This window comes from Paenibacillus sp. 102 (assembly GCF_039549175.1).
In the GTDB taxonomy this organism is placed as follows: domain Bacteria; phylum Bacillota; class Bacilli; order Bacillales; family Bacillaceae_G; genus Bacillus_A.
In genome coordinates this window covers 1,092,640-1,137,096 of sequence record NZ_JBCGHT010000001.1, presented here as the reverse complement: position 1 = coordinate 1,137,096, position 44,457 = coordinate 1,092,640, and the positions used below count along the sequence as shown (strand labels likewise).

Annotated in this window: 45 protein-coding genes and 3 pseudogenes; 30 read left to right on the top strand and 18 right to left on the bottom strand. The window is 37.3% G+C overall.

From position 1 onward, the window contains the following. The 10 genes and pseudogenes from AAIE21_RS05985 to AAIE21_RS05940 form a co-directional block, all read right to left on the bottom strand. Positions 1–193: pseudogene (locus AAIE21_RS05985) on the bottom strand (IS4 family transposase); the annotation flags it as partial. A 233-nt stretch (positions 194–426) separates the two neighbouring features. Next, the gene (locus AAIE21_RS05980; RefSeq protein WP_343265889.1) at positions 427–1,860 is read right to left on the bottom strand and encodes an IS4 family transposase; all 1,434 of its coding nucleotides are present in this window, start codon (positions 1,858–1,860) and stop codon (positions 427–429) included. Between the two features lie 75 nt (positions 1,861–1,935). Continuing rightward, a complete protein-coding gene (locus tag AAIE21_RS05975) occupies positions 1,936–3,354 on the bottom strand; it encodes a sensor histidine kinase (protein WP_098018330.1) in 1,419 nt (472 codons plus the stop codon). Beyond that, a complete protein-coding gene (locus tag AAIE21_RS05970) occupies positions 3,355–4,068 on the bottom strand; it encodes a response regulator transcription factor (protein ID WP_343265888.1) in 714 nt (237 codons plus the stop codon). Between the two features lie 368 nt (positions 4,069–4,436). After that, positions 4,437–4,787, bottom strand: a complete 351-nt coding sequence (locus AAIE21_RS05965) for a YxeA family protein (protein WP_098167026.1) — start codon at positions 4,785–4,787, stop codon at positions 4,437–4,439. 22 nt (positions 4,788–4,809) lie between these two features. After that, a complete protein-coding gene (locus tag AAIE21_RS05960) occupies positions 4,810–5,541 on the bottom strand; it encodes an ABC transporter permease (protein WP_071680151.1) in 732 nt (243 codons plus the stop codon). A 12-nt stretch (positions 5,542–5,553) separates the two neighbouring features. Next, positions 5,554–6,306, bottom strand: coding sequence for an ABC transporter permease (locus AAIE21_RS05955; protein WP_071680152.1), 753 nt, complete (start codon positions 6,304–6,306; stop codon positions 5,554–5,556). Continuing rightward, positions 6,303–7,220, bottom strand: a complete 918-nt coding sequence (locus tag AAIE21_RS05950) for an ABC transporter ATP-binding protein (protein WP_343265887.1) — start codon at positions 7,218–7,220, stop codon at positions 6,303–6,305. The genes AAIE21_RS05955 and AAIE21_RS05950 overlap by 4 nt, the downstream gene beginning before the upstream one ends. A 606-nt stretch (positions 7,221–7,826) precedes the next feature. Further along, entirely contained in the window at positions 7,827–7,976 is a 150-nt protein-coding gene (locus AAIE21_RS05945; protein WP_343265886.1) for a hypothetical protein, read from the bottom strand. A gap of 822 nt (positions 7,977–8,798) precedes the next feature. Beyond that, on the bottom strand, positions 8,799–9,257 hold the full coding sequence (locus AAIE21_RS05940) for a universal stress protein (protein ID WP_343265885.1): 459 nt from the start codon (positions 9,255–9,257) through the stop codon (positions 8,799–8,801). 148 nt (positions 9,258–9,405) lie between these two features. On the opposite strand from AAIE21_RS05940, the gene AAIE21_RS05935 reads away from it, so the two are divergent. The 10 genes and pseudogenes from AAIE21_RS05935 to AAIE21_RS05895 all read left to right on the top strand — a co-directional run bounded on the left by AAIE21_RS05935 (position 9,406) and on the right by AAIE21_RS05895 (position 14,923). Next, positions 9,406–10,203: an SDR family oxidoreductase gene (locus AAIE21_RS05935; RefSeq protein WP_343265921.1), complete on the top strand. Its 798-nt coding sequence runs from the start codon at positions 9,406–9,408 to the stop codon at positions 10,201–10,203. A gap of 276 nt (positions 10,204–10,479) precedes the next feature. After that, the gene (ald, locus tag AAIE21_RS05930; protein WP_343265884.1) at positions 10,480–11,613 is read left to right on the top strand and encodes an alanine dehydrogenase; all 1,134 of its coding nucleotides are present in this window, start codon (positions 10,480–10,482) and stop codon (positions 11,611–11,613) included. A 430-nt stretch (positions 11,614–12,043) separates the two neighbouring features. Beyond that, positions 12,044–12,478, top strand: coding sequence for a hypothetical protein (locus AAIE21_RS05925; protein ID WP_343265883.1), 435 nt, complete (start codon positions 12,044–12,046; stop codon positions 12,476–12,478). A 119-nt stretch (positions 12,479–12,597) separates the two neighbouring features. Further along, a complete protein-coding gene (locus AAIE21_RS05920; RefSeq protein ID WP_343265882.1) occupies positions 12,598–12,816 on the top strand; it encodes a phosphodiesterase in 219 nt (72 codons plus the stop codon). A gap of 27 nt (positions 12,817–12,843) precedes the next feature. Beyond that, the gene (locus AAIE21_RS05915; protein ID WP_343265881.1) at positions 12,844–13,176 is read left to right on the top strand and encodes a cupin domain-containing protein; all 333 of its coding nucleotides are present in this window, start codon (positions 12,844–12,846) and stop codon (positions 13,174–13,176) included. Beyond that, positions 13,173–13,952: a GNAT family N-acetyltransferase gene (locus AAIE21_RS05910; RefSeq protein ID WP_343265880.1), complete on the top strand. Its 780-nt coding sequence runs from the start codon at positions 13,173–13,175 to the stop codon at positions 13,950–13,952. The genes AAIE21_RS05915 and AAIE21_RS05910 overlap by 4 nt, the downstream gene beginning before the upstream one ends. Positions 13,953–13,970: 18 nt before the next feature. Beyond that, positions 13,971–14,315, top strand: coding sequence for a DUF6176 family protein (locus AAIE21_RS05905; RefSeq protein ID WP_343265879.1), 345 nt, complete (start codon positions 13,971–13,973; stop codon positions 14,313–14,315). Positions 14,316–14,441: 126 nt separating this feature from the next. Beyond that, positions 14,442–14,558: pseudogene (locus tag AAIE21_RS05900) on the top strand (RNA polymerase sigma factor); the annotation flags it as partial. After that, positions 14,558–14,653 (top strand): annotated as a pseudogene (locus AAIE21_RS29570) (anti sigma factor C-terminal domain-containing protein); the annotation flags it as partial. The pseudogenes AAIE21_RS05900 and AAIE21_RS29570, both read left to right, overlap by 1 nt. Before the next feature lie 63 nt (positions 14,654–14,716). Further along, positions 14,717–14,923, top strand: a complete 207-nt coding sequence (locus AAIE21_RS05895; protein ID WP_098335419.1) for a hypothetical protein — start codon at positions 14,717–14,719, stop codon at positions 14,921–14,923. Positions 14,924–14,936: 13 nt separating this feature from the next. Here AAIE21_RS05895 and AAIE21_RS05890 read toward each other — a convergent pair whose 3' ends face one another. Then, entirely contained in the window at positions 14,937–15,770 is an 834-nt protein-coding gene (locus AAIE21_RS05890; protein ID WP_343265878.1) for a DUF2785 domain-containing protein, read from the bottom strand. A 154-nt stretch (positions 15,771–15,924) separates the two neighbouring features. Here AAIE21_RS05890 and AAIE21_RS05885 point away from each other — a divergent pair, with 154 nt between their 5' ends. Continuing rightward, positions 15,925–16,329, top strand: coding sequence for a DUF3221 domain-containing protein (locus tag AAIE21_RS05885; RefSeq protein ID WP_343265877.1), 405 nt, complete (start codon positions 15,925–15,927; stop codon positions 16,327–16,329). 34 nt (positions 16,330–16,363) lie between these two features. Here the strand turns inward: AAIE21_RS05885 and pepQ are convergent, their stop codons facing one another. After that, a complete protein-coding gene (pepQ, locus tag AAIE21_RS05880) occupies positions 16,364–17,461 on the bottom strand; it encodes a Xaa-Pro dipeptidase (protein ID WP_343265876.1) in 1,098 nt (365 codons plus the stop codon). A 148-nt stretch (positions 17,462–17,609) separates the two neighbouring features. Here pepQ and AAIE21_RS05875 point away from each other — a divergent pair, with 148 nt between their 5' ends. Further along, a complete protein-coding gene (locus AAIE21_RS05875; RefSeq protein WP_343265875.1) occupies positions 17,610–18,293 on the top strand; it encodes a metal-dependent hydrolase in 684 nt (227 codons plus the stop codon). A gap of 41 nt (positions 18,294–18,334) precedes the next feature. On the opposite strand, the gene AAIE21_RS05870 is transcribed toward AAIE21_RS05875, so the two are convergent. Continuing rightward, on the bottom strand, positions 18,335–18,493 hold the full coding sequence (locus AAIE21_RS05870; RefSeq protein ID WP_343265874.1) for a hypothetical protein: 159 nt from the start codon (positions 18,491–18,493) through the stop codon (positions 18,335–18,337). 247 nt (positions 18,494–18,740) lie between these two features. On the opposite strand from AAIE21_RS05870, the gene AAIE21_RS05865 reads away from it, so the two are divergent. Next, complete coding sequence (locus AAIE21_RS05865) at positions 18,741–20,054, top strand: DRTGG domain-containing protein (protein WP_343265873.1); 1,314 nt, start codon at positions 18,741–18,743, stop codon at positions 20,052–20,054. Between the two features lie 403 nt (positions 20,055–20,457). Next, the gene (locus tag AAIE21_RS05860) at positions 20,458–20,718 is read left to right on the top strand and encodes a DUF3949 domain-containing protein (RefSeq protein WP_343265872.1); all 261 of its coding nucleotides are present in this window, start codon (positions 20,458–20,460) and stop codon (positions 20,716–20,718) included. Positions 20,719–20,740: 22 nt separating this feature from the next. Here AAIE21_RS05860 and AAIE21_RS05855 read toward each other — a convergent pair whose 3' ends face one another. Next, on the bottom strand, positions 20,741–21,046 hold the full coding sequence (locus AAIE21_RS05855) for a YtpI family protein (protein WP_343265871.1): 306 nt from the start codon (positions 21,044–21,046) through the stop codon (positions 20,741–20,743). Between the two features lie 387 nt (positions 21,047–21,433). Here AAIE21_RS05855 and AAIE21_RS05850 point away from each other — a divergent pair, with 387 nt between their 5' ends. Further along, on the top strand, positions 21,434–22,366 hold the full coding sequence (locus AAIE21_RS05850) for a DHH family phosphoesterase (RefSeq protein WP_343265870.1): 933 nt from the start codon (positions 21,434–21,436) through the stop codon (positions 22,364–22,366). 40 nt (positions 22,367–22,406) lie between these two features. On the opposite strand, the gene ytrI is transcribed toward AAIE21_RS05850, so the two are convergent. Both ytrI and ytrH read right to left on the bottom strand, forming a co-directional pair. Further along, positions 22,407–22,910 carry a sporulation membrane protein YtrI gene (ytrI, locus tag AAIE21_RS05845; RefSeq protein WP_343265869.1) on the bottom strand — a complete coding sequence of 168 codons (504 nt, stop codon included), beginning with the start codon at positions 22,908–22,910 and terminating at the stop codon, positions 22,407–22,409. Then, entirely contained in the window at positions 22,907–23,245 is a 339-nt protein-coding gene (gene ytrH / locus AAIE21_RS05840) for a sporulation membrane protein YtrH (protein ID WP_343265868.1), read from the bottom strand. Before ytrH ends, ytrI begins: the two co-directional genes overlap by 4 nt. Before the next feature lie 117 nt (positions 23,246–23,362). Here ytrH and dnaE point away from each other — a divergent pair, with 117 nt between their 5' ends. The 8 genes from dnaE (at position 23,363) to AAIE21_RS05800 (ending at position 34,367) form a co-directional block, all read left to right on the top strand. Next, a complete protein-coding gene (gene dnaE / locus AAIE21_RS05835) occupies positions 23,363–26,692 on the top strand; it encodes a DNA polymerase III subunit alpha (protein ID WP_343265867.1) in 3,330 nt (1,109 codons plus the stop codon). A 103-nt stretch (positions 26,693–26,795) separates the two neighbouring features. Further along, positions 26,796–28,034, top strand: coding sequence for an NADP-dependent malic enzyme (gene ystJ, locus AAIE21_RS05830; protein ID WP_343265866.1), 1,239 nt, complete (start codon positions 26,796–26,798; stop codon positions 28,032–28,034). 14 nt (positions 28,035–28,048) lie between these two features. Continuing rightward, entirely contained in the window at positions 28,049–28,693 is a 645-nt protein-coding gene (locus tag AAIE21_RS05825; RefSeq protein WP_343265865.1) for a FadR/GntR family transcriptional regulator, read from the top strand. Positions 28,694–28,951: 258 nt separating this feature from the next. Continuing rightward, positions 28,952–29,821, top strand: coding sequence for an acetyl-CoA carboxylase, carboxyltransferase subunit beta (gene accD, locus AAIE21_RS05820; RefSeq protein WP_343265864.1), 870 nt, complete (start codon positions 28,952–28,954; stop codon positions 29,819–29,821). Continuing rightward, entirely contained in the window at positions 29,809–30,783 is a 975-nt protein-coding gene (gene accA / locus AAIE21_RS05815) for an acetyl-CoA carboxylase carboxyl transferase subunit alpha (RefSeq protein ID WP_343265863.1), read from the top strand. Before accD ends, accA begins: the two co-directional genes overlap by 13 nt. A 128-nt stretch (positions 30,784–30,911) precedes the next feature. After that, positions 30,912–31,871 (top strand): 6-phosphofructokinase, encoded by a 960-nt coding sequence (gene pfkA, locus AAIE21_RS05810; RefSeq protein ID WP_343265862.1) that lies wholly within the window; start codon positions 30,912–30,914, stop codon positions 31,869–31,871. A gap of 53 nt (positions 31,872–31,924) precedes the next feature. Next, positions 31,925–33,682 carry a pyruvate kinase gene (gene pyk / locus AAIE21_RS05805; protein ID WP_343265861.1) on the top strand — a complete coding sequence of 586 codons (1,758 nt, stop codon included), beginning with the start codon at positions 31,925–31,927 and terminating at the stop codon, positions 33,680–33,682. A gap of 295 nt (positions 33,683–33,977) precedes the next feature. After that, positions 33,978–34,367 carry an FxsA family protein gene (locus AAIE21_RS05800; RefSeq protein WP_343265860.1) on the top strand — a complete coding sequence of 130 codons (390 nt, stop codon included), beginning with the start codon at positions 33,978–33,980 and terminating at the stop codon, positions 34,365–34,367. A gap of 249 nt (positions 34,368–34,616) precedes the next feature. Here the strand turns inward: AAIE21_RS05800 and ytvI are convergent, their stop codons facing one another. Further along, on the bottom strand, positions 34,617–35,735 hold the full coding sequence (gene ytvI / locus AAIE21_RS05795) for a sporulation integral membrane protein YtvI (RefSeq protein WP_343265859.1): 1,119 nt from the start codon (positions 35,733–35,735) through the stop codon (positions 34,617–34,619). 409 nt (positions 35,736–36,144) lie between these two features. On the opposite strand from ytvI, the gene AAIE21_RS05790 reads away from it, so the two are divergent. The 5 genes from AAIE21_RS05790 (at position 36,145) to AAIE21_RS05770 (ending at position 41,245) form a co-directional block, all read left to right on the top strand. Then, positions 36,145–36,606 (top strand): DUF441 domain-containing protein, encoded by a 462-nt coding sequence (locus tag AAIE21_RS05790; RefSeq protein WP_343265858.1) that lies wholly within the window; start codon positions 36,145–36,147, stop codon positions 36,604–36,606. A 385-nt stretch (positions 36,607–36,991) separates the two neighbouring features. Then, a complete protein-coding gene (gene citZ / locus AAIE21_RS05785) occupies positions 36,992–38,140 on the top strand; it encodes a citrate synthase (RefSeq protein WP_343265857.1) in 1,149 nt (382 codons plus the stop codon). A 161-nt stretch (positions 38,141–38,301) separates the two neighbouring features. Beyond that, positions 38,302–39,594 (top strand): NADP-dependent isocitrate dehydrogenase, encoded by a 1,293-nt coding sequence (gene icd / locus AAIE21_RS05780; RefSeq protein ID WP_343265856.1) that lies wholly within the window; start codon positions 38,302–38,304, stop codon positions 39,592–39,594. Positions 39,595–39,615: 21 nt separating this feature from the next. Beyond that, positions 39,616–40,554, top strand: a complete 939-nt coding sequence (gene mdh / locus AAIE21_RS05775) for a malate dehydrogenase (RefSeq protein WP_343265855.1) — start codon at positions 39,616–39,618, stop codon at positions 40,552–40,554. 217 nt (positions 40,555–40,771) lie between these two features. Further along, a complete protein-coding gene (locus AAIE21_RS05770) occupies positions 40,772–41,245 on the top strand; it encodes a MaoC/PaaZ C-terminal domain-containing protein (protein WP_343265854.1) in 474 nt (157 codons plus the stop codon). A 41-nt stretch (positions 41,246–41,286) separates the two neighbouring features. Here AAIE21_RS05770 and AAIE21_RS05765 read toward each other — a convergent pair whose 3' ends face one another. Further along, positions 41,287–41,610 (bottom strand): YnfA family protein, encoded by a 324-nt coding sequence (locus AAIE21_RS05765; RefSeq protein WP_343265853.1) that lies wholly within the window; start codon positions 41,608–41,610, stop codon positions 41,287–41,289. A gap of 171 nt (positions 41,611–41,781) precedes the next feature. Between AAIE21_RS05765 and AAIE21_RS05760 the strand changes: the two genes are divergently transcribed. Beyond that, positions 41,782–42,498 carry a winged helix-turn-helix domain-containing protein gene (locus tag AAIE21_RS05760; RefSeq protein ID WP_343265852.1) on the top strand — a complete coding sequence of 239 codons (717 nt, stop codon included), beginning with the start codon at positions 41,782–41,784 and terminating at the stop codon, positions 42,496–42,498. Next, entirely contained in the window at positions 42,491–44,254 is a 1,764-nt protein-coding gene (gene pnpS, locus AAIE21_RS05755; RefSeq protein WP_343265851.1) for a two-component system histidine kinase PnpS, read from the top strand. The genes AAIE21_RS05760 and pnpS overlap by 8 nt, the downstream gene beginning before the upstream one ends. Positions 44,255–44,457: the final 203 nt, after the last annotated feature.

Sequence of the window (44,457 nt, the reverse complement as noted above, 5' to 3'; positions counted from 1 at the left end):
GTTGAGTAAGAGAGGTAGTAGCGATTTGTTGATTTAACCATACACACAAAGATAAGAAATGGTGCCCGTGGCACTTGCGTTTTCGTTTCATTCCGCCTGCTTCTATAGCTAATTGATTAAGTGTAGCGGGAGACATATATCGATATAGCTCTTCGGCAAATAAAGATAACTCTTGTTTTTGATGCATATTCATAAAAAGCACGTCACCCTTTCTCATTAACATAAGAGAATAGTAACGTGCTTTTAACTTCAAAAATAGTCTAAATCCTTAAGTTGATGGATGTGGGGTAGCGTCACATGCCCATCAAGCTAAGGCTGGGTTTCCTATGAACTTCCGTTCATGTTGCCTACATGCTTGATATTTTGTTTATTTGTTTTTAAAAATACGCATACCAAATAAACCTTGATAAGGTGTATTTTTAAAGATTATGCAGTTTTCTGCTTTAGATTGGATACAGTACATCGATAAACGACACCTAAAATATCAAAAACTGTCTTTTTCTCATATCGATGCGATTTCCGTCCATTTTTCTGTAAGAGGTCAAACAGACGAAGGAAAATTTTTGATACTTCTTGGGTGTCTTTTTGTATAGCTTCATATACTAAGTACAGATGATCTTGAATCATATAAATTGCTTTATATTCACTTAATTCTTTTTGTTTTTTCTGTAGTAACAGCTGTCGCATTTTGAACATAGTGGAAGAACAGAGAAAAATAGCGATTAACTGTCCATAAAGATGACATTCTAGACGCTCTCGCTTAATATTGTGACAATGATTGATACCAAAAAGAGATTTCCATGTTTTAAATACAATCTCTATTTGCCAACGTAGTGAGTAGATATCATGGACCTGTTCCATCGGAACAATTTCCCATGGTATGTTGGTAATATAAACGTTGATTTCTGTTAAACGTTTACTTTTTTCAGAGTATGTAACTCCTTTTTTCTTTTCAACATAAGTTTGCTTTTTCCTACGTTTATGAATTTGAGTTGATGTGAGTCTGTATATTACAACTCGCGAGGGTAATTTTTGTTGTCCAATATAGGCATTTCGAATTTCATAAGTATCTCCTGGTTTTATCTGATGCATAATATCTTCAAGGTTAAGTAAAACATATAAAGATTGCTTTTTTACTGTTCCATCCAGAAAGAATTCTGGAGATTCATTCTTCAGATATACTCTATTATTTAACTTCAACCGTGAAACATAGAATACACCTCGTTGATCCATCTGGTCTAAATCTTTTAGAGAAAAGTATCCTAAGTCTCGAATACATAAATCTCCTGGGCGTAAGGTATCTAAACACTCTGTACCAAAGGTTTTATCATTATTTTTACCTGGTTCCATTTGAAAATTGAGGAATTTTCCACTATGTAAATCATACTCTAGCTGAATCTTAATACCAGCTGTTTGTGCACATCCTCCTGAACCAGGATAAATAGGAGCCAAATGATTGGGGACCTGAAAAATAGTAGCATCTAAAATACGTATACGTTGAAAATAAGAAGTGTATTGATTGGAAATTTGAGAAGAATCGTTTAGTTGGCTTTTGACTAAAAGAGAAAATACACGCTGTAGAAATAAAACAGCGCATCGGTTAAAACGTTGATTAAGTCCTTCTGGACTCATGAGTGTAGCTGTATTTGCATAAAGTTGACTACATAATCTATTAAGAGAACTACTTGCTACATGTTGACTGATCCAAATACATAAAGCAGCCAAATCTTGTGCGCCATACTTACTTTTACGTTTTACAAAACCTGTCTCTTGTGCAAGTTGTTGAAGAATATGTGGGGATAGATATCGCTGTAGTTCTTCAGCAAACAAATGAAACTCATCTTGAATCGATAAATTCATACAAAAACGCCATCCTTTCTGTATATTTCTACAAAAAGAATAACGTTTTTTTCGTTTTATGGATACAATTTCTCTTTAGCTTGATGGGCCTGCAGCAGGATCCCTTTTTTCATAATGTACAGGTAATTCTATGGCAGCTGTTAGACCTCTTTGGTCCTCACCGCTTGCAAGAATTAGGCGGCCATGATGGGCCTGCACAATCCTTGCCACCATCGGAATTCCTAGACCATGACCTTCCTGGACAGTCCGCTTTCTCCTTGATGAATAAGGTAATTCGGTAATCTCCGTCAAATTCTCCTTTGGGATTCCCCGTCCATTATCCTTTACAATAAAGCGATACTGGGAGCGGTCCTTAGATAGAGAGGTTTCCAATATGATTGCACATCCCTGTGGATTATGCAGTACACTATTTTGGACAAGATTACTGATTGCACGAAGAAGCAGTTTCTCGTCCCCAATGACCTGAGCCGCTTCAACAGTCAGTTTCAAATCAATGTCATAACGGTCATCCAACCCATTATTCAAAAAATCCGTGGCAACCTGTCTCGCCAAAACTGATAGACGGATGTGCTTCAAATGCAAGGGTTGCATTTCATACTCAAGCATGGAGACTAGATTCAGGTCACTTACAAGTGAGCGTAGCTTCTCGCCCTGATGCCGGATGATACCAGCCTGCTGCCTCTGCTCCTCCGGCAAGTCAAAATTATCCTCCATTTCGCTTGCATAACCGAGAATAATCGAGAGTGGAGTCCGGATATCATGAGAAATCCCGGCAATCCAGTTAGAACGAGCTTCATCTCGTGCCTTCAACGCGTCCGTTTTCTTCTGGAGCTTAGTCGACGCAGAATTAATACTTTGAGCCAAGTCACCAAATATTCCCTTGGAATCCAACTGAACCAATTCCTCCCTAGCAAGATTGTGGACTCCTGACACAAGAGGACGTATCCCTCTTATGAGACGCGTGCCAATCACAATAGAAATCAGCAGAGTTATCCCCACATTAAAGAGTAGCAGTACCCCAAGCCGCAAGGGCATCTCTCTTAACCAATCAGAAAGAAAGGCAAATTGATACTTCCAGTGGCTTTCCTTTGGATATCCGACCACAATTAGGCCATTTTCATGTTCCCAAGTATAAACAGGGTATTGCAAAAGATAATATCGCGAGAACTTAGCTACATCGACTAAATTATAAAATCTCGGAACATCATTAGGTAAATGGTAATCCCATTGCACATAACCATCTTCACCAATCAACATAGCCCATGCTTGATTGTGCTGCAAAATCTTGGCGGTGTTCTCGTCCAAATGATAGTTGTTATCCTGTTTGTCTAGACTTTGAGAAATCTTCTTAAGTAAACCTTCTGGAGACATTTGTTGATTAGTTTCATTGAACACCAGAGTGCCTAGTAGTACGAAATTAAAAATAAGAACAAATATCGACACAAGGATGGTCGTCGTGACAAACCGTCGTAATATACGAGTAATCCCTTCCACTCAATATATCTCCTTCACTAGCAGTTTATATCCAAGCCCCCTGAAGGTGAGAAGATGGATTGGTTTGGAAGGATCCAGCTCAATCTTTTCACGTATCCGCCTGATATGAACCATCAATGTATTTTCGAGACCGTAGCTGTCATCTCCCCAAACAGCCTGACATAGGGCATCATTTGTAATGATTCGTCCCTGATTTTCATACAACTTCACAAGAATGGCATGCTCCTTTGCCGTCAATGGCATCTCTTTCTGTCCCCTGTGTACGACAGCGCTTTCAAGGTCTACGATCTGTTCTCCTAATTTGAATATAGATAGACGCTCTGCTACTGAGGATGAGTATACACGTTTTAGAATCGCCATGAGCCGCAATACCAGCTCGCGTGGCAGAAACGGCTTCACCATGTAATCATCCCCCCCCAAGCCCAATCCAAGTAATCGATCTTCATCCTCGCCCCGCGCGGAGAGAAAAAGGACCGGTGTATCCGAGAACTGCCTAATGGAAGACAGTAATGAAAATCCATCACCATCAGGTAACATAACATCCAGAATTACGATATCTGGATTGTTTGCGTGGTAAATTGACAGAGCAGAAGCGCAATCAGCAGCAGTATAAATGCGAAAAAATCCATCTTTTCTTAAAAATCTTTCAATCATTATTCTGATTTCCTGTTCATCGTCCACAATTAATATTTTTTTGTCTTTTAAATTTTCCATTTTACATCACCTCATTTGATTATACACAAAAAAGGAAATTATTAGTGTTTCAATTCATATTCACCCCTTGATTCCTTTTTTAAAGCGAAACAAACACATAAGCTGGGAAAGCCTCCTGTTTCATTTTTTGACTTCACTATTTAGAACCGTATAGTACAGCAATTTTGTTTAGATATTTGGTAGGGAATTTGTTTAATCGTTATGGGCGAAAAGTATTTAGTTTATCTTTGGAAGAGACATTGTACGGTAACACAAAAAATCCCATCCTTATTCAGTGTAAAAATGAATAAAGATGGAATTTTTTCTTGTTACATTATTGTTCGTAACCTGATTGCTATAGGACATTCCCTTCTTCTTTCAGATCATTATTATTCTCGATACTGCTGTTGCACCGCCTCAGGCAGCTCCTCGAAGCTAACCTCTTTCCAATACGTAACGCCCCGAATCATTGTATAATATAGCTGGACATAAGCTCCTTCTCTCAATTTCTTTCCTGCTGAAAAACTTAGTTTTTCTTTCTTTTTTTTCTCATTATAAGCAATCAACTCATAGTCATAACGGCCATTCTCACCTTGAACGCCAGATCCAGTTATCTTTGTGTAATAGACAGTTTTCCCTGCAGGATTGTCAGGTGTAAGCTTCTCCGGAGTGAAGAAGAACATCCACAAACATGCTCCAAGCACTATGATGAACCCTAGTACCAACAATATTTTTTTCATTATAAATTCCTCCTAAGCTCAATTAGGATGAAACAATGTCTTTGTTCTTTAACCTTCGGATTGACCTCGATGCAAAAATAATAACGAAAGCCATATTGATCACCCAAAACAGAAAGTTCTGCATGTCGGTCAACTTATCCTGACTCATGACACTCATACCAATGTTGAGCAATGAGAACGGGAATAATATTCCAAACTTACCAATATACATGCCTAAACCGATAAAAACCCCACACAGACTTATTCCAATCGGTGTAGCAAAGCTGCGAATCCGTAGCGACAGTCCCAATTGCAAAGCACTAATGGACAGAGAAGCATACCATCCACGTATCGCCCAATCTACAGTCTCTACAGGAAATGGGCCAGGTAAGGAGAACAAGGTGCCTATAAGCCAGTAGAGTCCCATGAACAGTCCTTGTGCGAACAAAATTAAAATACTAACGATAATCAATTTGGCAAGAAACACATTGGCAACCGACACGGGAGAAGTCATAATCATATTCCAATTTCGGTTTAAATGCTCCAGCCTACATATGTAGGAACAACAGATGGCAATCAGAATAGGTAAGAAAAAAACACCGTAAAACAGGCTGACCTGAGTCCACAAGCTGTACCAACCATTTTGCAGGGCGCCTTGGTTCAAATAATAATTCGCACTTCCAATCAACATACTTATGATTGGAAGTACAGCGATTACAAGACCAATCCGGGAATGGCTTAGTTTCAGCCATTCAGCAGAAATACTTCGTTTCATTAACTTCCCTCCTTAGATTTCCTGTCGGCTTACCTGGATGCGTCCAGCGATATAAAACAGGACGGTCATAATCAACGCACCTACTACAATTCCAAAGTTTATTGGCTGTATCATATAAGAGCCCGTAGACTCGGCGTACAGATAAGTAACCGGGCTGAGCTCCAAATAGTAAGACCAAATAAAAATATGTCTAATAGCAGCCGGAAATAGCCCAGCGGTCATTCCTATAAAGCCACCCAACATACCCAAGCAAAGCGCAAAGGACTGGTTTTTGATGGAGAAAGAAATCCATTGTTGAAGTGCTGTAACAGCGAGAGTCGTTAGTAGATTACCTCCAATGAACCAGATTAGCAATTCGATAGGAAAAGTGCCAGGAAAATCCTTTATTAGTCCGAATAATATTATGAATAAGACTTGTGCAAAGATACCATACAGTAGCAGACTATTAATGCATATATACTTCGCTGCATAGAGTTGCCCACGTTCTACACTAGTAGCAACAAGCATTTTCCAAGTCGCTCCCTTATGCTCCATGTCACAAATACGTGAGACAACAACGGCCGAAATAATCGGCATAAAAAGGCCATTCATGGAAGATATACTAAAAAAAATAGATTCCCAAACGCGGTTATCCGGATTGCTTGCAATAGACCTACTAATGGACATAAAGGCCCACAGCATCTCCACAACAAGAAATAGTATAATCATGATCCATATTTTTTTTCGACGGATTTTGAAATATTCCAGTTCTAATAGTTTGATCACAAGCTCCGCTCCTTTCCTGTAAACTCCAGGAAAATATCCTCCAAGCTTTTTTTCTGCTCCTCAATCCGAGTGACAGCAATTTCATGTTCAATAAGCAATTTGTTCATTTTCGCTACTTCTGTATCCGGAAGATTGCCCAACTCAATCCGGCCACCATTGTTGACTGGACTATATCCTTGAGTGAAAAGTATCTGCTCAGCTTTGGCATTGTTCCCAGTTTTCATAAAGATGGCGTTTCTATTTTTTTTCCGCAAGCTTGTCATACTGCCTTGAAACAACAAATTTCCTTCACTAATAATACCTACTGAGGTAGCGATTTGTTCTATCTCGGAGAGTAGGTGACTGGAAAGTAATATAGTTATTCCATAGCGTGCGGGTAATGATTTAATAAGCTCCCGAATTTCACCAATGCCTGCGGGATCAAGACCATTCGTCGGCTCATCGAGAATCAGCAGCTTGGGGAAGGCGAGCAGAGCCATTGCAATTCCCAGCCGTTGCTTCATTCCTAGTGAATATTGTTCAGCTTTTTTGTCTTTCTGATTTTCTAGCCGTACGATACGAAGCGCCTCATGTATATTTTTATCTGGAACGTTCCGGAGGCGCTGCATGACTTTCATATTCTCAAGCCCTGTCAAATGTCCGTAGTAGGAGGGAGATTCAATCAGCGATCCGGTACGTTGCAGAATGGATGAGCGATGTTTATCCAGGCTTTCCCCGAAAATTTTAATTTTCCCTTCAGAAGGCTTGATGAGTCCTAACAGCATTTTTAGCGTGGTTGTTTTCCCTGCTCCGTTCGGACCCAGAAACCCGTAGATTTCTCCTTCCTGAACATGAAGATTAACTTTATTTACACAGTTAATAGCCCCATACGTTTTGGACAGGTTTTGAGTTTGTACAATAGCCGAAACACTCATATGAAAAGTCAGCTCCATTCAAGTTTTTTAGATATTTTTCTTCTCTTTCAACTGTAATGCGTCCACCTTTCTCCAGTCTAAAGAGAACCTTACATCAACCTTAAATCACTTGATTTGTATTAAAATCTTAACCAACTGTTGATTTAAAATAAAGTTTGATGATGTACTCCGTTTACCCCATTCCATCGAGAAGGAAAAGTGTCTGGGTCGCTTATCGTAGGGAATTTAGAATCCTAAACAAGGTAAAATAAACTAGCTGCTGCTTTACGTGAAATGAGAAGAATTGAAAAGAGCAATTTTATTTTTGATAATTAGGTTCACTTTTTTCGTTTTTGGGGGTATTTGCATTTCTTAGCTTGATAGCGATGGGGTAGCGTCAGGAAAATGCGGATTTACAACGCTAAGGAAATGTCACTTATTAAAAAAGCCGATTTCCATCTCAAGGAATCGACTTTTTTAGTTATTCTTAATGAACTAACGCATGCGCTAGTTGCATAAGTAAGAGGTTTGAAAAAATAGCCTGTATATATTTGAACGATGAATAACTTACCTATTTTCTTGTGTTTGTTTGCGCCATATACAGAAAATTGGGAAAAACGTAACATATTATTTATCTGTTTGTTTTTGCTTCTTTTTCAAATACTCCGCACGCAATTTTTCAAGTTGCTGCTTTTTATCAAATTTTACAGGCGTCTGTTTTTCATGAAACTTTGTCACAGCTACCTGACCTTTGTAATCCAATTGATATTTTCCCACTTTGTTCACCTACTTTTCTTGTCTTTAAAGAGAATCTATTCAACAAATATAATATACCTTATTTTACTGAAGTAAACCTTATTACTTTATTAGTTGCAAATTCTTTTTACTACTTGTTTAAAAAAATCTACATCCCCAATATTTTTCTCCAAAAAATCACCCCTTGTTATTAATTTTTCTACTTATGTCTATCTTAATCCAAATATTACCTTATCCAACTAACCTGCCCCGTTAGTTTAAGTAGGAAACTTCACAATCTCAATAGAGTAAAGCCTATTGGTACATAATCAAATCACCTTTAAATTAGACTTCATAATGTCTCATGTGATATGAACCATAAGTTTGCCGGAACGGCAAGCTTATGGGTTAATAATTAATCCACGGCAAAGATATGTTTCCTCCCCCCTCGAATAATCAATTAAATCTCCTCAAAACCATGTGATAATCGGCAAATTTATGCTTTCTTTAGTGGCAACTTTATGGGTAAAGTCACACTATATTTAGAAAGGGGTTATGCTCGTTTGAGTTTTTAAAATAAATAACTTTATTATCATTTTATATAACGGTGTTCTTTAAATATTACAGAAACAACGGTATTTCGAAGTAACATATTTGTCGCTCTGATGAATGTAGTAATAAAAGTGGTAATAAAGGGGTTGAATGTAGTGATAAAACCCATAAAAAATAGGCGTATCAAGCAAGTGTTGATACACCTTAAAACTACATTGTTAAACAACATGTGTCGTCGTGTAGTATATCTTATATATTTTTAATTATTTTAGATTCAGTATTACATATTAGACTTGGTGTTTTCATTATTTATTAAAGATCACCTTGCTCTTCTTCACCACGAACAACAAGGACATCGCATTTTGCATAGCGAATAATATGTTCAGAGACGCTACCGATTAAGAAGCGTTCTACAGCGTTTAAACCAGTTGCACCACACATAATTAAGTCTACTTTATGTTTTGGAGCAATTTCTTTTGAAATTTTAGATTTTGGATTACCAAATTCTAATACAAGTTCTACTTTTTCAAGACCAGCTTCAGTTGCAGTCTTTTTGTAGTCTTCTAATAGATCTTCTGCAAAGAGATTTGCACGTTCAGCAATTGCTCGGCTATATGCCTCTACTGCAGAGTATGCTTTTACATCAACGATATGAGCGATTGTTAATGTTGCGTTGTTACGTTTTGCGACTTGAATTGCTTTTTTAAAGGCTTTTTCTGCTTCTTTGGAACCGTCCACTGCAATTAAAATATTTGTATATGTATTATTCATAGTAGATTCCTCCCAATCCGTTTTTATAACCTTTTACAACTTAATTATAAAACAAAATATGGTAACGTGCTTGCTAAAAACGTTACAGAATTTTGAAAACTCTGTTTCAATTCTTTTTAGTTGTAATTGGAGGGAGAACTTGTTACATATGAAGTATAGCAATTTAAAAGGAGGCATGTTTGTGAGACACGCGCTCATTACAGCCGGTACGAAAGGTTTAGGAAAGCAGGTAACAGAAAAGTTATTGGCTAAAGGATATTCAGTAACCGTAACATATCACAGCGATGTAAAAGCCGCTAAAGCAATGCGGGAAAAATATAAACATATAGAAGAACGCCTGCAGTTTGTGCAAGCAGATGTCACGAACAAAGAAGATTTACATAAAATAGTAGAAGAAGCAATCGGTCGTTTTGGCAAAATCGATTTTTTAATTAATAATGCAGGCCCTTACGTATTTGAACGTAAAAATTTAATTGATTACGAAGAAAATGAATGGAATGAAATGATACAAGGAAACCTAACAGCGGTGTTCCGTTTATTAAAGCTCGTCGTGCCGATTATGAGAAAACAACATTTTGGCCGGATTATTAACTATGGATTTCAAGGAGCAGATGGTGCACCAGGCTGGATGTATCGTTCTGCATTCGCAGCTGCAAAGGTAGGACTTGTTTCATTAACAAAGACAATTGCTTATGAAGAAGCAGAGTATGGTATTACATCAAATATGGTTTGTCCAGGGGATATCATTGGTGAAATGAAAGAAGCAACGATTCAAGAGGCACGTAAGATGAAAGATACTAAGACGCCAATTGGTAGATCAGGAACAGGTGAAGATATCGCTCGTACCATTGCATTTCTATGCGAGGAAGATTCCGATATGATTACGGGCACAATTATAGAAGTAACAGGTGCAGTTGACGTAATTCATAGATATCGACAAAAATAGATAAAGTGAAACTTCCATCATTGGGGAGCTTTATCCCCCAATGATGGTTAGCCTTCACCAATCGGGCATTTATGGACAGTGTATCCCCCACCTAAATTTGGAGCTTTTTCATCTTGAGAGGGGGATATTACTGTCCGTTAATGCGGGGTAAAATCTATCGGAAAACTCGTATTATTTTTTGTCAAATATTGAGATATTATGTTAAAATATAAGAGCGTAGAAAGCGCTTTAAAAAATGATTCAGGGGTCATTTCATAACTCAAGGGGGAATTAATAATGCGTATCGGTATTCCAACAGAAATTAAAAACAATGAAAACCGCGTGGCAATGACGCCAGCTGGTGCTGTACATTTAGTACACAATGGTCATGAAGTTTTTGTTCAAAAGGGTGCAGGTTTAGGATCTGGCTTTACAGATGAAGAATACGTACAAGCTGGAGCAAAACTTGTTGAAACTGCTGAAGAAGCATGGAATCAAGATATGGTTATGAAGGTAAAAGAGCCAATTGCAAGCGAATACGGTTACTTCCGTGAAGGTTTAATTTTATTCACATACTTACACTTAGCTCCAGAACCAGAATTAACAAAAGCTTTAATTGATAACAAAGTAGCATCAATTGCTTATGAAACAGTACAATTAGACAATCGTTCTTTACCACTCTTAGCACCTATGAGTGAAGTAGCTGGTCGTATGTCTGCACAAATTGGTGCACAATTCCTTGAGAAAAACAAAGGCGGTAAAGGTATTTTACTTGCAGGCGTTCCAGGGGTAAAACGCGGTAAAGTAACAATTATCGGCGGTGGTCAAGCTGGTACAAATGCAGCAAAAATCGCAGTTGGTTTAGGTGCTGATGTAACAATTATTGACTTAAGCGCAGAACGTCTTCGTCAATTAGATGACATTTTTGGTAACCAAGTGAAAACTTTAATGTCTAATCCTTACAACATCGCAGAAGCTGTAAAGGAATCTGATCTTGTAATCGGTGCAGTATTAATTCCAGGTGCAAAAGCGCCAAAACTTGTTACAGAAGAAATGATTAAATCAATGGAACCAGGTTCTGTTGTAGTAGATATCGCAATCGACCAAGGTGGTATTTTCGAAACAACTGACCGCATTACAACTCACGACAACCCAACTTATGAAAAACACGGTGTTGTTCATTATGCGGTTGCAAACATGCCTGGTGCGGTTCCACGTACATCAACTCTTGCATTAACAAACGTAACAGTACCATATGCAGTACAAATCGCAAACAAAGGCTACAAACAAGCTTGCCTAAGCAACTCTGCATTATTAAAAGGTATTAACACATTAGACGGCTATGTAACATTCGAAGCGGTTGCAGAAGCGCACGGCTTACAATACGCTGATGCGAAAGAGCTTCTTGAAAAAGCTCCTGCTTTATCATAATAGAAAAGTTGTAAGGCCTTCCTTGGATAAGGAGGGTCTTTTTGTATGTAGTAATTCAAATGTCTTCTATTAAACATTTCATTATTCGTAATGATGCGAGGCGATTTTGAAAAAAGTCGCTAATAAAGTAAAACTTTAATCAGTGGGGATTTTCTTCATCCTCCGCTGATTATTAGCTTTCACTAATCGGGCTTTGACGGGTGGTCTATCTCTTACTAATTTTATGGCTTTTGCCGAGCTTTGAGACGAGGATATTACTGCCCGCAAATAGCGGGGCAAAAGAGGTGTTTTTTAATTCTACTCGTAATACGAGGAGTTAGAGAGCATCTTTTTTATTTTGAAATCTTAAAAATTGGAATATTTTACTTGTTAATATAATTCTTCTTATGATACTTTGTAATTGTATGCGTAAAGAAAAAGAGGGGATGGCATGGGGAGAAAAACCAATAAGAAAAAACAAATAAGAAGACAGAAATATATAAAGAAAAAGCAAGAGCAGAATATACCATTTCAAAAGAAATTGGCTCTTCGTATAGAGGAAATTGCTAGGTATATTAGTATGATTTTATATGTGGTTTTGTGTATGTATTTGTTAGGTGTATTTTATCAAATAGAGATAAGACCTGAATTTTTGGAAGACATCTTTCAGGGTATTGCATTTTTGGTACTATTCGGTATGTTTTTTGTAGTGTTTAATACAGTATGGCCTAGCCATGAAAGTAAAAAAGATAAGAAAAGAAAGCAGAAAAAGAAACGCTCTTCTTATTCCTCCAATTCATCAAATGGATTTGTAAATTATAGCGATAATGATTGTAGTAGTGCAAGTGATAGTGGTGGCGGAGATTGCGGAGGAGGGGGAGATTAAAACTGAAAGTAATTTCCTTTGAAGTATTTTATTCTTCAGAATGACGAAAGGTAAAAATAGATTTTGAAAAAACAAGAGCACTAGAATGGAATATGGCGTCGCGGAAAGGGTGCGTAGCAATGAATCTAGCAAAAGAATCAGAAGAAAAAGTACAAGAGAAAAGTGAATTGAATGCGATGAAAGAAGCAATTGTTAAGTTAGAACAAAGTGTACGAGAGTTAAAAGAAGAGGTGAAAAAGGCAAGGAAGAAGAAACAGGAAAAAGATATTGATTTTGGAATGATTGGCTTTTGGATTTGTATGATAATTATTGCACTTGGATGGTTTTGGGGGAAGTAGTAAATGGATTAAGGGAGGGGGAGAACGATGGAGAAAGTGAATCTTTTAGAACTCACAAAAGATATTACAGAAAGGCATAAAAATTTTGTTGTATCGAATGTGAATAGTCATTGTCTACGAATTGCTGTGTTTACGGGGGAATATGATTGGCACTTTCACTCAAATTCGGATGAGTTATTTATCGTGTTAGAGGGAGAATTGCTAATTGATTTTCAAGATAAGGATACCGTTATACTAAAAACGAACGATTCTATTTTAATTCCAGCAGGTACCGTTCACCGCACAAGGGCACTACAGCGCACTGTTAATCTTTGCTTCGAAAACTTAGATGCGGATACCGTTATTGTGGAGAATGTATGAAAAAGTTAGCGTTAGTAGAATATCATACGATTCTGCCGGTTTTAGAAGAGAACAAACGGACATCTACTTTTGCCTATGCAGTATGTGATGGAATGATAGATGGTGAAATCTTTGTAAATGAGAGATTAACAGCGGGAATAATTGCGACTGCTAATGGTATTTATTATTTGTTTGGAGATACATATGATCAGGAATTTCAACGTGCTTTGTTTTCTTATATTAAAAATGATGTTTTAACACAGGAGAAACGATTTACATTGTTTGTGTCTAGTATAGAGTGGGAAAAGATTATTGAAAATTATTTTAATGATTCCTTTAGGAAAATCCCTCGAAAAAAATTTTTATTTCAAAGGGATATCTTTGAAGATAGAAAAAGAGAATTAGATAATTTTATATACACGGTTATGCGGATTGAGCAAAACATAATAGAAAAAAGTACCGAATTTACGGAGCAATATTATAAAGAGTATTGGGGATCAAAAGAAGCATTTTTGAAGCATGGTTTTGGCTTTTGTATTGTACAAGGTCAAAAGGTAGTGGCGGAGTGTGTTTCAATTTTTAGAGGGAATGGCTTTGCTGAAATTGATATTGCAACACATCCAGATTATCAAGGAAAAGGACTTGCTCGGTTAGTCGCAACTTATTTTATAGAACATTGCATACAAAATGATATTACGCCGTGCTGGGATTGTAATATGGATAATATTCCTTCACAAAGACTGGCTAGTAAACTAGGTTTTGATCATCCAGTGGAATATGTTTTATATGTACGTTAGAAGGTAGAGGGATAAATGATGAACGTCGAATTAACAAGATTCAAGGTGAAAGAAGGTAAGAGTCATCGCGTTGATGAATGGATGAAACTTCTCAATAATCATATGAAAGAAGTTCTTTTGACATTAAGCGACGAGAAAATGTATGTAGAGACAATTTTCCGGGAAATAAAAAATGGAGAAGAGTATTTGTATTGGTATTCTGTACAGGGGGATGGCGGGATAGATGTCGAAAATTCTCAGCATGAAATTGATAAAAAGCATTTAGAATTTTGGTATGAATGCATTGATGAGGAAGTACCTGCCGCCCAAATGAAAACAGAAGTTGTTATGATTCAAGATGTTGTCAAAGAAGCGATGAAATAATATTACTTTGTAAGTAATGGGAAAAGCGCATCAGAATAGATGGGCTTTTTTGTTTGTGGAAATTTTTTAGGGAAGTTGTATACATTTCAAGCTCTCAAGCGTTGAGTATATAGAAAGGAGAGCGGAATAAGCCATAGTACGTTTGAATCATTATTAATAGAAAAATCGAAGGCGGTTTATAGTTACTTAATCAAGGTTGGTACAGAAAGAAAAGAAGCAGAAGATATTGTACAAGAAATGATGTAGTCGTAACAGGAAAGAAAGAGGAATTACAACAGCTAGGCGGGGTATCCTATATAAAAGCAGCCGTAAGAGGAGTAACTGTTGAGAAATATTAACTTATACAGATTAATGTGAATAGTTAGAAAATTTATGTTATAATATGGGAAAAGGGGGCTTTTATGAAGCAAATACATGGAGCAATCTACATCTACATAACAATGTTTTTCATTGGAGCGTCTTATGGCTTAGGGCATTTATACTCGCACCCGATTTTAACTTTTTTGAGCGGTACATGTATGGCCATTGCGATTTGTGTACACTTTTTCTCTGTTTGGATTGTAAAGTTTCAACTAAATATTAGTGAAATGGAAGAAGGCACTTTTTGAGTGGCCTTCTTTTTTAGTAGTATCTGTTTAACTCTTTTAATAATATTTCAATTTGCTTCTCTGTTTTTATATATATAGATAAGGCTCTCAATCTAAAGAACAAGCTTCTTAAAAATGATTTTACATTTCCATACAACGTTTCATATGGTACGACAGATAATTCTTCCTTTTGAATTTTCATTTGATGTACTAAGGAATGTAGGGATGCAATGAGTTCTTTTTCATCTAAACCATTTTGTAACATAGCTATAATAGGATAGATTATTCGCTCATCTTCTTCGTACTTGTAATACATTGTATGTATATTTACTTTTTTTAATAAGGTTTGTAGTATTTCTGGATAATGTTCGGCTTTAAGTTTCGGATTTTTAACGAGTTCGTCGAATGTATCGGAAACATGAGCAATACTATGAGCCCAGCCTTGATCATTTACATAACCGCGAAAATCATGTTCTTTTTTCATATATAAAATTAATTTGTCTTTTATCTCTAGTATTTCAGGCTGTGATAAGAAATTATGTTTTGTATCGGAGCTAATAATTAAAGCAATTAATAGCGTTGTAAATGATCGGGTGAACACAGCATCTTTATCTTCTGTAGTGATTTTATAAAATAAATATTGTTTGCTTATACTTTGTGATAATAAGTGCTGTAGTTGAATTTGTGTAATATGGTCATTTGTGATGAGGTGCGAAAAGGTCGTATAGATTAATTTGTCTCGTAAATAGCCGTTTGGTGTGCCAATATGTTGGAGCATTTTTGAACTTAAATTATCAATATCTATAGTGGAATCTATGACGTAATGATTAGCTTTTATTTCTTCTAATTGTTTTTGAAGTTGTTGCATACAATCTCCCTCTCTTTGTTTAGAAAATTCTGTATTTAAATGTTATGATAGAAACAGAGAATATACAAGCAATACATATTTTGTAGAGTGAAAAGAAAGTTATTAGATTTTTTCGTGGAGTGATTAGTGAAATTTTTTATAATGGGAGCATGAGATGAAGAGAAATAGATTGATGTTGTGTATGTGCGTTCTATTTATCGTGTTTTCCGCGACATTAACAGCATGTACACGTAATGAGCAAACTGAGGATGAGCCAGTAAATGTGCAACAATCAGCAGAAAAAGGTGTTATGGAAGGATATGTTATAGTGAAAAATACAACTGTATATTTTATTAGTAATAAAAAATTTAAAACGAAAAAAGGATTGCAGGAGTATATGGAACTACAACAATATCTGGATACTCCAGGGGACACGATTCTACATTTTAACGATAAAAGTGCATATGAAAAGTTAAAATCAGGATATAAAATAAAAGTATGGTTTTCTGAGATACTTGAAAGTTATCCAGGGAAAATGACTGTTAATAAGTTTGAGATAGTGGAGAAAAATGATATTTAAAAAGAAAAAAAGTAGCGCTTGCGCTACCTTTTCCTTATTTCACAAACTGTAATTCTTTCGGGAATTTCGTTAAAATTTCTGATCCGTCTTTTGTGATATAAATATCATCTTCAATGCGAACGCCGCCTACGTTTGGTACGTAAATACCTGGTTCGATTGTGAAGACCATACCTTCTTTTAATGGTGATTCGTTGCCTGCTTTTACATCTGGATATTCGTGTACGCTAATGCCAAGCCCGTGGCCTAAGCGGTGCGGGAAGAATTCTCCGTAACCTGCATCGGCGATAACAGAGCGAGCAGCATTATCAATTTCGCCAAGTGTAACGCCTGGTTTACATGATTCAACTGCTTGTAATTGGCCAGCGAGTACAGTGTTGTAAATGCGCGTTTGTTCTTCAGAAATATCACCAAATGCTACTGTACGTGTAATATCAGAGCAGTAACCATCAATGATTACACCTAAGTCAAATAGTACGAAGTCACCACGTTTCATTTTGTTTGCTCCTGGGATACCGTGTGGTAAGGCAGAGTTTGCGCCTGCTAGTACCATTGTGTCAAAGGACATTTTATGGATGCCTTTTTTCTTCAATTCATGCTCGATGATTGCTAATACTTCTAATTCACTGCGATTTTCTTTGATTGCATCTACACCAATTCCAACAGCGTAGTCTGCCATATAAGCTGCTTGACGCAAAATAGATAGTTCTTTTTCGTCTTTAATTAAACGTAGTTCGCGTACTTTTTCTTCCGCAGATTTGAAAGATGCTTTTGGGAATAATTTTGTTAATTCTTCATAGCGCTCTACATTTAAATGTTCTTTTTCAATTGCCACTGCATTTGCATCAATACCGCGATCTTTCATTGCTTTTGCAATCATATCCCATGGCTTGTCTGTATCAGTAAATCCGATAATTTCGTGCGCCCAGCCAGCGTTTCTAGCTTGTCCTTCTTCCATTTTAGGACAGATTAAAATGGGTTCTTTTTCTTGGAATACAAATAGACCGAGTAGCCTTTCGTGTGGTTCACAATGGAAGTTTGTCATATAGAAGACGTTTGGTGTAGAAGTTAAAAATGCAGCTTCCACATTTTGTTCTTGTAGCCATTGCATTAAGTTTTCTAATCTAGTATTCATAGATTGGCACCTCCAGGGTTTCAGTTACATGTATTACTTTACATCGGATGAAAGCGTTATGACAAGTAAATCGCTGTTTGAAAAGACAGGGAATTGTGAAATTATGTAGAATAGAAGGTGTGAATGTAAACAAGGGAGGAATATAAAGATGAAAGTATCTTATCATGGACATTCAGTTGTAAAGATCGAAACGAATGGGAAGGTCATCTTAATTGATCCGTTTTTAACGGGTAATCCGAAAACAGATTTAAAGGCTGAAGATGTACAGGTAGACGCAATTATTTTATCGCACGGTCACGGTGATCATGTTGGCGATACAGTAGCGCTTGCGAAGAAAAATAATGCAGTTGTTGTGGCACCGTTTGAACTGGCAACATTTTTAGGATGGCAAGGTGTGAATACGCATCCGATGCATATCGGTGGATCACATGTATTTGATTTTGGAAAAGTAAAATTTACACAAGCATTCCATGGGTCTAGTTATATTGATGAAGAAAATCAGACGATTACATATACAGGAATGCCAGCTGGAATTTTAGTTACGGCAGAAGAAAAAACAGTGTATCATGCGGGAGATACTGCTTTATTTTCTGATATGAAGTTAATCGGCTCTCTTAATGATATTGATTTAGCATTTTTACCAATTGGTGATAATTTTACAATGGGGCCAGAGGATGCGGTGTTAGCTGCGGAATGGATTGGAGCAAAAACGGTTGTGCCAATGCACTATAATACGTTCCCATTGATTGAACAGGATCCGCATCTTTTTGTACAAAAACTAACGAGTAGTACAGGAAAGGTATTAGAAGCTGGAGAAAGTATTACACTATAAAAAAAGAAACCCTTCATTTGAAAAGACAAGTGAAGGGTTTTTTATGTGTGTAAAATAGGTTTGAAAGTATGTGCTTGTTTAGGTGTTTCTTTTACTTCTGGTAATGCTTGTTCTGGTTCTTCATTTAATTCCATCGCAATCTTTTTACCATCAACGAAAGCTAAAAATACAGCACCTACAACTTCTAAAAATTTTTTCATTTTTATTCGCTCCTTTGTTTGATTTCTTGTTTTTATTGTACATCTGAAATTAGGAACAAACTATCGAATAGGGTGACAATAGCATTACACGTTTGTAAGAATATGACTGATGGAATGTAAGGGGCATTTTTGTTATAAAAAAAATAGTACAGGTACATAAAAGTACAGTGTAACAGTTTTGGAAATATAGTATACTAAAAATACAACACATGAAGAATTTAGGGAAAAGAAAGTATGGTGAAACCATTTGGCTACCAAACATAATCAAATTTTAGAACATATTAATAACCTGCCAGTAGGGCATAAAATTTCTGTGCGTCAAATTGCAAAAGATTTGAGTGTAAGTGAAGGAACAGCTTATCGTGCGATTAAAGATGCAGAGAATAAAGGATATGTTAGTACAATTGAACGTGTCGGAACAATCCGAATTGAACAAAAGAAAAAGGAAAATATTGAAAAACTAACATATGCCGAAGTAGTCAATATTGTTGATGGACAAGTGCTTGGCGGAAGAGAAGGGTTACATAAAACATTAAATAAATTCGTGATTGGGGCCATGAAATTAGAGGCGATGATGCGCTATACAGAAGCGGGGAACTTGCTAATTATCGGTAACCGTACGAATGCACATCAACTAGCGTTAGAAGCGGGCGCTGCCGTATTAATTACAGGCGGATTTGATACAGAAGATCATGTGAAAAAACTAGCAGATGAATTAAAGTTGCCGATTATTTCAAGTAGCTATGATACGTTCACTGTGGCGACGCTTATTAACCGTGCGATTTATGATCAGCTTATCAAAAAGGAAATTGTACTTGTTGAAGACATTTTAACGCCAATTGAAGAGACGTTATATTTAAAACCTACTGATAGAGTAGAGCAATGGCATGCGTATAATGAAGAAACGATGCATGGGCGTTATCCAATTGTAGATGAAAATAAAAAGGTATTAGGGATTGTTACTTCAAAAGATATGATTGGTATCGTAAAAGAAACACCAATTGAAAAAGTGATGACAAAGCAACCGATTACAGTGAATGGGAAAATGTCTGTTGCAGCAGCAGCACGTATGATGGTATGGGAAGGAATTGAGCTTCTTCCTGTTGTCGATGAAAGCAATCATCTGCAAGGGATTATTAGCCGTCAAGACGTACTTCAGGCGTTGCAAATGATTCAACGTCAACCGCAAGTTGGGGAGACAATTGAGGATATCGTTACAAATCAATTTGTGACGCCGAAAGAAGCAAAGAACGACCATAGTTATCAATTTTCTGTGACGCCACAAATGACAAGCTCATTTGGGACATTATCATATGGTGTATTTACAACAGTTGTTACAGAAGCAACGAATCGTGCCATTCGTGCGCAGAAGAAAAGCGATTCGATTGTTGAGAATTTAACAATCTATTTTGTAAAGCCAGTTCAAATCGACAACGTTGTTTCTGTGCATCCTAAGGTATTAGAAATCGGTCGTAAATTTGGCAAGGTAGATGTGGAAGTGCGTCACGGAGGAGAAGTTGTTGGAAAAGCACTATTAATGGTGCAGTTAATTGATCGATAAGTATAGAAAAGAGCTGAGTGAAGAACCCTTTTTAGAGGGAGATTCATTCAGCTTTTTTATGTATACATAAAAATTGAAATAGAGATATAAAACCACTCTTTTTAGATTGGAAGAGAGGATCCGCCGAAGTGTAGAAGCGGTCAGTGCCTGTTTTAGCCCCATGCCGAGTGAGGACAGGAGGAGAAATGAGTGGGAGCTCTTTTTGGTTTCATAGCCGTTGCTGCTATGTAGGGACAGTGAATGACCCCTCCTTAACACTCTTACGAGTTGTTTGAAGAAGGGACTTCTGTTGGAAATACTGTTAAAAACGGATACATATTCCCTTCATTTGGTAATTAAATTGTAGTATACTTTAATTATCAGACAATTAATATATATAAAGAAAAAAAGGATGGTGTTCCATATGTCATCAGAGTTACTCTTTTTTGGCGGTGTGGCATTATTTTATTTTCTTGCGATGATACCGATTCAGTATCTTTATATTCAAGGATTAAATGAACAAAGACAAAGAACGAGACGTTCACAACAAGAACTATATAAAAATATGTCTTTTGAAGAAGAACAATTACATTTTCACGTGCAAGGAAACCCTTTTAATATCCCACCTGCATTTGTTGCCTATTTGATTTTAAAAATAAAGAATCGCAAAAAAGCATCAGCATGAATGGCTGATGCTTTTTGCATGATTACATTGTTTCATAGGCCTCTGCTTCCTCTATTGCAAGGGGCGAGAAATGTTTATATTGACGGAATCCATTAAAAATGCTTGCACCACCAAATAAGACAAATAATACGCCAACGATAATACGCGCGGTAGAGAGTTCTAAGAAAAACTGATTTGCACCAAATAACGTAACGAATACGCCAAGCGCCATTCCGGATTTTCCAGCAAGCCATCCTTTTTCCATTGGACGATTTGTACGAAAATATTTTGTTTTATAGAAGAGATACAACATAAATGAGATGATAATACAAAAGACTAATACTGGCATGATACAATCCTCCATTATTTTTTATATAGGTAACTCTAAATAAAAAACTGATATAAAACCCTTCTTTTTAGGTGGAAGAGAGCGTCCGCCCAAGTATAGAAGCGGTCAGTTCCCGATTCAGCCCCATGCCGAGTGAAAACAAAGGTAGGGAATGAGTGGAGAGTCCCTTTTGTTTTCATAGCCGAGACTGAGGTGGTGGAAAAACAAACTGGATTTATATCGTGTAACTCCACGAATTATGAGGGGTCCGTAGAGAAAAGAAAAATATTACCAGAATCTTCACATTATTATTATAAAGCAATTCTTTCTGTGTATAAATTGTTTTACGTTATAATGAAAAATAAAGTGAGATTTTTTATAGAAATTGATAAAAAGGAGACTATACATATGCATGAACAAATTTTAGCAGCAATTAAAGAGTTTGATACGATTATTATTCACCGCCATGTGCGTCCGGATCCAGATGCATTAGGCTCTCAGTGTGGTCTTGGAACAATTCTTCAAGAATCGTTTCCCGAGAAAAAGATTTATATGGTTGGATACAATGAACCTTCCTTATCGTATTTACGAGTAATGGATGAAATTGATGATGAAACTTACGAAAATGCGCTTGTTATTGTTTGTGATACAGCGAACCAAGAGCGTGTTTGTGACCAGCGTTATACAAAAGGAAAAATGCTCATTAAAATCGATCATCACCCAAATGAAGATCCATACGGAGACATTACGTGGGTGGATACGACATCAAGTTCTACAAGTGAGCTTATTTATGAGTTTTATTCTTACGGAAAAGATAAAGGTTTAACAATCACAAAAGAAGCGGCTCGTCTTATTTTAGCTGGGATTGTTGGAGATACAGGGCGTTTCTTATTCCCAAATACATCAGCAAGAACATTACGATTTGCAGCAGAGCTTGTGGAAATGGGCGTTGAGTTTCCGGCATTATATAACGAAATGTATAAAACGAAAGAAAAAATCGCTCGTTTAAATGGATTTATTTTACAAAACTTTACGATGACAGAAGAAGGTGCAGCTTATATTAAGCTGACAAAAGAAGTATTAGAAGAGTTTGAAGTGCTTTCTTCAGAGGCATCTGGTGTTGTTGGAGCGCTTGGTAATATTGATGGATTAAAAGCGTGGGTTCTATTTTTAGAAGAAGACGATGTCATTCGCGTTCGTCTTCGTTCAAAAGGGCCTGTTATTAATAAATTAGCGATGCAATATAATGGCGGAGGTCATCCGATGGCTTCTGGAGCGAAAGCATCTTCTTGGGAAGAAGCGGATCGCCTTTTCGCAGACTTACGTGAGATTTGTAAGTAAATATATTGATGTTAAAAGGAAAAAGTAGAGCGTGATAGCTCTACTTTTCTTGTTTTATGTTGATGCTAATTTCAAGTACTGTATCAAAGGAAATTGTGTCGACTTTAAAGCGGTATGTTCGGTCATAATGTTTATATGCTTTATTTTCAATTACTTTTTTTAGCAACTCTTTATTTTGCGCAATGCTTTGTATGTTTTTTGTTAAGAGGTGCTGTAAGTCATTATGAATGGAAGTTGTAATGTTTTCTAAAGTTAGGTTGTCTAAATCATATTTATCACCATTTACAATTTTAATTTTAATTTCTTGAATTGTTAATAGCTGTTTGTTTTCTTTATTTAATTTGTCCTGATCGTCAAGGAGAACACGAAGCTTTTCTTCCTGTTTCCTAATAATTTGCTTTTGTTCCTCTATTTTACTGGTTTGTTCTTGCTGAAAAACACCATATATGTACAAAAAAATAAACCAGCTTAAAACCCCCCCAACAGCGGCGCCACCTAAAAATAAATACCATCGTTTGGAAGTGGACGTGTTTGGGACCCTCATACATGTTCCTGTGTAATCCATTTAATAATAATAAGACCGGTTTGCATGCCGCCTGTTGCAAAAAATATAAGTAAAATTTGTTTCACAATGTCTTTCATATCTCCTTCAAAAAAACTTCTTTCAAAGCTATAAAATGTATCAAAAGTTCCACCAATTGCTGCGACGAGCGCCCAAATTCGTAAATTTTGTGCGAATTGATTAATTGAAGTGAGGGCAGGCTGTCCAATAAGAAATGCACCAATGCCTCCAATTAATGAGCCACCAAGTATAACCCCAAAAGCAATAAAGTAACTAATGATAAGAAGAGAGAAAAAAGTAATTTGTCTTACATCCATCGTCATTCCCCTTTCACCTTCATGTATATGGACAAAGTATAAGAAGTATGTTTTGATTTCCGCTTTCTGCATCACCTATAATGAAAGTAGTCAAATAGATAAAGAGAGGGTACAACAGTGAAGTTTGTGCATTTACAATGTCAAACCGTTTATAGTTTGTTAAAAAGTGCTTGTAAAATTGATGAACTTGTCGTTCGGGCGAAAGAGCTTGGGTTTTCATCGCTTGCGATTACAGATGAAAATGTCATGTACGGAGTCATTCCGTTTTATAAAGCATGTAAGAAGAATGGCATACAGCCTATTATCGGATTAACAGCCTCTGTTTTTAGTGAGGAAGAGGAGCAGTCCTATCCGCTCGTATTACTGGCAGAAAATGAAATAGGTTATCAAAACTTATTGAAAATTTCTAGCACCATCATGACTAAGTCTAAAGACGGAATTCCGAAAAAGTGGCTTGCTCATTATGCAAAAGGGTTGATTGCGATTTCTCCAGGAAAAGATGGGGAAATTGAACAATTATTATTGCAAGGAAGAGATGAGATTGCTGAAGAAGTAGCTCGAACATATCAAAATATGTTTGGCAGCTTTTATATGAGTTTGCAGCATCACGCGATTCAAGATGAATTATTCTTGCAAGAGACAATACCGCAATTTATAAGCGAGATGAACATTCCAGTCGTTGCGACAAACGATGTCCGGTATGTGAACCAAAGCGATGCGCTTGTGCAGGAGTGCTTGTTATCTGTTCAGAGCGGAACGAAGATGACTGACCCAGATAGACCGAGGCTCAAAACAGATCAGTATTACTTGAAATCACTGGCTGAAATGGCAGCTTTATTTTCTCATGTGGAAGAGGCTCTTCATAATACAGCTTTAATTGCGGAGCGTTGCCGTGTAGAAATTCCATTTCATGTGAATCAATTACCGAAGTTTCCTGTGCCATCTAATGAGACGAGTGATGCTTATTTACGTCGCATTTGTGAAGAGGGATTAAAAAAGCGCTACGGTGTACCAAAAGAGATACATAATCAGCGCTTAAATCACGAACTCGATGTTATTTCTCGCATGGGATTTAGCGATTATTTCCTCATTGTTTGGGATTTTATGAAATACGCACATGAACATGAAATTTTAACAGGACCGGGCCGTGGTTCAGCAGCAGGTTCGCTTGTTTCTTATGTGTTAGAAATCACAGATATTGATCCAATTGAATACGACTTGCTTTTTGAACGATTTTTAAATCCTGAACGTGTTACGCTTCCAGATATTGATATTGATTTTCCGGACATTAGACGTGATGAGATGATTCGTTATGTAAAAGATAAATATGGTCAGCTTCGTGTTGCTCAAATTGTGACATTCGGGACTTTGGCTGCAAAAGCAGCAATCAGGGATATCGCTCGTGTAATGGGGCTTCCGCCGAGGGACATTGACATATTTTCAAAACTGATTCCGTCAAAGCTTGGAATCACGCTCAAAGAAGCGTATGAAGAATCCGGTTCTCTTCGTGAATTTGTACAAGGAAATCTCGTGCATGAGCGTGTTTTTGAAATTGCGAAGCGCGTCGAAGGTATGCCGCGTCATACGTCTATTCATGCGGCAGGAGTCATAATGAGTCAGGAGCCATTAACAGGAAGCGTTGCGATTCAAGAAGGGCATAATGATGTATATGTAACGCAATACCCAGCAGAAGTGTTAGAAGAACTTGGCCTGTTGAAAATGGATTTTTTAGGATTACGTAATTTAACGTTACTTGAAAACATTCTTACGTTTATTGTGAATAAAACCGGGAAACAAATTGATATACGAAATTTACCTCTTCAAGATGAAAAGACATTCCAGTTACTTGGAAAAGGGGATACAACAGGTGTATTCCAGCTTGAATCTGGAGGAATGCGGAATGTATTACGTAGTTTAAAACCAAATGAGTTTGAAGATATTGTTGCGGTTAACTCTTTATATCGTCCAGGACCCATGGAGCAAATTCCAACCTTTATTGAATCGAAACACGGAAAGCGCCAAATTCAATATTTACACCATGATTTGAAACCGATTTTAAAGAGCACATATGGCGTAATTGTTTACCAAGAACAAATTATGCAAATCGCCTCGAAATTAGCCGGGTTTTCACTTGGAGAAGCTGACTTGCTCCGCCGTGCCGTGAGTAAGAAAAATCGTGATATTTTAGATCAGGAACGAAAGCATTTTGTACAAGGTTGTTTACGAAATGGATATGACGAAACATCAGCTGAACAAATTTATGATTTAATTGTTAGATTTGCGAATTACGGTTTTAACCGAAGTCATGCGGTAGCGTACAGTATGATCGGATATCAATTGGCTTATTTAAAGGCGAATTACCCGTTAGAGTTTATGACTGCATTGTTATCAAGTGCGATTGGGAACGAAGATAAGATTGTGCAATATATACGCGAAACAAAGCGCAAAGGTTTTCGTGTTTTACCACCGTCTCTTCATAGAAGTAGCTACAATTTCCGAATAGAAGGGAATGCAATTCGCTACAGTTTGCTTTCGATTCGTAATATTGGGATGGCTACAGTAACCGCGGTGATTGAGGAAAGAGAAAGAAATCCATTTCAAGATTTATTTGAATTTTGTCTTCGCATGCCAGCAAAGTTTGTTACGGAGCGCAATTTAGAGGCTTTTGTTTGGGCTGGCTGTTTCGATGATTTTCAAGTTTCGCGAACAACTTTGTTTAACAGTATGAAGGGTGCTCTAGAGTATGCAAGTCTTGCGCGTGAATTAGGGGAAGATAGTGTCCCAAAATCTGTATATGTACAAGGAGAAGAGCTATCATTTATTGAACAATTAAATAATGAGAAAGAAGCGCTTGGCTTTTATTTGTCCAGTTATCCAACGGCGCAGTATGCAAAGCTTGTAAAAGAACTAGAAATTCCGTCGCTTGCGCAAGCGATGAGGCAAAAGCGAAAAGTACAACGTGCCATTGTTTATATAACAGGTGTAAAAGTCATTCGGACGAAAAAATTGCAAAAAATGGCGTTCGTCACGTTTTGTGATCAAAATGATGAAATGGAAGCGGTCGTTTTCCCAGAGACGTATATTCATTTTTCGGAGAGGTTACAAGAAGGTGCCATTGTATTAGTGGAAGGGACGATTGAACAGCGAAATCATAAATTGCAATGGATTGTGAACGGCCTTTATCCATTAGAACAAATGGATGTTTACAATGAAATGAAAGAAGCATCGATTTATGTAAAGCTACCATCACAGTATGAAAAGAAGTTGTTAAATCAAGTTACAAAAATATTATTTCACTATTCAGGTTTTACGAAAGTACTAATTTATTATGAAAAGGAACATAAAATGGTACAATTGTCTCGTAGTTTGTCAATTCATCCAAGTGAAGAATGTTTAGGAGCGCTTCGTGAAATAATCGGTGAGGAAAACGTCGTATTGAAAATATAATGGACAACTTCCCTCTAGTTCGATTATTATAGTAATAGTGTTCGTGGTCAGACCACTTGGAGAGAATGATATCAGCAAGAATAATTTGAGGAGAGTGGATAGTTTGTCAACACTTCGTGAAGAAGCACTTCACATGCATAAAGTGCATCAAGGAAAATTAGAAACTGTATCAAAAGTAAAAGTAGAAAATGCTAAAGATTTAAGTCTTGCGTATTCTCCAGGGGTTGCAGAACCTTGTAAGGCAATTTATGACGATAAAAGTAAGGTATATGAATATACGATGAAGGGAAACATGGTAGCAGTTGTGACGGACGGAACAGCTGTACTTGGTCTTGGTAACATCGGACCAGAAGCATCTCTTCCAGTAATGGAAGGTAAAGCGGTATTATTCAAGAGCTTTGCTGGCGTAGATGCATTCCCAATTGCCTTAAATACAAACGATGTAGATAAAATTGTTGAAACTGTAAAATTAATGGAGCCGACTTTTGGCGGTGTAAACTTAGAAGATATCGCAGCACCAAATTGTTTTATTATTGAAGAACGCTTGAAAAAAGAAACAAATATTCCTGTGTTCCATGATGATCAACACGGAACGGCTATCGTAACAGTAGCTGGCCTTGTAAACGCGCTGAAATTAGTTGGAAAGAAAATGTCTGACATTAAAGTTGTTGCAAATGGCGCAGGTGCAGCAGGTATTGCAATTATTAAACTTTTATATCGCTATGGTGTACGCGACGTTATTATGTGTGACCGAAAAGGTGCGATTTATGAAGATCGTCCTGTCGGTATGAATCCGGTGAAAGATGAAGTTGCAAAATATACAAATAAGAATCGCAAAGCAGGTTCTTTAGCTGATGTTGTACAAGGTGCGGACGTATTCATTGGTGTATCTGCAGAAGGTGCATTAACTGAAGAAATGGTTCGTACAATGAATGACGATGCGATTATTTTTGCAATGGCGAATCCGGTTCCAGAAATTATGCCAGAATTGGCGAAAGCAGCGGGCGCAGCTGTTGTTGGAACTGGTCGCTCTGACTTCCCGAACCAAGTAAATAATGTACTAGCGTTCCCTGGTATTTTCCGTGGTGCACTTGACGTACATGCGACTCAGATTAATGAGGAAATGAAAATGGCAGCTGTAGAGGCCATTGCAGAGCTTGTAACGGCAGATGAGCTGAATGCAGACTATATCATTCCGGCACCATTTGACGCGCGTGTAGCGCCTCAGGTAGCGGCTTACGTTGCGAAAGCTGCGATGGAGACAGGAGTAGCTCGCCGTCAAGTAGATCCAAATGAAATCGCTGAGAAAACAAAACAATTAGCGCTGATTGGTAAAGAGTAAGCGAGGAATTTCTATTGACATCATCAAATACAAAAGTATATCTCGAAATTGTAAAGAAAATCCGTTCCATTATGGAAGAGGATGGTTTAGTAGCAGGTGATCGCTTACCATCTGAGCGTGAGTTAAGCACGCGCTTAACTGTTGGGCGTTCATCTGTACGGGAAGCATTGCGAGCTTTAGAACTCGTAGGATTAATTGAAACAAGACGTGGCGAAGGGACATTTATTCGAAACTTCTATGATAATGGTCTTGTTCAATTAATTGCGCCATTTTTATTACAAGATGAGAAAACGATTCGTGATTTATTACAGACGAAACGATTGCTTGAAAAAGATGTTCTTCGAATCGTATGTGATTTACCGAAAGAAACGTTCTCTAGTGTATTAAGTATGTTGCAACAGGTTCTTAAAAAGGACGAGAGTTCCATCCAGGAGTTTCATCAAACATTTTTTAAAACACTTATTGAACAAGTGGATAATTATTTACTATATCGAATTTGGAGAATTGTAAATGATTACGCTGCGACTCTTTCTTATGAAATTTCACTAGAATCTATAGGAATTTATAGAAAGCTCTATGAAGCGCTATACGCGAAAGAAGAAGAAGAGGCGCTAAAAATTTATGATGAATTAATGGAAAACTTACAGTTTCACTCGTGATGTATAAAATTTGTCGAAATGACCATGACACGTTATGACAAACAATCTATCGCATAGCGGTTAAAGTTAAACGTAAAGAGAGAGGTTATGAGTGTGTGTTCAAATAGAGGGGATAAAGAGAGCTAAGTAGCTGTCTTTATCGGATCTTTTGAACATCCTCTATAGACAGATTGGGAAGACAAGGCTAACATCGATCTTTGGTGTTAGCCCCGTTTTCTTCCTACCCTAACCTTAGCTCTCAACAAAGGGGGTCAAATTGTGCTAAGAGATTTATTCGTAAAAAAGAAAAAGTACGCTGCAATTCCTTCAGAACAAGTACGAAAAGATGTGCCGGACGGTGTTATGACAAAATGTCCGAAATGTAAGAAAATCATGTATACAAAAGAGCTTCTTAAAAATTTAAAAGTATGTGTAAACTGTGGTTATCATCATCCTATGAATGCGTGGGAACGCCTTGATAGTGTATTAGACGAAGGTTCATTTCGTGAGTATGACAAAGAGATGGTTTCGTTAAATCCACTTGGATTCCCAAGTTATGAAGAAAAATTAGAGAGTGATCGCAAGAAAACAGAATTAAATGAAGCGGTTGTGACAGGTGAAGGAACAATTGACGAAATGCTGGTTGTGATTGCAGTAATGGATTCTCGTTTTCGAATGGGCAGCATGGGCTCTGTTGTAGGAGAAAAAATTGCACGTGCAGTTGAAAAAGCACACGAATTGCAAGTTCCATTTATTATCTTTACCGCATCGGGCGGTGCGCGTATGCAAGAAGGTATTTTAAGTTTAATGCAAATGGCAAAAACGAGCGTAGCTTTGAAAAAGCATAGCAATGCTGGAGGATTATTTATTTCTGTTATGACTCATCCGACGACAGGCGGTGTTTCGGCGAGTTTTGCTTCACTTGGTGACTATAATCTTGCAGAGCCAGGTGCACTTATCGGCTTTGCTGGTAGACGTGTAATTGAACAAACAGTGCGTGAGAAGCTGCCAGAAGACTTTCAAACGGCAGAATTTTTACTAGAGCACGGTCAATTAGATGCAGTTGTGCATCGCGATGATATGAAAGATTCACTCCGTAAGATTTTAGAAGTTCATCAAGGAGGGGAAACGGCTATATGGCAGAGCTAGAATTTGAGAAACCAGTTGTTGAGCTAAGAAATAAGATTCGTGAACTGAAAGACTATACGAAAAACAGCCAGATGGACTTCAGTGAGGAGATTCGTATCTTGGAAGACAAGTTAGAAAATCTAGAGGAAGAAATATACGGCAATATGAAAGTGTGGGACCGTGTTCAAATTGCTCGTCATGCAGAGAGACCGACAACGCTCGATTATATTGAGCACTTATTTACTGATTTTTTTGAATGTCATGGAGATCGTCTATTTGGCGATGATGCAGCGATTGTCGGCGGCATAGCGAAGTATAAAGGAATGCCTGTAACAGTAATCGGGCACCAGCGCGGGAAAGATACGAAAGAAAATATTCGTCGTAATTTTGGAATGCCTCATCCAGAAGGATATCGGAAGGCGCTACGTTTAATGAAGCAAGCGGAGAAATTTAATCGTCCAATCATCTGTTTCATTGATACGAAAGGTGCTTACCCTGGTAAAGCAGCTGAAGAGCGTGGACAAAGTGAAGCTATTGCACGTAATTTATTTGAAATGGCGGGCCTTTCTGTACCTGTTATTTGTATTGTTATTGGTGAAGGCGGTAGCGGTGGTGCACTTGGTCTTGGAGTAGGAGATTACATTCATATGCTAGAAAATTCCACTTATTCTGTTATTACACCAGAGGGAGCGGCAGCGATTCTTTGGAAAGATGCAGGAAAAGCAAAAGAAGCTGCAGAAGCGATGAAAATCACGGCGGCGGATTTGAAAGAATTAGGTGTAATCGATGAAATTATTCCAGAAGCACGTGGTGGTGCACATCGTAATATTTTAAAACAGTCTGAAAATATTGATCTAATGATCGGAAAAACTTTCCAACAAATAAACGGTATTTCGAAAGAGGAATTAATCGAAAAACGTTATGAAAAATATATGAAAATTGGGCAAGTTTCGTTTTCAAACGCTTCCATTTGGATAAAATAATAAAAACGTGCGTTCCACTTCGCGAATGCACGTTTTTATTATGAAAAGACACATCTTCTCCATTGTATTTTTATATTTTTTCATGTTATTTTATTATAAGGCAAATAATCTTTATGAGGTGAGTACAAATGAAACGTATTGGTGTATTAACAAGTGGTGGAGATTCACCTGGTATGAATGCTGCCATTCGTGCAGTTGTTCGTAAAGCGATCTTCCATGATATAGAAGTATATGGTATTTACCATGGATACGCTGGATTGATTTCTGGTCACATTGAAAAATTAGAACTTGGTTCTGTTGGCGATATTATCCACCGTGGTGGTACGAAATTATATACAGCAAGATGTCCTGAGTTTAAAGACCCAGAAGTACGACTAAAAGGAATCGAGCAATTAAAGAAACTTGGTATTGAAGGACTTGTTGTTATTGGTGGAGACGGTTCTTACCAAGGTGCTAAAAAATTAACAGAGCAAGGGTTCCCATGTGTTGGTGTACCAGGTACAATTGATAATGATATTCCTGGAACAGATTTCACGATCGGTTTCGATACAGCGTTAAACACTGTTATTGATGCGATCGATAAAATTCGTGATACAGCTACATCTCATGAACGTACATATGTTATCGAGGTAATGGGACGACATGCTGGAGATATCGCATTATGGGCTGGTTTAGCTGATGGTGCAGAAACAATCTTAATTCCAGAAGAAGATCATGATATGGAAGATGTAATTGCTCGTTTAAAACGCGGTAGTGAGCGTGGTAAAAAGCATAGTATCATCGTTGTAGCTGAAGGTGTTGGAAGTGCAATTGACATCGGTAGACATATCGAAGAAGCAACAAACTTTGATACTCGCGTAACTGTATTAGGTCACGTGCAACGTGGTGGGTCACCAAGTGCACAAGACCGTGTATTAGCAAGTCGTCTTGGCGCAAGAGCAGTTGAACTGTTGATTGCGGGTAAAGGTGGACGCTGCGTAGGTATCCAAAACAATCAACTTGTTGATCATGACATTATCGAAGCGTTAGCTCAAAAGCATACGATTGATAAAGATATGTATCAATTATCTAAAGAATTATCCATCTAATCGACTTAATGTCTAATATTTGGGAACGGTTTCATAATTTTCGGAGGTGCAATATGCGTAAAACTAAAATTGTATGTACTATAGGTCCTGCTAGTGAAAGTATTGAAAAATTAGAGCAATTAATCGGAGCGGGTATGAACGTTGCTCGTTTAAACTTCTCTCATGGTAGCCATGAAGAGCACGGAGCTCGTATTAAAAACATTCGTGAAGCGTCAAAGAAAACTGGTAAAACAGTTGCAATCTTACTTGATACAAAAGGTCCAGAAATCCGTACACATGACTTCGTAGACGGGCAAGCTGAGCTTGTAACAGGTGCAGAAGTAGTTATCTCTACTGAGCAAGTATTAGGAACTGCGGAGAAGTTCTCTGTATCTTATGCTGGTCTTTATGATGATGTAGACCCAGGTTCTCGCATTCTCATCGATGACGGTCTTATCGAACTAGAAGTAATCGAGAAAGCTAACGGAAACATCCGTACAAAAGTATTAAACAGCGGAACTGTAAAAAATAAAAAAGGTGTTAACGTACCAAACGTAAGCATTAAGCTTCCTGGTATCACTGAAAAAGACGTAAAAGATATCGTCTTCGGTATCGAGCAAAAAGTTGATTTCATCGCAGCATCTTTCGTTCGTAAAGCAGCTGACGTATTAGAAATCCGTGAATTATTAGAAGAGCATGGTGCACAGTACATCCAAATCGTACCAAAAATCGAAAACCAAGAAGGTATCGATAACATCGATTCAATCTTAGAAGTTTCTGACGGTTTAATGGTAGCTCGTGGTGACATGGGTGTAGAAATTCCGCCAGAAGAAGTGCCATTAGTACAAAAACGTCTAATCAAAAAATGTAACGTGTTAGGTAAACCAGTTATTACTGCAACACAAATGTTAGATTCTATGCAACGTAACCCACGTCCAACTCGTGCGGAAGCAAGTGACGTAGCAAACGCAATCTTTGATGGTACAGATGCAATCATGCTTTCTGGTGAAACTGCAGCGGGTCAATATCCAGTAGAATCAGTAACAATGATGGCAAACATCGCAGTACGTGTTGAAAAATCATTACAATACGAAGATATGTTCAAAAAACGTATTAAAGAGTTCGCGCCAACAATTACAGATGCAATTAGCCAATCTGTTGCACACACAGCGCTTGCTCTTGATGTAGCTGCAATCGTAGCTCCAACAGAAAGTGGTCATACGGCCAAAATGATCTCTAAATATCGTCCGAAATCTCCAATCGTAGCTGTAACATCTGACGAGCAAGTGGGCCGTCGTCTTGCGCTTGTTTGGGGTGTACAAGCGTTTATGGCTGGAAAACGTGCAGCATCTACTGATGAAATGTTAGATACTGCAATTCAAACAGGTATGGATGCAGGTCTAATTGGACTTGGAGATACTGTTGTAATTACTGCTGGTGTTCCAGTTGCTGAAACTGGTACAACAAACTTAATGAAAATCCATGTTGTTGGTGAAGAAATTGCTAAAGGACAAGGGATTGGTCGTAAAGCTGCAAAGGGTAAAGTAGTTGTAGCAAAAACAGCTGAGGAAGCTGTAGCGAACGTAACAGAAGGTGATATCCTTGTTACAACAAGTACTGATAAAGATATGATTCCTGCAATTGAAAAAGCTGCAGCTCTAGTTGTAGAAGAAGGTGGCTTAACAAGCCATGCAGCTGTTGTAGGTGTATCAATCGGTATTCCGGTTATCGTTGGTGTTGAAGGTGTAACTAGTACTTTAATCAATGGCCAAGAAGTAACAGTTGATGCAGCGCGCGGAATTGTTTATAATGGACATGCGGAAGTGCTATAAGAAGTAATATGGAGAGAAGGATGGGAGTCCTTCTCTTTTTTTTACAATTAAAATACGAAAATCACTCTAGAAAAGTAAAAAAGGCCAACCCTTGAATTGGTACTTTGAAGCTCGAAAGCTCTTTGAGAGGGATTTTTTTTGATGTGGAAGGGGAAACCCTTGTGTGCTTATCGGACGAGGGATAAGGGCTAGTTTCGGCAGTTTGAGGAGCATCCCTCTGATGGGTAGCTTAGTTTTTATTTGAACGAAATGAAGGAGCTTTACCTTACATATAACAAAGGAAAGGAGTGAGGGTATGAAGTGGCTTCTATTTCTTTTTATTTTGATCCCTGCAATTGAAATAACTGTGCTCATTGGCTCTAGTCATTTAATTGGTCTATGGTCGACGTTTGCTATGATTGTATTAACAGGTGTTGTTGGTGCTTATTTAGCGAAAAAACAAGGATTTAAGGTACTGAAAGAAATTCAATCAAGGTTGAACAGGGGTGAGATGCCAGGTGATGCGGTACTGGACGGGATCTTTGTTTTTGTAGGAGGGGTGCTTTTATTACTTCCTGGGTATGTAACAGATGTGATAGGATTTGCTTTCATCTTTCCGATAACAAGAAAGTTATTTAAACCTTTCGTAATGAAATGGTTAGAGTGGAAATTGAGAAGGAATACAACCGTTATAGTACAAAAATAACACTTAGAACATGAAACGTTCTAAGTGTTATTTTTTTGTCGAATCATAAAATGTATATTTATTCATTTGTAGAAAAAGGAAGAAAAGGGAATAATAAAAATGTAGGAAACGGAATAAAAATGTAAAATTAACAGTAAAAGTGCCATTTTACGCAAAAAACAAGGGAATTATCCATTTGTTATGGATAATTCCCTTGTTTTATTTTTTTGAAGAAAACTTGAATGTAAGACTTGGATGAGAGTGAAAAATTTATTTTAGTGGTGGACCTTTAATAAACTTCCATAAATCATGAAATACATGGGCTTTGTGCAATGTGTTTAATAGTACTAATGTGACTGGACCAATGATTAACCCTAAAAAACCATATAGCTTAAACCCAACGAATAGTGCGATAAGTGTTGGTAATGGATCGAGTCCGATATTGGATGATAACACTTTTGGTTCCATGATTTGCCTTTGAACAATGACAACGATATATAAAATAAGTAAACCGATTGCGAAAGCTGTATCGCCTGTGAAAAATACATATATAACCCAAGGAACAAAAATGGCTCCTGTTCCTAAATAAGGAAGTAAGTCCACAATTCCTGTAATGATTGCAATCGTGATGGCATATGGTACACGCAAAATTAATAGTCCAATTAGTACAATGACGGTTGTCATAGATACAAGGGTGAGCTGCGCTTTTACAAATCCGAATAATGCTTTTCGTAAATCGACAAAAATAGTCTTTCCGTATCCGTGTACGCGATTTGGAAGCAATCGTTTTACTTTATGAGCAAGTGTATGCCAATCAAAACTAATAAAGAAAGTTGCTAATAAGACGAAGACAAGAACTGTTAAAGTCGTTGGAAGTGCACTGATGAAGTTTGTTAATCCACTTATAATAGCGGTTAACAGCTCTTTCATCTGCTTTGTTGCTTCCGTTCCTAGATTTTGAATGTTTTGTGTGATTGTATATTGTTGTGATTCACCTAGATGATTAAATTGAGAAATTAAATCATCGTATAAAGGCATAATATTATTGAGTGCAAATTGCTGTGCATACTGTACAATTGCTGGAAACTTTTCTGTGACGACTTGCAGTAAGTAAGTTGTGGCGGAAATTGCTTCTGTCACAAGGTATGTAACAAGTCCAACGATGGCACCGAACACGAGAATTAAGCTGACGAGTACCGCTAAGGCACGGGGGAATTGTAGTTTTTGATTAAGAAAATTTACGACTGGGTTGATTAAATAAGCAAAAGCTAATGCGATAATAAAAGGGTATATAAGACCTGAAACATATAGAAGTGCATAGAACCCAATTATCGTTGCTAAAATGACAAATATAAGTCGTAATACGATATACAGTGAATTTCGATTCAAATGTGCCTACCTCCCATTCCAAATGATATTTATGCTATAGTGGAATGATGGATTTATCCTGCTATTTGCGGACAGGTTGCCTCGTTTTGAGGTGCGAAGTAATCTGTCCGCAAATAGCTTGACGGTGATGGCTAATCAACAGCAAAAATATTTTTAATACTGTTTGATGAGTGTCTCACTTGAGTTACTTTTTATTTTACCTGTTTCTTATAAGAAAAGAAAGAAGAGTGCTTTTCCTTCTTGGAAATTATAAACATCTCATAATGCAGTCTTATTTAAAGTATTGGAAGTTTGTATATATCATCTATATTGATCGATGAGTATTTTCGTCTATAGCGTGTATAATGATATGTTTAACAGCAATTTATTTTGTAAACAGGTTCATTATTTTCAGAAAGGAAGTGTAATCATGATTAGTCAATCAACGTTATTTTTATTCATACTACTTATTATTGGACTTATTGCTAAAAATCAATCGCTTACTGTAGCAGTTAGCGTTTTATTTTTATTAAAGTGGACGTTCTTAGGGGATAAACTTCTTCCATATTTACAAACAAAAGGAATTAATCTTGGTGTGACGGTTATTACGATTGCCGTTCTTGTTCCGATTGCTACGGGTGAAATCGGATTTAAGCAGCTCGGTGAAGCGACAAAATCTTATTATGCATGGATTGCCTTAGCTTCAGGGATAGCGGTTGCTCTCTTGGCAAAAGGAGGGGTACAGTTATTGACGAGCGATCCTCATATTACAACTGCTCTCGTATTTGGAACAATTATAGCGGTTGCATTATTTAATGGAGTTGCTGTAGGACCGTTAATTGGAGCGGGAATTGCCTATGCGGTGATGAACATTATACAGATGTTTAAATAAGGAATTTTATAGTAATATAAATTTTTTGAATTCTTTCCATTCACAAAAGTCAGATAATTGTTTATAATAGAATTAGAAGACACATAAAGGCTACATAGCAACGAAGACTTACACCATATAAAATAAAAACAACATAAAGTAATTTTCTTCTGATATTGTTTTATGTTGTTTTTATCATAAACTCTTCGAAACTAGTTTTCCTCACCATCTGTTGTTCTAGGCGTGAGGATTCGGGGAGAAACTCACGCTCATGCTTTAATAAAGCAACGGAACAACAAGATGGGAACATCACAACAAATTTGCATGATCGTGCATTTTGCTTGCCTAAAGAGTGAACGGGCGTTCATAATCTAGAAGGGAAGCGAATGGATACAAGGGAGCAAGGTTGGGAGAATTTTCAGGAAAAGGAGAGAATGTCATGACTGTTATTCGAGGTTTAGAAGGGGTAGTAGCAACAACATCATCCGTGAGTTCAATTATTGATGATACATTAACGTATGTTGGGTATAATATTGATGATTTAGCGGAAAATGCTACGTTTGAAGAAGTGGTATACTTATTATGGCACCGCAAGCTTCCTAACGAAGAGGAATTAAATGAGTTAAAAGAAACTCTGTCAGAATATTCTAAAGTTCCGAGTGAGATTTTAACATACTTAAAACAAGTAGATTTAAAGATTGCACATCCGATGTCTGTTTTACGAACAGCGATTTCCATGTTATCATTATACGATGAGAGCGCTGAATTAATGGATGAAAAGTCCAATTATTTGAAAGCGGTTAAATTACAGGCTCAAGTAAGTACTCTTGTTGCAGCGTATGCAAGAATTCGTAAAGGTTTAGAAGTTGTTGAACCACGAAAAGATTTATCATTAGCTGCAAACTTTATCTATATGTTAAATGACCGCGAACCAAATGAAGTGGAAATTGAAGCTTTTGATAAAGCGCTTGTGCTTCATGCGGATCATGAATTGAATGCTTCTACATTTACAGCGCGTGTGTGCGTTGCGACACTTTCAGATGTGTATTCTGGTATTACAGCAGCAATTGGCGCATTAAAAGGTCCTCTTCACGGTGGGGCGAATGAAAATGTAATGAAGATGTTAAAAGAAATTGGCGAAGAAGAAAATGTAGAATCCTATATTCATAATGCACTTCAAAATAAAGTGAAGATTATGGGATTTGGCCATCGCGTATATGAGAACGGCGATCCTCGTGCGAAACATCTGCGTGAAATGTCTAAGAAATTATGCGTGCTTTTAGGGGAAGAAAAATGGTATAATATGTCTATCAAAATCGAAGACATTGTCACAAAAGAAAAAGGTCTTCCACCAAATGTCGATTTCTATTCTGCTTCTGTTTACCATTGTTTAGGAATTGATCATGACTTATTTACACCAATCTTTGCAATTAGCCGTATGTCAGGATGGTTAGCTCATATTCTAGAACAATATGAAAATAACCGCTTAATCCGTCCGCGCGCTGATTACAATGGACCAACGCATCAACGTTATGTACCACTGGCACAACGATAAGCTAAAAACACTATTTGGATAGTGTAAATACGCTTTCAAAAGTCAGATTTTTTGGGAAAGATGTAATGATTGGAATATTTTAATTTGACTAACGGTTTGAACTGAGGGTTTTATTCCCTCAGTTTCACACATATGAAATTTCAAACATGGGGGTTATCACAGTGACGACAGGAGAAAAAATTACTGTAACGAATGGTGTTATGAATGTACCAAACAATCCGATTATTCCTTTTATTGAAGGAGATGGAATTGGACCAGATATTTGGAAAGCAGCATCTCGTGTATTAGAAGCGGCTGTTGAAAAAGCTTATGACGGTGAGAAGAAAATCGTTTGGAAAGAAGTGCTTGCAGGGGAAAAAGCATTTAATAAAACAGGCGAGTGGTTACCAGAAGAGACTTTAAATGAAATTCGTGAATATTTAATCGCGATTAAAGGCCCACTTACAACTCCTGTTGGTGGCGGTATTCGTTCTCTAAACGTAGCGCTTCGTCAAGAGTTAGATTTATACGTATGTTTACGTCCAGTTCGTTATTTTGAAGGTGTTCCTTCACCTGTAAAACGTCCGGAAGATACTGATATGGTAATTTTCCGTGAAAATACAGAAGACATTTATGCTGGTATTGAATATGCACAAGGATCTCCAGAAGCACAAAAAGTGCTTGAGTTCTTAAAAGAAACAATGGGTGTAAACAAAATTCGCTTCCCAGAAACATCAGGAATTGGTATTAAACCAATTTCAGAAGAAGGGACAAAGCGTCTTGTTCGTGCTGCAATTCAATATGCAATTAACGAAAAACGTTCTTCTGTTACATTAGTTCATAAGGGAAACATTATGAAATTTACAGAAGGTGCTTTCAAAAACTGGGGTTATGAAGTTGCGGAGCAAGAATTCGGCGATAAAGTATTTACTTGGGCTGAATATGACCGCATTGTTGAGAAAGATGGTAAAGATGTAGCGAATAAAGCGATGGCAGAAGCTGAAGCAGCTGGTAAAATCATTGTAAAAGATTCTATTGCAGATATCTTCTTACAACAAATTTTAACACGTCCACGTGAGTTCGATGTTGTTGCAACAATGAACTTAAATGGTGATTATATTTCTGATGCGCTTGCAGCACAAGTAGGTGGCATTGGTATTGCACCTGGTGCAAATATTAACTATGTTACTGGACATGCTATTTTTGAAGCGACACATGGTACAGCTCCAAAATATGCAGGTTTAGATAAAGTAAATCCATCTTCTGTTCTTCTTTCAGGAGTATTATTATTAGAACATTTAGGATGGAATGAAGCTGCGAAATTAGTAACTGCTTCAGTAGAAAAAACAATTGCTTCAAAAGTGGTAACATATGACTTCGCACGTCTTATGGATGGTGCAACTGAAGTGAAATGTTCTGAATTTGCTGATGCCCTTATTAACAATATGGACTTAGCCGTAATCAAAAACGCATAATTTAAAGTGGGGGGAGAAATTATGACAATCAAACGCAAAAAAGTATCAGTCATCGGTGCAGGATTTACAGGAGCAACAACAGCTTTCTTATTAGCTCAAAAAGAACTTGCTGATGTTGTATTAGTGGACATTCCACAACTGGAAAATCCAACAAAAGGGAAAGCGTTAGATATGTTAGAAGCAAGCCCTGTACAAGGTTTTGATGCTAACATTATCGGCACATCTGATTACGCAGATACTGCTGATTCTGACGTTGTTGTTATTACAGCAGGGATTGCACGTAAACCAGGAATGAGCCGTGATGATTTAGTAGCAACCAACTCTAAAATTATGAAAAGTATCACGCAAGATATTGCCAAACATTCACCAAACGCAATTATTGTTGTGTTAACAAATCCAGTTGACGCAATGACATATTCTGTATTTAAAGAAGCTGGATTCCCGAAAGAGCGCGTAATCGGCCAATCTGGTGTATTAGATACAGCTCGTTTCCGTACATTCATCGCACAAGAGTTGAATTTTTCTGTAAAAGACATTACAGGATTCGTTCTTGGTGGTCATGGTGATGACATGGTACCTCTTGTACGTTACTCTTATGCAGGTGGTATTCCATTAGAAACATTAATTCCTGCAGAGCGCTTAGAAGCAATTGTGGAACGTACGCGTAAAGGCGGCGGTGAAATTGTAAGCTTACTAGGAAACGGTAGTGCATACTACGCGCCAGCTGCTTCCTTAGTTGAAATGACTGAAGCAATCTTAAAAGATCAACGCCGCGTGCTACCAGCTATCGCATACCTTGAAGGTGAATATGGCTATAGCGACCTTTACCTAGGTGTACCAGTAATTCTAGGTGGTAACGGAATTGAAAAAATTATTGAATTAGAACTTCGTGAAGAAGAAAAAGAAGCGTTAAATCGTTCAGTAGAATCTGTACGTAACGTTATGAAAGTTCTTTCTTAATACAAAATATATGTTAGGAAAAAGATTCGGAATCCCGAATCTTTTTCTACTATTTACTGGATTGTTTTTTTGAAATAATATGAAAACGCTATCATTTTTTGTATCCTACAATGGGAACATAGACTGATAATATACATTGCCCTCATTATAGTAGCATTTCGGATAATATATTGTTTTTGGTAGGATAATAAAATAAAACTTGGAGGGGGATTGTAACATGTTAAAGAAAAAAGTTCAAATTGGTCGTCGAATGGATGAGATTACAGTAGGGGAAAAATTATCTATCACTGAAAAAATTGAGGATAAAGATCTGTTACTGTATTTAGGGTTAACAAATGATTCAAATCCATTATATATCCAGCATGATTACGCATCCCAAACTCCGTATGAAAAACCGATTGTACCAAGCATTATGTTAACGGGGATGGTTACAACAGCGGTAACAAAATATTTGCCAGGTCCAGGCAGTCATGTTGTTAGGAAGGATCTTACTTTTGTGAAGCCTGTGCATCATTATGAAACTTTGCAAATTCATTTTGAAGTTGTAGCTGTTTCGGGAGAGGAACATACGATTGATATGCGTGTATTTGCTTATGATGAAAAGGAAGCAGTGGTTGTAAAAGGTGTATTAACAGTAGCGCCGCCTTACAAATCGGCTTCTAGTTTAGAAAAAGCATTAGATAATTTTTAAGAAAAACAGGTGATTTCTCACCTGTTTTTCTATTCTATGTATTAGCCACGTGGCCAAAGAATGATGAATACACCGACAAGGCAAACGGCTGCACCAGCCCAATCGAATACATCAGGTGTTTTCTTATCAATCACCCAGCCCCATAGTAAACTCATGACAATAAAAACGCCACCATAAGCCGCGTATACACGTCCGAAGCTAGAAAATACTTGGAATGTGGCAAGTACGCCATATAAACATAAAAGGATCCCTCCAATTAGGCCGAACCAGATGGAGCCACCTTCTCGTATCCATTTCCAGATGAGATAACCACCACCAATTTCAGCCAGTCCAGCAAGAATGAAAATAACAGCTGCTTTAAACATGAATATGTACCATCTCTTTCTATTAGATATATTTTCCTGCATAACTATATCACAATCAAACTTAGTGAATGGACAATTCTATTGAGAGGGGGATTGTTTTCTAGTATGATGGGAATAGTGGGGAAATACTAGGATGAAGAAGGTTTCAAGTCTATAACTTGGAGGAAGAGAATGAGTAATCGAATTTTAGTTGTTGATGATGAGGAGTTTATTTTAACTTTAATTGAATTTAATTTGCAGCAAGCAGGGTTTGAAGTTATAACAGCGATGGACGGTGAAGTAGCGCTTCATAAAGCAACAACGGAACGTCCGGATCTGATTATATTAGATTTAATGCTTCCAAAAATGGATGGTATGGAAGTGTGTAAAGAATTACGTTTGCAACGTATTATGACACCTATTTTAATGCTAACAGCGAAAGATGACGAGTTTGATAAAGTGTTAGGGCTTGAGCTTGGGGCTGATGATTATATGACAAAGCCGTTTAGCCCAAGGGAAGTTGTAGCGCGTGTGAAGGCGATTTTACGTCGTACGAAATTGCAAGATGAACAAGTTCCAGAAGTGCAGGATGAAAATAGTATCAATATTGTTGATTTGAAAATTTTACCCGAATTTTATGAGGCGTATTTCCAAGGAGAAAAGTTAGAACTAACGCCGAAAGAATTTGAGTTACTTGTATATTTAGCAAGGAATAAGGGACGTGTGTTAACACGTGATCAGTTACTAAGCGCTGTATGGAATTATGATTTTGCTGGTGATACAAGAATCGTCGATGTTCATATTAGTCATTTGCGAGATAAAATTGAAAAGAATACGAAAAAACCAGCATACATTAAAACAATTCGTGGATTAGGTTATAAATTAGAGGAGCCAAAGGGGGATGAATAAATTTCGCTCGAGGCTTCTCTTTACATTTGTTTCTCTTATTATTCTTATTTTAGTTGGACTAGGAGTACTCTTGGAAACAGTGTTTGAGAATTACTATATTGATCATGCGAAAGAGAGAACAGTAAAAGAGACGCGGTATGTTGCCTCGTTGGTAGAGGCAGAAGGCATTGATCATGTTTTAAAAATGCCGAACATATTTGAAAAATTAGAAGAGCAAGTTCCTGTTTCAATTCTATTTACTGATGAAGCGAAGAAGATCAAATATAGTAAAGATAAAGAACGTGTATTCAATCAAGCGACAATTGAGGAGCTTTCCTCCGAAACAGCAAAACAAAAAAATAGAGTGATTACGAAGGAAACAAATGATAAGAATATATTTCACCATGCGGTATTTGTTCAAGATGCAGATGGTAAGCAAGGATATATTCTTATAAAAAGCATGATAGCTCCTTTGAAAGATGTTCATCAAAAAACGTGGGGGTTATTAATTATAGGATTTGTGATTGCCTGTCTTGTCGTTGTTTTTCTGGGTGTGAAAATTACAGGTCAATATATCCGTCCGATAGAGTCCGTTACGAAGGTAGCGATTGAATTGGCGAAGGGTAACTATAAGGCGCGTGCTTATGAAAATCATTCGGATGAAACAGGAATGTTAAGCAAGGCGATCAATATTTTAGCGCGTAATTTACAAGAAATGACATTAGAGCAGGAAATGCAACAAGATCGTTTACATACATTGATTGAAAATATGGGAAGCGGTATGATTTTGATTGATAGCCGTGGTTATATAAGTCTTGTAAACCGTTCGTATAAAGAAATCTTTCATGTAACGGATGAAGAGTATTTAGATCGCTTATATTATGAAGCGTTTCTTCATGCGGAAATCATTGAACTTGTGGAAGAAATTTTTATGACAGAAGTAAAAGTGCGGAAGCAAATGCTGCTGCCGCTTGGAATTGAAAGAAAGCACTTTGAAGTATATGGCGCACCAATTATTGGGACGAATCATGAGTGGAAAGGGATTGTTCTCGTATTCCACGATATAACAGAACTAAAGAAACTAGAGCAAATGCGAAAAGACTTTTTAGCGAACGTTTCACATGAGCTGAAAACGCCAATCACTTCTATTAAAGGGTTTTCTGAAACATTGCTTGATGGTGCAATGGAAAATCAACAGTTTTGTGAACACTTCCTGCATATTATTTTAAAGGAAAGTGAGCGCATGCAAGGATTAATCGAAGACTTATTGGATTTATCCAAGATTGAACAACAAGGTTTTAAATTAAACATGGGCACTGTTGATATGAAAGAATTGCTCGGAGAAATCAAGATGGTATTAGAAAATAAATCACAAGAGAAAGAGATTTATTTGCAAGTTGATGTACTGAGACGTGTATCTGTAATAGGAGATCCGAGTCGATTAAAGCAAATTTTTATCAATTTAGTTAATAATGCCATTGTATATACACCAGCCGGTGGGACGGTTTCTGTAGAGATGTTAGAGGATGAGCATAATGCTTATATAAAAGTATCTGATACAGGAATTGGGATTAGTAACGAAGAAATCCCACGTATTTTTGAACGTTTTTATCGTGTAGATAAAGCGAGAAGCCGCAATACAGGTGGTACAGGTCTAGGGTTATCGATTGTAAAACATTTAGTAGAAGCGCATCAAGGGACGATTACTGTGGATAGTAAAGTAGGAGAAGGTACGACTTTTACAGTTTCTCTACCGAAATCGGATTTGGAGGAGTAATGATAATGCGAAGCTTTTGTCTCGCTATTCGTAGGCAGATAAGTCGCTGCTATGAAGGACAATAGGTAACCTTGCGCTCGTTTTCTCTTTCTGTTTTAACTCGGCATGGGGCAGGAAGAGGATCTGACCGCTTCTATGCATGGACGGATGCTCTCTCCTAAAAAGAAAAAGTTTATGTCGGTTTTTTAATATGGGTTTATATA

Coding starts and splice junctions, on each gene's coding strand:
- pyk (WP_343265861.1), top strand. CDS start 31,925: ATGCGTAAAACTAAAATTGTATGTACTATAGGTCCTGCTAGTGAAAGT.
- AAIE21_RS05770 (WP_343265854.1), top strand. CDS start 40,772: ATGTTAAAGAAAAAAGTTCAAATTGGTCGTCGAATGGATGAGATTACA.
- AAIE21_RS05895 (WP_098335419.1), top strand. CDS start 14,717: ATGAAGCAAATACATGGAGCAATCTACATCTACATAACAATGTTTTTC.
- AAIE21_RS05940 (WP_343265885.1), bottom strand. CDS start 9,257: ATGAATAATACATATACAAATATTTTAATTGCAGTGGACGGTTCCAAA.
- AAIE21_RS05960 (WP_071680151.1), bottom strand. CDS start 5,541: ATGAAACGAAGTATTTCTGCTGAATGGCTGAAACTAAGCCATTCCCGG.
- AAIE21_RS05790 (WP_343265858.1), top strand. CDS start 36,145: ATGATTAGTCAATCAACGTTATTTTTATTCATACTACTTATTATTGGA.
- AAIE21_RS05885 (WP_343265877.1), top strand. CDS start 15,925: ATGAAGAGAAATAGATTGATGTTGTGTATGTGCGTTCTATTTATCGTG.
- AAIE21_RS05965 (WP_098167026.1), bottom strand. CDS start 4,787: ATGAAAAAAATATTGTTGGTACTAGGGTTCATCATAGTGCTTGGAGCA.
- AAIE21_RS05760 (WP_343265852.1), top strand. CDS start 41,782: ATGAGTAATCGAATTTTAGTTGTTGATGATGAGGAGTTTATTTTAACT.
- accA (WP_343265863.1), top strand. CDS start 29,809: ATGGCAGAGCTAGAATTTGAGAAACCAGTTGTTGAGCTAAGAAATAAG.
- ytrI (WP_343265869.1), bottom strand. CDS start 22,910: ATGAGGGTCCCAAACACGTCCACTTCCAAACGATGGTATTTATTTTTA.
- AAIE21_RS05870 (WP_343265874.1), bottom strand. CDS start 18,493: ATGAAAAAATTTTTAGAAGTTGTAGGTGCTGTATTTTTAGCTTTCGTT.
- AAIE21_RS05765 (WP_343265853.1), bottom strand. CDS start 41,610: ATGTTTAAAGCAGCTGTTATTTTCATTCTTGCTGGACTGGCTGAAATT.
- AAIE21_RS05970 (WP_343265888.1), bottom strand. CDS start 4,068: ATGGAAAATTTAAAAGACAAAAAAATATTAATTGTGGACGATGAACAG.
- AAIE21_RS05925 (WP_343265883.1), top strand. CDS start 12,044: ATGGGGAGAAAAACCAATAAGAAAAAACAAATAAGAAGACAGAAATAT.
- AAIE21_RS05920 (WP_343265882.1), top strand. CDS start 12,598: ATGAATCTAGCAAAAGAATCAGAAGAAAAAGTACAAGAGAAAAGTGAA.
- AAIE21_RS05850 (WP_343265870.1), top strand. CDS start 21,434: ATGCATGAACAAATTTTAGCAGCAATTAAAGAGTTTGATACGATTATT.
- pnpS (WP_343265851.1), top strand. CDS start 42,491: ATGAATAAATTTCGCTCGAGGCTTCTCTTTACATTTGTTTCTCTTATT.
- AAIE21_RS05860 (WP_343265872.1), top strand. CDS start 20,458: ATGTCATCAGAGTTACTCTTTTTTGGCGGTGTGGCATTATTTTATTTT.
- AAIE21_RS05950 (WP_343265887.1), bottom strand. CDS start 7,220: ATGAGTGTTTCGGCTATTGTACAAACTCAAAACCTGTCCAAAACGTAT.
- AAIE21_RS05875 (WP_343265875.1), top strand. CDS start 17,610: ATGAAAGTATCTTATCATGGACATTCAGTTGTAAAGATCGAAACGAAT.
- AAIE21_RS05935 (WP_343265921.1), top strand. CDS start 9,406: ATGAAGTATAGCAATTTAAAAGGAGGCATGTTTGTGAGACACGCGCTC.
- AAIE21_RS05890 (WP_343265878.1), bottom strand. CDS start 15,770: ATGCAACAACTTCAAAAACAATTAGAAGAAATAAAAGCTAATCATTAC.
- pfkA (WP_343265862.1), top strand. CDS start 30,912: ATGAAACGTATTGGTGTATTAACAAGTGGTGGAGATTCACCTGGTATG.
- ytrH (WP_343265868.1), bottom strand. CDS start 23,245: ATGGATGTAAGACAAATTACTTTTTTCTCTCTTCTTATCATTAGTTAC.
- AAIE21_RS05915 (WP_343265881.1), top strand. CDS start 12,844: ATGGAGAAAGTGAATCTTTTAGAACTCACAAAAGATATTACAGAAAGG.
- AAIE21_RS05800 (WP_343265860.1), top strand. CDS start 33,978: ATGAAGTGGCTTCTATTTCTTTTTATTTTGATCCCTGCAATTGAAATA.
- mdh (WP_343265855.1), top strand. CDS start 39,616: ATGACAATCAAACGCAAAAAAGTATCAGTCATCGGTGCAGGATTTACA.
- ald (WP_343265884.1), top strand. CDS start 10,480: ATGCGTATCGGTATTCCAACAGAAATTAAAAACAATGAAAACCGCGTG.
- pepQ (WP_343265876.1), bottom strand. CDS start 17,461: ATGAATACTAGATTAGAAAACTTAATGCAATGGCTACAAGAACAAAAT.
- AAIE21_RS05910 (WP_343265880.1), top strand. CDS start 13,173: ATGAAAAAGTTAGCGTTAGTAGAATATCATACGATTCTGCCGGTTTTA.
- AAIE21_RS05855 (WP_343265871.1), bottom strand. CDS start 21,046: ATGCCAGTATTAGTCTTTTGTATTATCATCTCATTTATGTTGTATCTC.
- AAIE21_RS05905 (WP_343265879.1), top strand. CDS start 13,971: ATGAACGTCGAATTAACAAGATTCAAGGTGAAAGAAGGTAAGAGTCAT.
- AAIE21_RS05980 (WP_343265889.1), bottom strand. CDS start 1,860: ATGAATTTATCGATTCAAGATGAGTTTCATTTGTTTGCTGAAGAACTA.